A 40,866-nucleotide genomic window follows, 5' to 3' on the forward strand; every position below is an offset into this window, starting at 1 on the left:
ACTCCGAGGCATAGTCTTTGCGGTGCTCGACCACCATGCGCACCGCCCGTTCGCGTAACTCGGCAGGGTACCTGGTCACCTTTGCCATTGCTCCGTCCTCTCAAAGTCCGGAGCCTCCAGGATACCCGGGGCGGTTCAGCTTAGACTGCTGCATACTCACAGACAACCCTCCGTACGGGGCTGCCGTCTAGTGCAGCGTAACCATCACGCCACCAGCACGTGATGGCGGTGTGATGGAAAGCAGGGTAACGGGAATGGCAAATCGGCTGTGAGAAGCCGCCGATTCACGCCTAAAACAGAGTCACTGCTTAAGAAGCGGGCAGGACAGTTAGTTGGAAGGCAGGAGCTCTACCCCTGAGCTACTCCCGCAAAGCAGGGTAACGGCCGTAGGCGTGAATCCCGCCTGCCGGCCAGCGACACAATCCGGCAGTTAGGGACGCTACTTCGCACCCTTGCCCCTATTCTAGGGGCGCGCTTTGGCGTTCGGCAATGCCTGCCGAGCGGACCCGGCACCTGGCGTCACTGCGCAGTGCGCCCGGCTTCGCTTGCTAAGCCGCCGATAGCCGGCCCGTTCTTGCTTGCTCGGTTGCGCGGCATGGCACATCACCTACACTTGCCTTGTCTGCCCGTAGGCATTGCGAAGCAAGAGCGCCAATGGCCGCTGCACCGCCATCCCGCGTCCGGCTCGCCGAGCTCTTGGCCGCCCTCTCCCTGGCCACCGATCTCGGCATGGGCCAGCCGATGGAGCAGGCGCTCCGTACCTGCCTGCTGTCGGTCGCTGCCGGCCAGACACTCGGGCTCGACGTCCAGACCCTGTCCGAGGCGTACTACCTCGGACTCCTGCGCTTCATCGGCTGCACGGCCGACGCGCACGAGCAGGCGCTGCTGGTTGGTGGCGACGAGATCGCCCACCGCGCCGGCCTCGCGCCCGTCGTGATGGGCGGCGTCCCCGACGTCCTCGGCTACCTCGCCCGCCACCTGGCCGCCGACCGTCCACCGCTCACCCGACTGCGGCTGCTTGTCGGCATGTTCGCCGCCGGCTCGCGTGATGCCAAGCGCTCCATCGCGGTGCACTGCGAGGTGGCGCAGATGCTGGCCACCCGCTTCGGCCTGCGTGCGTCCATCGCGGTGGGCGTGGGCCAGCTCTTCGAGCACTGGGACGGCAAGGGGGTTCCTGGACAGCTCCGCGGCGCGGCCATCCCGCTGCCGGTACGGATCGTGGCGGTGGCCCGGGACGTAGACGTATTCCATCAACTGGGCGGCTGGGACCTGGCGAGCACGACGCTGCAGCGACGCCGGGGGAAGGCTTATGACCCGGCCGTGGTCGATGCGTTTCTAAGCGATGGCGAGCACTGGACCGCCGCTGCCGGAGCATCGTCGGCCTGGGAGGCCGTGCTCGCGGCCGAGCCCGGCGAGCCACTACTGGTCGGCGACGTTCGCCTGGACGGCGTGCTGCATGCACTGGCCGACTTCACCGACCTCAAGTCGCCGTACACGCTCGGGCATTCCTCGGCGGTTGCTGACCTGGCCGGCATTGCCGCGCCGCTCGCCAGGCTCGACGAACTCGACACCAGGACGGTGCAGCGGGCAGGGCTGGTCCACGACCTAGGCCGCACCGGCATCCCAAACGGCATCTGGGACAAGCCGGGGCCGCTGTCGGCCGCGGAGTGGGAGCGGGTGCGCCTGCACCCCTATCTCTCCGAGCGGATCCTCTCCTATGTGCCCGCGCTCCGGCCGCTGGCCGTGCTGGCCGGTGCACATCATGAGCGGCAGGACGGCAGCGGCTACCATCGGGGCAGCTCCGGGCAGGCCTTTCCCATGGGAGCCCGCATCCTGGCGGCGGCGGATGCCTACCAGGCGATGACCCAGCCTCGCCCTCATCGCCCGGCGCTCACCGCCGATGCCGCCGCAGCAGCGCTCCGCCAGGAGGCAGCGAGCGGCCGGCTGGACCCGGGTGCCGTCAGAGCGGTGCTGGAAGCGGCGGGGCACCGCGCAGCCACTACGCGGGCGGCGTACCCCGCAGGCTTGACGGACCGGGAAGTCGAGGTGCTGCAGCGCATCAGCCGCGGGCTGTCCAATCGGCTGGTCGCCGCGGAGCTCGGCATTGCGCCGAAGACGGTCGCGCGCCACATCGAGAATCTCTACGCCAAGCTTGGTGTCTCCAGCCGCCCGGCGGCGGCACTCTTCGCCATGCAGCACGACCTGCTCTAGGGTCGCGTCTCGGCTCCATCCAAATTGGGTCGATCACCCCATGTGCCGGGCTCTGGCAGCGGCGATGCTGCAGCCATCACCGCTTGTGTCGCGGGTCGGTCCATTGCCGGACACCCGAACGCAGCGCTTTGAGAGGAGGTGCCGTCATGCAGGTCTCAGTGCGGAGCACGGGAACGGTCAGCGCCAACGGCGCGGAGCTGTACTACGAGCGGCGCGGGAGCGGGCCAGCGGTTCTGTTCATCTCCGGCGCCACCGGGGACGCAGGCCACTTTGCGCAGGTGGCGGACTTGCTCGCCGACGAGTTCACCGTCATCACGTACGACCGGCGGGGCAACTCGCGCAGCCCGCGGCCGGCCGGCTGGACGACCACGTCGATGGACGAGCAGGCCGACGATGCCGCCGGCCTGCTGCGGGCACTGGGGCTCGCGCCGGCCGCAGCCCTCGGCACCAGCGGCGGAGCACTCGTCCTGCTCAGCCTGCTGCAGCGCCATCCCGAGGTGGTGCGCGGGGCACTCGTGCACGAGCCGCCGCTGGTCTCTATGCTCCCCAACGCCGCCGAAATCGGCGCCGAGCTCCAGACGCAGTTGCAGCAGGCCCTGGCGGAGGGTGGCCCGCGGGGAGCGATGGCGGCCTTCATTCGGGCCGAGGCCGGCGTCGCGAGCTTCGAGCAGCTCGATCCCGCGCTGCGTGAGCGCATGCTGACCAACGGCGAGTTGTTCTTCTCGCTGGAGCTACCCGCATTCGTGTCGTACGTCCCCGATGCCCCGGCACTGCTGCAAGCGACGGTGCCGTTCAAGGTGCTGGCCGGGAGGGAGAGCCGCGGGGTGTACACGCATGAATCCGCTCGGTGGCTGGCCGGCCGCCTGGGCACCGATCTGACGGAAGTGCCCGGCGCCCATGCGCCGTACTTCGACCAACCGTACGCGCTCGCCGAGGCGCTCCGACCGCTGCTGGCGCAACTCGGTTAGCTACACTGGGCAGCGGCCGTGCCGGCCGGGGGTCGTGACCGCGGCCGGCACGGTAGCGATATTCAGCTGGGTGCGCTCAAGGACAAGGCAGGGAAGGGCCACGACGACATCCGCAAGCGGGTATCTGCTGAGCGGTGGCAGCGCCGAGCTTGAGCGTCTGCGCCTGCAGGCCCGCGTGTGGGAGCCGGAGGCAGAGGCACTGCTCGACCGCATCGACGGGCAGCCCGGCTGGCGCTGTCTGGACCGGGGCTGCGGGGCGATGGGCGTCCTGGGGCCGGTGAGCCGGCGCACAGGACCCGGCGACCTGGGTGAGCGCCTTTCTCCTGGTACAGGTCTGGGGACAGCTGCCGGCCAGCGAAGCAGGGTAGCGCGGCCCGGCCTTGGAGAGCCGCGCCGACACGCGAAGGTTTGGAGAAAACGATGGCAACGCGTTTCACCGAGTTAGTCGGGTGCAGCGCACCCATTCAGCAGGCCCCCATGGGCGGGGTCTCGTCGGACGAGCTCTGTGCCGCCGTCTCTGAAGCTGGCGGGCTCGGCATGATCTCCGGCGCGGGGATGAGCGCCGAGCTGCTGCAGGCCAAGCTCGACCATGTACGGTCGTTGACGGCGAAGCCAATCGGCGTCAACTTCTTGATCCCGGTCCTCGATCGAGAATGCCTCCGTTTGGCCTCACGCTCAGTGCGCGTTGTTGACTTCTTCTGGGGTGAGCCCGATCCGCAGCTGGTGGCGTTCGCACACGAGGGCGGTGCGCTTGTCAGCTGGCAGGTGGGGACGGTGGCCGAAGCGATCGCGGCGGAACGTGCGGGCTGCGACGTCGTTATCGCCCAGGGAGTTGAGGCGGGTGGCCATATCTGGGGCACGCTGGGCCTGCTTCCGCTGCTCTCGCAGGTATTAGACGAGGTCTCCGTTCCCGTGCTGGCGGCGGGCGGCATCGGCAGCGCGCGCTCGCTTGCGGCGGTGCTGGCAGCCGGGGCGGCCGGTGCGCGCTGCGGCACACGTTTCGCCGCTGCCGCCGAGTCCGCGGCTCACCCGACCTATGTCGAAGCGCTGATCCGCGCGCGGGCCGAAGACGCGGTCCGTACGGACCTGTTCCACGTGGGCTGCCCGCTCTGTCCGTCGACGCACGGCGTGCTGAAGTCGGCCATTGAGGCGGCCGAGTCGCTCGCTTCCGACGTGGTCGGTGAGATGGAGATGCAGGGAAGAACGTTCCCGATCGCGAAGTTCCACGGCGTCCCGCCGTTTCGCCCGATCCGCGGGCACGTCGAGGCGATGGCCTTGTACGCGGGCCAGTCCGTGGGTGGCGTCCACGGGGTGCAGACGGCGGCCGAAATCGTCGCAGAGTTGTTGGGAGACGCCGGCCAAGCCGCGGCAGGCACCGCGGCCCACTCGGCCATCGCGTAACCATGAGGCGAGCACGAGCTGCGGCCCGTCGGACGACATCCGCTGGCGCCGCGAGCGGTTGAGCTCGAGCTTGGCAGTTCTCCACCATTGACAGGGAGCAACGAACCCACGTCTGGGGTACCTGGCAGGGCAGGTTTGGTGGACGTGCAGGCACGAATGGTCCCGGCCACGAGAAAGGCGTGGACCCGCGTCGCTACGCCGCCGCCCGGGACGTAGCGCTGCGCGACGCCATCGAGCGCGTGGTGCTGGCCTTTCCGGGCTACGGCTATCGGCGAGTGACGCACGCGCTCGTGCGCGACGGCTGGGCGGTCAACCACAAGCGCGTGCTGCGCGTGATGCGGCAGGAGGCGTTGCTCTGCGAGGTGCGTCGCCGCTTCGTGCCGACGACCGATTCCAGCCATGGCTACCGCCGCTACCCGAATCTGCTCGCCGGGCTGACGCTGGTGCGTCCTGACCAGGCCTGGGTGGCGGAAATAGTCAGAACGCAAAGGACAAAAGCGCACGGCCTCACTGCTGGAGCGGGTGGGAATGACGGAGCGGATTTCCACCTCACCGTCCGCGACGATCACGCGGTCACTCAGTAGCTCGACCAGCTGACGCCGCTGCTCGAAGGTTGCCGTGATCAGCTCCGCTCCGACCCGCCGGCAGAAGTCTTCCGCCGACCGGATCATCCCCGCGATCTCCTGCTCGCGGTCGACTTGGGCCGCCAACTGGTTCTCCTGGCCCGCGAGCGTGTGCTGCCGCTGCTCCAAGTCGCGTCGGCGCCGTTCGTACTCCTCCAGCGCGATCACGGCACCCCAATAGGCCTCCGTCAACCGCTCCACTTGCTGGATGCGCTGGTGGCGGGCACGCCGCAGTTGCTCCCGTCGCGCCTGCAGATCCTGCGGCAGCCACTGCCCGCGTGCGGCCCGGGTGAGTGCCTCGGCGACCTGGTCGGGATGCGTAAGCACGGCGCACAGGTCCTGCCACACGAGCGCATCTAACTGACCGGCCGGGCTGAAGCGCGACGGGCATTTCGTCTCCTTGCGGGTGTCAATGGCCTCCCCTTTGCCCGCGCCGACGTAATACAGGTGCCCACCCTGGACATGGCGTCCGACGCACGCGGAGCGGCAGACCCCACAGCTCACCAGCGCCCGCAACAAGTAGTGCTACGTCGTGTTGTGCCGGCGGGCGAAGCTCGGATTCTGCGCCCGCCGGCCTCGCGCTTGCTCGAATTGGTCCGCGCTGATGATGGCCGGGATCGCCGCGCCCGGAATCCACTCCTCCGGTGGGCGTTCGGTCAGGCTCTCGTGCGGCCGCCCGATTGGATGCGTCGCCGAGCGGCGGCGGCGCGGCGGTCGGGGGCGAAAGCGCTCGGCGTACACCTGCCCGGTGTAGGCCGGCTGGCGCAAGAGGGCCCGCAGCGTGCACAGGCTCCACAGGCGCCCCCCGCTCGGGATCGGTATGCCCTGCGCCTGCAGCTGCCGCGAGGGCCCGGCCAAACTGACACGTTCCGCGGTGTACTGGGCAAAGATGGCCTGGATGACCGCTGCCTGCGCTTCGTCAATGCGCACCCCCGCTGGGTCGCGTGGATGGTCGGGATCGAACCGATAGCCGTACAGAGGCTTGGTCCAGGGCAGCAGGATGCCGGTCCGATACTTTGCCTGCCGCCCACGCCGCAGCCGGTCGGCGATCAGCGTGCGCTCGTATTCGGCGACCGCACTGCGAATCTGGAGCAGCAGCCGGTCATGCCGGTCCGTCCCCATCGGCCGATCCAGAAACTCGACCGCGCAGCCAGCGTGCTCCAACTCATCGAGCACAATCATCTGGTGGACGTAGTTGCGGGCCAAGCGCTCGGGTTCGGTGATGAGCACGCGGTCGATGTCGCCGCGCCGCGCCGCATCGCGCAGGCCGTCGAGGCCGGGGCGGTTCAGGCTGGCGCCGCTGTGTCCATCATCGCGAAAGATGTGGACGTCGCTCACGGGCCAGCCCTGAGCGGTGGCGTGGGCACGCAGGCGGTCCAGGTGCTGATCGATCGTCTGCGCACGGGCTTGATCGAGGGTCGAGACACGGGCATAGAGGGCCACCCGCACGGTCATGCATCACCTCCTGCGGGGTCGTGACCGGAGCCGGCCGCACCAGGTGCGGCTCCCGCTCTGGAATGGTGGAGTTGGACCAGCGCAGGCGGAGTTGGTAGGCGCGATCCCAGCGCTGCTGAGCGTCGGGGGAGGGACTCACTTGCCGGTGCACGCGCCACGGCTGTTTCATGGCTGCCTCCACAATGAGCCGACTCATCGGGAGGATCGTCGTCGGTGTGCCGTGCTTGGCGCGGCCGAGACACCGCGTACCGGGACCACGTCAGCTGCAGCTGTACCGGCCGGCTCCAGCAGAACTTGTCCTTTGTGATCTGGCCATTGACCGCACCTACGTCAAGACGCATAGCGGCTGGGTGGTCCGTGGCGTTCGTCGTGGATGTGTTCTCCCGTTTCGTGGTCGGCTGGCAGTTGTCGCAGCGCATCGACACGACGCTCGCGCTGGCGGCGCTGGAGCAGGCGTTGTGCGCACGGCAGCCAGCGTCCGGGCTGCTTCACCACTCCGACCAGGGTGTCCAGTACGCGAGCGCCGCCTATGTGGCGCGGCTAGGGGCGGTCGGGGCACAGAGCAGCATCGCTGCGGCCGGCAATCCGTACGAGAACGCCACGGCGGAGCGGTTCTTCCGCACGCTCAAGCACGAGGAGGTGTACCTCAACGACTACCGCACGTTCGCCGGGGCCGCGGCCAACCTCGACCGCTTCCTCGGCGACGTGTACAACACCAAACGGCTGCACTCCGCGCTGGGCTATCAGCCGCCAGCGGAGTTCGCGCTGGCGTATGCCGCCGAGGCAGCGGCGGGACCGTGACTTGCGCTGTGGTCCGCATCTTGGGGTGCACCACATTAGTGTCGCGGTCCTGGCGCCACTCGGAATGTCAGGGTTAGATTGCTAACCCGAGCCGATGAGAGCAGGATGGTAAGTACAAAGCTCCTACGAGCCGGCGGGCGTCATCACCTCGCGGGCGAACCACTCCATGCGGTCCAGGCTGGCGCCGAGCGCCTCGCCGCGGAAGTCCAGGATCAGCTCGCTCACGCCCGCGGCGGCGTAGGCGGCGATATCGGCCGCGATCTGCTCGGCGCTGCCCGAGAGCGGCCGCCGCTCGTGGCCCTCGCTATCGAGCGCGTCGCCGGTCACCGCAACGTCGTAGAGCGGCGCCTTCAGCGAGATGGTGAGGTCGGCGGCATCCCGTCCCTCGGCGGCACAGAGGCCGCGCAGCTCGGCCACCTTCTCCGCCAACTCCGCCGGGCGCAGAGGCGCGGAGGGCACACCGCCCACCGGGTGCCAGCCGTCGCCCAGCCGTGCCGCCCGCCGTAGCGCCGCTCGGCTGTGCCCGCCGATCCAGATCGGCGGATGCGGCTGCTGCAGCGGCCGCGGCAGGCACCATACGCCGTCGAACTGGTAGAACTCGCCTTTGTACGACGCGGGACCGTCGCTCCACAGCGCCTTGAAGATATGGATGTACTCGTCGGTGACCGCCCCGCGGCGATCGAACGCGGGCGCGCCGAGTGCCGCAAACTCCTCGCGCAGCCAGCCGACGCCGACGCCTACCGTCAGCCGCCCGCGCGAGAGCACGTCGATCGTCGCCAGCATCTTCGCGGTCACCACCGGGTTGCGGTGCGGCACGATCAGCACGCTGGTGATCAGCCGCAGCGTGCGCGTGACGCCAGCGACGAAGGCGATCTCGGCAAGCTGCTCCAATGCGTCGCCTTCGCTGGGGTGCTTGCCGTCCAGCGTGTAGGGATAAGTGGAGTCCGAGCTGACGGGAATGATGATGTGATCGGCGACGACGGCCGAATGGTAGCCCAGCGCCTCGCCGTGACTCGCCAGCGCCTCGACCGCGGCCCCGGTCGCCTGCGGTCCGCGCGTGGGAAGATAGAAGCCGAAGCGCATGGCCGCGCTCCTCCGCCGGACGCGGCAGATACTGCGCCCGGCCTGGTCTGCTCATCCGTACTCTAGCGAATGGGCGCGGCGCTGTCGCCGGCCGCGTGGTGCTGAAGTCGGCCCGATGAAACGTCTGATCGATGCTCAGGACGCCCTCGCTGCCGCGATCGCGCACCGCGGCGCCGGAGCGACGCCGTGGACCGTCGCGTCGCGCGCCGGCGATTTGACGCTCTACTGTGACCCGGCCGCGCTGGCCGCGCTGCTCACCGCGTACCTGCACGGCGCCGCGGACGCAGCGCGATCGGGGGTGAACCACACCGTCACGGTGGGCACGCAAGGGCAGTGGATCGTGTTCCGTGCGCCCGGCGCGCGGCTCGGCGAGGAGCTGGCCGAGCTGGCGAAGTACGTCGACGGTGAGGCAACGTGCGCTGACGAGGTTCTGACACTGCGCCTGCCGGCGGCGGACTGGAGCCCGTCGCACCGGCACTGAGCGCGGCGCTCAGGGACTCTTCAGCTCGATGCGCGTCTGGCCGCTGTTGTCGTAGCGCAGCAGCCTGCGCAGCGGGCTGGTGTCGAACCAGGCGGTGGTGGTCGCGCCCGCGGCGGAGAGCTGCACCTCCCAGGCGGGCGGGTTCTGGCCGCCCACTTTGGCCGTGGTCATGCCGACGACGCGCGCCGTGGCCAGGGCCCGGCTGATCGTGCCGCTCTTGGCGTCGGTGACGACGAGCACGAACTGCGTGCTGTAGCCGGCGCTGAAGGGCAGCGTGCGCAGCAGGAAGAACGACTCCTGGTCGTCGTAAGTCGAGTCCGTCGTGATCTTCTCGGCGGCGTGGTGCGTCTTGCCGCCGCTGGTCACGTTGGCCGTCACCTGGCCGGCGGCGTACTGCAGCTTCAGCATCGCCTGCGCGCCGCCGGTGTCGAACGATCGCTCTGCCGTCCGCGGCAGCAGCGTGGCCGCGTCCGCGGTCGTGGTCAGCGAGTCGCTGTGGCCGGAGAGATCGGTGTAGAGCTGGCTCAGCGTCAGCGTGGCGCCCTGTCGCTGGATCGAGACCGTGGCCGCGCCGAGCGCGCCGCCGTTATGGTCGAGCAGGTTGTACTGCAGCGACTCCTGGTCGGGAAGCGGCTGGGCGATGCTGATCGGCTTCGCCTCGCCGGAGGAGGCGCAGGCCGCGATTAGGACCAGGCTCGCCGCGGTTGGGAGCAGCCAGCGCAGGCGGCTCAGTGCGGCTCGCCTCACGAGGGGACGGCGGCGGGCAAGGCGCTCGCGATCCGCTCCAGGGCCAGGTCGATCTCGGGCGCGCCAAGGCCGTAGTGCGTGACCATGCGCACGCTGCCCGGGCCGGGGCTGCCGGCGAGCACGCCCGCGCGGCGAATTGCGCCCAGGAACTCGTCGCTGCCCAGGCCGTCGAGTCCGAAGATCACGATGTTGGTCTCGATCGTCGCCGGGTCGAGGCGGACGGCCGGCAGCTTTGCCAGCCCCTCGGCCAGGCGGCGGGCGTTGGCGTGGTCCGCGGCCAGGCGCTCGGGCATCTCCTCCAGCGCCACCAGGCCGGCCGCCGCCAGCACGCCGGCCTGGCGCATGCCGCCGCCCACCATCTTGCGCATCTTGCGCGCCCGCTCGATGAAGGCGCCGCCGCCGCAGAGCAGCGAGCCCACCGGCGCCGAAAGTCCTTTAGAGAGACAGAAGCCGATCGAGTCGGCGCCGCGCACCAGCGTCGAGGCGGGCACACCCAGCGCCACGGCGGCGTTGAAGACGCGGGCGCCGTCGATGTGCACGCGGCAGCCGTGCTCGTGCGCCACGCTCGCCACGGCGTCGGTCTCGGCGGCGGAGAGCGCGGCGCCGCCGCAGCGGTTGTGCGTGTTCTCCAGGCAGACGAGCGCGGTGTTGGGATTGTGCACATTCTCGCCGCGGATCAGGGCGCGGACCTCGGCCGGGTCAAGACGGCCGCGCGCGTCGTTCTGCACCGCGCGCAGCTGGATGCCACCTAGCCCCGCCGCGCCGGCGACCTCATAGTGCAGGATGTGCGCCTGCGAGCCGACGATCGCCTCGTCGCCACGACCGCAGTGTGTGAGCAGCGCCACGAGGTTGCTCATCGTGCCGCTGGCGACGAATAGCGCGGCGTCCTTGCCCAGCAGCTCCGCGGCGCGGCGCTCGAGCCGGTTGATCGTCGGGTCTTCACCGTACACGTCATCGCCGAGATCGGCGTTCGCCATCGCGGCGCGCATCGCCGGCGAGGGCAGGCTGACGGTGTCGCTGCGCAAATCGATCGCGTCCACTTCGTCCCTCCATGCCGCCTGCGCGGCCCCGCGTCTCGCCACGCCGGGCAGAACGAACGGGGGCTTGCGGCCCCCGCCTGGCGCGTGTGCAACACGGGCACGGCCGCGCTACTTCGGCCGCTCCCACAGCGTCTGATAGCCGTCGCCGCCGCGAATCGCCGCTACTTCTTCGCGCCGCTCAGCCGCAAGCAACTCGGTGAGCACGCCGTGGGCACGCTCGCGCGCCGCGCCGCCGCCGACGCTGCCGAGCCGCTGCTCGACGTGCTCCCAGACGCCGGAATCACGCAGCGTGGCGATGTGCCGTGGCCATTCAAACGACATAATCTTGTCCGGCAGCGGAAAGCCGGGCCGCAGCTCCTTCAAGCTGTGAAAGCGCTCCTCGACGGACCCGGCTTTGGGCACGAGCTTGATCAGCGGCCCATCGCCGCCGTTGCTGCGCGCATCGATCAGCAGGCGCGGTTCAAGAATGCGGAAGCGCACGATCACGACGTCCGCCGTGTCGATCACGCGACGGACCTCGTCCAGATCGAGGCCGAACTCCGGCTCCATCGCCACGAAGCCACCTCAGCGCGGCGCCTGCGCCGACGACCGCCGTATCTGACCTCAGTCTACGAGCCGTTGCTATCCGGCGCAAACCAGCGCGGCGGCGATCAGAGTCCGCGGGAGAGGCGGCCGAAGTGGTCGAAGTAGCTGTTGAACATCGTCATGCGCCCGGCGATCAGCAGCACACCGACGAAGATCAGCAGGGCGCCGCTGCCCACTTCGATCGCCGGCAGGAAGCGGTTAATGCGCTTCAGATAGCCGGTCACCGAACCCACCGCCATGCCAGTGACGATGAAGGGCACGCCCAGCCCCAGCGAGTAGAAGACCAACAGCAGGATCGACCGGCCGACGGTGCCCTGCGCCTGGGCCAGAGTAAGAATGCTGCCCAGCACGGGACCGATGCAGGGCGTCCAGCCCAGGGCGAAGCCCGCGCCCACCAGCGATGAGCGGCCGTAGCCCAGCGCCGCCAGCCGTCCGCCCGCGCGTTTGCCGCCGGCGCCGCCGCCAACGCTCAGCGTGCCGCCGCCCGCGCCGGCGCCCACGGGCACCGCGTACGTGCGGTAGAGGACGGGAATGCGCAGCAGCCCGGTGAGATGCATGCCCATCACGATGATGAAGATTCCGGCGAGCACGGCCAGGTCGCGCTGGTGGTCTTTCAGCCCGTAGCCGATCAGGCCGACCGAGGCGCCGAGCGCGATGAAGACCAGCGAGAAGCCGGCGACGAAGCTGAGCGCGTGCGTGAGCGTGACGCGCCGGCTGGCGCCGCCGTCCGTGGCCGTGCCGGCCATCTGCGCGATGTAGACCGGCACCAGCGGCAGCACGCAGGGCGAGAGAAACGAGAGCAGCCCTGCCAGAAACGCCACGAAGGGACCGAACAGGCCGTCGATGCTCACGCGGGGCTACTCCTCGCTTTCGCCGAAGGGATCGTCGTCCGGCGAGGCGTCGGGCAGGCCCAGCACGTGCTGGCGGACCTCGTCGTACTTCGCCTTGGACTTGCTCTCGCGCCGCAACAGCGCCACGAAGTGCGGCGGGTCGAGCTGGTCGCCGTCGAGCAGCACGCGGTGCAGGGCGCCGAGATCCCGCTGCCAGCGTTCATAGGCCGCCGTGTACGCCGCGCGCTTGTCCTGATCGAGTTGCATGGCGCCCCGCCCCCACCCCTTCACTCTATCGTACGCCGGCCGCGGCAGGAGAGATTGGCCCCGGCACGCGGCGGAGGGCCGCGCGGCGATCGGCGTCTCCGCCCCGCCTGCTAGAATGCCCGCATCCCCTGCGAGAGGTGAGCGTTCATGGCGCGCATTCCGCTGCCCACCCGCGACTCGCTGGACGCCGAGCTGCAGGCACGCTGGGACCGCCAGGCCGAGCGCGGCCCCGTCCTCAATATCATGCGCGTGTTCATGACCAACCCCACGATCGAGCTGAACGCGCGCCGTGTCTGGCAGGCGAGCGGCCTCAGCCCCGCGCCCGCGAGATCGTGATCCTGCGCTGCGCGGCCACGCAACAGAGCACCTACGAATGGCACCAGCATGTGCGCATCGCCACCGGCGAAGGGCTGAGTGTGGCCGAGATCAACGCCGTGCGCGCCTGGCAGGACGCCGCCTGCTTCTCCCCGGCCGAGCGGGCGCTGCTTGCCTACGTGGATGCGCTCGCGATCGCCAGCCGGCCCGACGCCGCCGTGTACGCCGCCTTCGCGGCCGGCCGCACGCCCGGCGAGGTCGTGGGTGTGACGATGCTGATCACGCTCTACTTCCACCTTGCGCGCATCATGGCCGCGCTTGACCTGGAGACCGAGGCTCCGTTCGTCGGCTGGATCGTGCCGGAAAAGTAGGGGCGCCCCGCCGGTCGTGCGCTTCGATAACGCTCATTGGTAACGCTCATTGATAACGCTCATTGAGGAACGTATGCCGCGCGGCTGGCAGTGGGATCCAACGCTGTTTCGAGGCAGCGCCCGCTACTACGTGCAGGGGCGGCTGCCCTATCCTGCTGCCCTCGCCCCGGTACTGGCGGCGGCGCTGCAGCTCGACGGCCGTGGTCGGCTGCTCGATGTCGGCTGCGGCCCGGGGATCATCGCCCTGCGGCTGGCGCACCTGTTCGAGCAGGCCGTCGGCCTCGACCCCGACGCGGAGATGCTGGCCGAGGCGCGGCGCGGCGCCGCCGAGCAGCAGATCGGCAATGCGCGCTGGCTGCAGGCGCTGGCCGAGCATCTGCCGCTGCGTCCCGGCAGCGTACGCGTGGCGACGTTCGCCGCCTCGTTTCACTGGATGGAGCGCGACCGCGTGGCTGCCGCCGTGCTGAGGCTGCTGGAGCCGGGCGGGGCGTTCGTGCAAGTGAGTGCGCCGCAGGACGGCGCGGCAAGCACTGGCCTCTTGCCCCACCCCGCGCCGCCGCGTGCGCAGATCGATGCGCTGCTGCGACGCTACCTCGGCCCGGAGCGGAGGGCGGGGCAAGGCGTGCTGCGCTACGGCACGCCTGGCGACGAGCTGGCCGTGCTGCGCCGCGCCGGCTTCCCGGAGCCGCAGATCGTGACGATTCCCGGCGGCGAGTTGATCGTGCGCTCGATCGATGACCTCGTTGCCGCCCAACTCTCCCAGTCGAGCTCGGCGCCCCACCTCTTCGGCGCCCAGGCCGGCGCTTTCGAGGCAGAGCTGCGCCGGCTGCTGGATGCCAGCTCGCCCTCCGGCCTCTTCGCGCAGCAGATGGGAGACACCGAGCTGCGCATCTGGCGGACGCCGGCGCGCTGACGCGGCACCGCAAGGGTGATGTCTCCTGGCGCGGGAAGTAGGGCCGTTCTACGGAAATTCTAAGACGGTGGCTCTACTGTGCCCGCGGATGCTCTCTCCCCGTTGCCAGCGGAACCGCGGAGCAGGACGATGGTCACGCCCTTCGATCAGATTCCGGCTGCCCTGTCGGGTGGACCGGCGCCGCACGCGGGCGGCGTAGAGGCGCCGGTCGAGCAGCGCTACTGCGACGGCTGTGAACGGGCGGTGGCCGCCACGGGCTGCCGACGCTGGGAGCGCTACACGCTCTGCGCACGCTGTCAGCAGGAGTATCTCGCGGCCTGGGCCGCCGGCCGGCGCATGAGCCCCGGCCAGTACATCCGCGACAAGCGCTTCGGCGAAAGCGAGACCTACCGCCTGCCGGATTGATTCAGATCAGGGCGCCGCCGGCGGCTACCTCCGCGATCTCGTCGTCGCTCATGCCCAGCAGATCGCGCAGCACCTCGACCGTGTGCTCACCCAGGCAGGGCGCCGGCAGGCGCGGGCCGCCGTCGTAGCCGGCGATGCGGAACTGGTGCCCTTCGTAGGGCACCGTGCCCATCTCCGGGTGCTCAAGCGGCGTGAAGAAGCGGCGGTGCGCGAGCTGCGGGTCGCGCTGCAGGTCGCTGGAACGCTGCACCACACCCGCCGGCACTCCGGCCCGCTGCAACTGTTCCATCAGCGCATAACGCTCGCGCTGCGAGGTCCAGTCAGCCAGCCCGCGGTTGATCGTCTCCTCGGCGGCGAGGCGGTCGGCGACCTGATCGAGCGCCGGATCCGCCATCCACGCCGGCTCGCCCAGGGCGCGGCGCAGCGCCTGCCACTGCTCGTCCGTTTCGACCGCGATTGCACACCACTCGTCTTCCCCCAGGCAGGGATAGACGCCGTGCGGCGCAGAATCCGGCGACCGATTGCCCCGGCGCTGTGGCAACTCGCCGCTGGCCTGATACGCCAGCAGCTCCGGCGCCAGGAAGTGCAGCGCCGCCTCCATCTGCGACTGCTCGACGTACTGCCCCTCGCCCGTGCGCCGTCGATGATCGAGCGCGGCCATCAGGCTGGCGGCGAGGAAGCGCGGCGCCAGCAGGTCGGTATAGGCCGCGTATGGTCCGGCCGGCGCGCGGTCTGGCCAGCCCGTGATCTCGACGAAGCCGGAGATCGCGGCCGCGTGCGTGCCGTAGCCCGCAAGCGACGCCGCCGGCCCCGTCTGCCCCATCAAACAGGTGCTGGCCATGATGATCCCCGGATTCAGGGCGCGGGCCGTTTCGTACCCAAGACCCAATTCGGCGATCGTGCCCGCGGTGAACGACTCCAGGTAGAGGTCCGCCCAGGCGATCAGCCGGCGGGCCACGGCCTGACCCTGGGGATGCTTCAGGTTGAGCGCGATCGAGAGCTTGGAGGAGTTGCACATGCCGAAGAAGTGCGAGCGGTTGACGCCGAAGACGCCGTCCGTGAACGGCCCGTTGACGCGCAGAATGTCCGGCGGCTGCGAGGTCTCCACGCGTACGGTGGTGGCGCCGTGGTCGGCGAAGTACTTGGCCGTAAGCGGTCCAACGCCCACCCAGGAGAAGTCGGCCACGCGCAGCCCGGCGAAGGGCAGCGAAGGGTCTGTCGTCATGGATCGCGCTCCGGTTGAACGCTGCCCGCGGCGGCGCGGGCGCTCAGAAACTCGGCATTGCCTTCGCCGGGCGCCGGCACGCCGCGGGCGTAGCGGAGCGGCGTGGCGCTGGCACGGACGAACGGCCCCGGCGCCCGCACCTCGCGGCCATCGGGCAGGCGCATGGGCTGCCAGTAGCCCCGCGCCTCAAGCTGGTCAAACGCCATCACTTCCGCCAGCGTGTTCACTGGCGCAATGAACACGCCCACGTCCAGGCCGCGACGGAAGAGCGCCTGCGCTGGAAATTTCGCCACATAGGCCGAGGCGTACTCCACCAGCTCGTCGTACGAATGCTTCACCGGCTTGCCGGAGAGAAAGTCGGGGAAGAACGTCGCCCAGTTGACGTCGCTCAGCCACGACTCGGGCAGCTGGCCGTCTGCCACCATCCAGCCCACGAGCTTCGGCCAGAGGTTTTGCGAGAAGAGCACCGCGTAGCCGTCGGCGCAGGCGAAGATCGTCGGCGCGGTGTAGAGGCCGAGCTGCACCTTGCTGCCGTTGCGGTTGAAGTCCTTGCCCTGGATCGCCGATGCGATCGCGGCGTTCACGGCCGTCAGGATCAGCGCCGCCTGCAGTGAGACGTCCACGAACTGCGCCTCGCCCGTTTGCGTGCGGCGCTGCAAGGCGACCATCGCGCCCACCGCGCTTTCCGCGGCGCCGTGCCGCCAAGCCTGCGGCACCGACATGCGCACGGGCGGGCGGTCGGCATCGCCGTACATCGCCATCTGGCCGCTGAGAGCCGAAAGCGTGAGGTCGCTCGCGAGAAAGCCCCGGTACGGCCCGTCCTGGCCGAAGGGCGAGATCGCCACGTAGATCAGCCGCGGGTTGTGCTGCCGCAACGCCTCGAAGCCGAGGTCGCGGGCGGCCATCGCGCCGGGCTCGTCGTTCTCGAAGAGAAAGTCCGCCGTGGCCACCAGGTCGAGGAAGGTTGCGCGGCCGTCGGCGGCGTCGAGGTCGAGCGTGACGCTGCGCTTGTTGCGGTTGTAGGCCGCGAACTGCAGGCCGGCGTTCGCTCCCGGCGGGTCGCCGCGCTCGGGGCTGCCCCCGGGCGGCTCGATCGTGATCACCTCGGCGCCCAGGTCTGCGAGGATCTGGGCGCCGAGCGCGGCGCGATTGTCGGTGAGGTCCAGCACACGGTAGGGGCTGAGCATCGCAGTCTCCGGCTGAACACAGGCGCGGCCGCGGCGACGCACCGCGGGGCGGCTTTGAGTATAGGCCGAGCGCGCCGTGGATTGGCAGTGCCGCCTCGCATGCTCGCCTCGGCGCGCGGTCATGGACAGTGGGCCGCTGCCGTGCGCAGGATGCGAAGTAGGTCCGTGCGGTGGAACCGACGGCAAGCGAGGGAGAGTGATGGCCGAGCAGGGCGAGGCGGCGGCCAGGGCCGAGACCTGGCAGCAGGAACACGCGCGGCGCTATCTCGCGTCAAATGGCGCGGACGGGCATATCTGGAGCGGCGTGCCCACGCTGCTGCTGACGACGACGGGCCGCCACACGGGCGAGCCGCGCCTCACGCCCCTGATCTACGGCAAGGACGGCGACCGCTACCTGATCGTGGCCTCGCGCGGGGGTGCGCCCGATCACCCGCACTGGTACAAGAACCTCGCTGCCAACCCCGAGGTGCAGTTGCAGGTCGGCGCCGAACGCTTCGCCGCCCGCGCCCGCACCGCGAACGCCGAGGAGAAGCCGGCGCTCTGGAAGGCGATGACGCAAATCTGGTCCGGCTACGACGAGTACCAGGCGAAGACCAGCCGCGAAATCCCGCTCGTGATCCTCGAGCGGGTCTGAGCGCCGGGCCTATCGGGCGCCGGAGGCCGGCGCAGGTGTCTGCTCCAGCGGGGCCATCGCCTGCATGCCCTGCACGCGGTTGAGCGGGAAACCGCCGGCGCCCACCGTCCGCGGCCACTCCTCGAACAGCCGGTCGATGTCGAAGAACGGCGTATCGGTGAAGAGGCTGCGCTCCTGGTATGGCTCGCGGAAGAGACTGATGCGGTGTCCCGAGGCGCCGAAGATGCGCCCCGTCACCGCGCCGCCCGCCTCCGAGCAGAGCCAGACGATGATCGGCACCACGTTCTTCGGGTCGAGCGCCGTCCCCGCGGCCGCGAGGCTGGCGGGGGACGCGCCACCACGCTGCGCCTCGGCGGCGCCGCGCGTCAGGTCCGTCATGCGCGTGGAGGCAAGCGGGGCGATCGCGTTGCAGGTGACGCCGTAGCGCTGCAGGGCGCGCGCGTTGGAGCGCATCAGCCCCAGCTTGCCCGCCTGCGCCGCGGCGTAGTTGGGCTGGCCGGCGCTGCCGCTGATCCCGGCGTCGGAGGTGAAGTAGATGATCCGCCCGCCGTTGCGCGTAGCGCGCCAGTAGATCGAGGCGAACTTGGTCGGCGCGAAGCAGCCCTTGAGGTGGGCGCGCACGCTGCCGTCCCATTCGTCCTCGGTCATATTGAAGATCATGCGGTCGCGCAGGATGCCGTGCGCACAGACCAGGATGTCCAGCCCGCCGAAGCCCTCGATCGTCTCCCGCACCAACCGCTCGGCGTAGTCCAGGTCGGCCACGTCGCCGACCGATGCCCGCGCCGTGCCGCCGGCCTTCGCAATCTCGTCCACCACGGCGTTGACGCGGGCGGGGTCCATGCCCATGCGTCCTTCGACGTCGGCGCCCGTGTCCGCCACCATGACCTTCGCCCCCTGCTCGGCGAAGACCTTGCAGATCCAGCTGCCCATGCCGCCCGCGCCGCCGGTCACGATCGCGGCCTTGCCCTCCAGGTGCTTCTGCGCCATCGTTGCTTCTCTCCCGTATTCGTCGGGCTTCAGATCTGAAAGGGCGGCAGCGCCCAGCCGGACGCGCCCAGCGTCACGGGCATCAACTCGAACAGCCGGTCGATGTCCCAGTACGGCGTCTCGGAATAGATCACGTTCTCCCACTCCGGCTCGTGCCAGACGCTGATGCGGTGGCCGGTGACACCGAAGACGCGGCCGCTGACGTTCGCGCCGGCGTCGGAGGCGAGGTAGACGATCGTCGGCACCACGTTCTTCGGGTCGGTGGCCGTGCCGGCGGCGGAAAGGCTGGCCGGCGCGGCGCCCTCGCGCTGCGCCTGCGCCGCGTCGCGGCCGCGATCGGTCATGCGGGTGGAAGCCTGGGGTGAAATGCAGTTGGCCGTCACGCCGTAGCGGCCGAGCGCCTGCGCGTTGGAGAGCATGAGGCCGATTTTCGCCTGCTGCGCCGCGGAGTAGTTGGGCTGGCCCGCGCCGCCGCGGATGCCGGCCGCGGAGGTGAAGTAGATGACGCGGCCGCCGGCCCGTGTCGCCCGCCAGTAGATCGAGGCGAACTTGGTCGGCGCGAAGCAGCCCTTGAGGTGGGAGCGCACGCTGCCGTCCCACTCGTCCTCGGCCATGTTGAAGATCATGCGCTCTCTGAGAATGCCGTGGGCGCAAACGAGGATGTCGAGTCCGCCGTAGCCCTCGATCGTCTCGCGTACGAGCTTCTCGGCGTACTCCATGTCCGCCACGTCGCCGATCGACGCTCGCGCCGTGCCGCCGGCCTTCGCAATCTCGTCCACCACGGCGTTGACGCGGGCGGGGTCCATGCCCATCCGCCCTTCGACGTCGGCGCCTGTGTCCGCGACAACCACCTTCGCCCCTTGCTCGGCGAAGATCTTGCTGACCCAGCTGCCCATGCCGCCCGCGCCGCCTGTGACGATCGCAACCTTGCCTTCCAGATGCCGCCCGGCCATACTCTCTCCTTGTCCGCGCCCTGGTCCCGCGCCGTTTATCCCCTGCACTCTAACCCCTGGGCAAGCCGAGGCCGCGCGTGGCGATGATGTTGCGCTGGATCTCGCTGGTGCCCGCCGCGATCGTGTACGAGACGGTGGAGAGATACATGTCCTCCAACTCGCCCTGCAGCGGCGCGAAGGGCGAACCCGGACGCAGGCCGCCGTACAGCCCCAGCAGGTTGATGCCCGCCGCGGCCACGCGCTGATTCAGCTCCGTGCCGTAGACCTTGGACATCGACGACTCGTAGTTAGGGATCAGCCCCCGTCCCTGCATCCAGGCCACGCGGTACGCCAGCCAGCGCCCGACCGCGGCCTCGATCTGCAGCTCAGCCAGGCGGGCACGCACTCCGGGCAGATCCGCCGGCTTCCCGCCGCTGGGACTGGCCATGCCGGCGAAGGCCGTGAGCTTCGCCAGCGTGCGCTCGGCGCCGACGACGAAGCCGATGCCGGAGCGCTCGAAGTCGAGCGTCGTCGTCGCCGCGTACCAGCCGCGGTTGATTTCGCCGATGATCTGGTTGGCGGGTACGCGCACGTTCTCGAAGAACGTCTCGTTGAAGCCGGAGCGGCCGTTCATCTGTACGATCGGCCGCACGCTGATCCCCGGCGAGGACATCTCCGCCATGAAGTAGGTGATGCCGCGGTGCTTGGGCGCGTCCGGATCGGTGCGGCCCAGCACATGGATCCAGCCGGCGTACTGGGCGCCGCTGGTCCAGATCTTCTGGCCGTTGAGCACGAAGTCGTCGCCGTCGCGCACGGCGCGCAGTTGCAGCGACGCCAGATCGGAGCCCGATCCCGGCTCGGAGAAGCCCTGGCACCAGTACGCCTCGCCGCGGGCGATCGGCGGCAGGAAGCGCTGCTTCTGCGCCTCGGTGCCGTGCACCATCAGGCAAGGCCCGACCAGGTTGATGCCGCCGTTGGTCGCGGGGGCGCCGACGCGGCCGACCTCTTCTTGAAAGACGAGCTGGCGCAGGTGGCTGGCGCCCATGCCGCCGTATGCTTTGGGCCAGGCGAGCGTCAGCCAACCGTGTTCGGCAAGCTTCTGCTGGAAGCGTTGCTGCGCCTGGAACGCCGCCGGACTCGAGGGATCGTAGCCGCTCGCTTCGCCGCTCCAGTTTTCGCCGAGGAAGCGCCGCACCTCGCCGCGGAAGCCCTCGTCCTCTGCGCTCAGCCGGAAGTCCATTGCACGCATCCTTATACGGCCGTTGCGGAGTCGGCGCCGTCCCTCCCGATCGGATCCGGTCGCCGCGCCGGGGCCGTTCTTCACTCTAGCCATCGCGGCCAGTATTGCCAACGGCGGCCAGGTCGCGAGCCGAGCGGGGCGGCGGAAGCGGTCGCCGCGACGGGTCGGAGCGAACCAGCCGGCGATCACGCGCCGCTGCTCGCAGCACGGCCGCGGGCAGTTCCACCGAGTTGCGGGGGCTGGCTTTCGTGCAGCCCTTAGCCGAAGCGCCCGGTGATGTAGTCCTCGGTGCGCTTGTCGGAGGGCGCGGTGAACATCGTCGCCGTGTCGCTGCACTCGACGAGGAAGCCGGCGCGCTGCTCGTTCGCCATGAAAAACGCCGTGCGATGCGCGACGCGCGCCGCCTGCTGCATGTTATGCGTGACGATCACGATCGTGTAGCGGCGCGAGAGGTCCTGCATCAGTTCCTCGATCTTGAGCGTGGCGATCGGGTCCAGCGCCGAGGCGGGCTCGTCCATCAGCAGCACGTCCGGCTCCATCGCCAGGGCGCGGGCGATGCACAGCCGCTGCTGCTGGCCGCCGGAGAGGTCGTAGGCGGACTGGTCAAGCTTGTCCTTCACCTCGTCCCACAGGGCGGCGCTGCGCAGGCTGCGTTCCACCAGCTCGGCCAGGGCTTTGCCCCTGGCACGGCGGTGCAGCTTCGGCCCGAAGGCGACGTTCTCGAAGATCGAGCGGGGAAAGGGATTGGGCCGCTGGAAGACCATGCCCACCCGCGCCCGAACCAACGCCGGATCCACGTTCGCGGCGTAGATGTCTTCGTCGTTGAGCAGGATCTGGCCCTCGATGCGGGCGCCGGGAGTGAGATCGTGCATGCGGTTGAAGGCGCGCAGAAACGTGGATTTGCCGCAGCCGGAGGGACCGATGATCGCCAGGATCTGGCGCTCCGGGATTTCGAGCGTGATATCCGCAAGCGCCTTGAAGGCGCCGTAGTAGAAGTTCAGGTGTTCCGCGCGCATCTTGGCCGGCGCCTGCCGCTCGCGCTCGGCCCCGACCGCCACGGCGGGCGCGGTCACACGGGCGAGAAGGCCCGGAGGCGCCGGTAGGACGGTGGATTCGATCATGGCTTCGTTCTCTCCCGGAATGGCTGGACGATGGCTCACGCGTGGGCTCACTCGCGTTGCAACCGGTTGCGGCTTGCGTAATAGCGGGCGCCGATGCTGAGCACCAGCACGGATAGGATGAGCACCAGTGCCGCCGCCTGCGCCAGCTTGTGCCAGGCGTCGTACGGTCCGATCGCGTACTTGAACAGGCGCAGCGGCACCGCGTCGATCGGCTTCGCGAGCGATCGCTGCCAGAACTCGTTGCCGAAAGCAGTGAACAGCAGCGGCGCCGTCTCGCCGGCGATGCGGGCCACCGCGAGCAGCGTGCCGGTGATAATGCCGCTGGCGGCGGCGGGCAGCACCACGCTCAGCACGACGCGCCAGCGCGGCACGCCGAGCGCCATGCCCGCCTCGCGCAGCGTACCGGGCACCTGCCTCAGCATCTCCTCGGTCGTGCGCACCACCAGCGGCAGCATCACGATCGCCAGCGCCACGGCGCCCGCCAGCGCCGAAAAGCTGTGCATCGGCACGACTAGAAGCACATACACAAACAGGCCAATCGCGATCGAGGGAATGCCGCTGAGCACGTCGGCGAAGAAGCGGACGAGCAGCGCGAGCTTGCCATGGCCGTACTCGGCCAGATAGATGCCGCCGGCGATGCCCAGCGCCGTGCCGAGCAGAGCCGCGAGGCCGACGATCACCAGCGAGCCGACCAGCGAGTTCGCCATGCCGCCCGCGCCCACGTCCACCGGCCGCGGCAGCTTCGTAAGCAAGCTGACGGAAAGCCCGGGCAGGCCGTTGACCGCGACGTAGGCGAGCACCGCGATCAGCGGCGCCAGGCTGACGACGAGCGCCAGCACGATCAGGCCGAGCATCACCAGGTTGGTCAGCCTGCGGCGCTCGATCCTGCGGGAGACGAGGGAAGGGCGCGCGCGCGGGGCGCTGGCGATGCTCATGCCGTCATCGCCCCCGGCGCGCCGCGAGTGATCCGCCAGACCAGCAGGCGAGCGCAGATGTTCAAGATCATGGTGATCGCCAGCAGGATCAGGCCCAGCTCGAACAGCGACGCCAGATACAGCGGATAGGTCGCCTCGGTGAACTCGTTGGCGATCACGGCGGCGATCGTGTAGCCGAGCGAGAAGAGCGAATGGGTGATCTGCGCCCGGCCGCCGATCACCATGGTTACGGCGATCGTCTCGCCCAGCGCCCGGCCGAGGCCGAGGATCGCGGCGCCGAAGATGCCGCTGCGCGCGTAGGGCAGCACAACGCCCCGGATCACCTCCCAGCGCGTGGCGCCGAGCGCGTAGGCGGCTTCGCGTTGCTCGAGCGGCACGGCCCGCAGCACATCGCGTGAGATCGCGGCGACGGTGGGCAGGATCATGATGCCGAGAATCACGCCGCCTGCGAGCAGGCCGATCCCGATCTGCGGGCCGCTGAACAGGGGAATGAAGCCGAGCGTGTCATGCAGGAACGGTTCGACCGTCGTGCGCAGGAGGGGCGCCAGGACGAAGATGCCCCACAGGCCGTAGACCACGCTGGGAATCGCCGCCAGCAACTCGACCAGCGTGGCCAGCGGCACGCGCAGCCGCCGAGGCGCAAGCTCCGTGAGGAACAGCGCGGTGCCAACGCCGATGAACAGAGCCAGCGCGATCGCGATCAGCGAGGTGATGATCGTGCCGAAGATGTAGGGCAGCGCGCCGAAGCGCTGATGCACCGGATCCCAGTGTTGCGAGGTGAGGAAGCCGAGGCCGAACCTGCCGATCGCCTGGCGCGACTCCCAGGCCAGGTCGACGCCGAGCCCCACCACGATCAGCAGCACCAGCAGGGCTGATGCCGTGACCGCCGCGCGGAAGATCCGCTCGCCGCGGCCTCCGCGGGCGCGAGTCAGCTTCCCCGAAGTTCCGATTGACCGAGCCACACGCGCCCTCCCGAGCGCACCGGGCTACTCCCGGCTACTGCGCCAGCACGGGCTTGCCGTCGGCCGTGATCTTCTTTAGCTGCGCCTCGTCCAGCTTCTGCAACTGTTCGGGCAGCGGCGCGTACGAAAGATCCTGCGCGTACTTCTGCCCGTCGTGCGTGACCCACCAGAGCAGCGAGACGAGGGACTGTGCGACCTTCGCATCGCTCTGGCCGGTGTTGATCGCTACCCAGCTGAAGCCGGAGATGGGGTAGCTGGCGTCACCGGGCGCGTTGACGAAGGTGGCACGCAGGTCGGGCGGCAGGTTGGCGATCGCACCGGCCGCGGCGGCGCTGGCGCCGTCCGACGTCGGGTCCACGAACTTGCCGGCCTGGTTCTGCAAGGTGGCGACGGTAATGGTGTTCTGCACCGCGTAGGCTAGCTCGAAGTAGCCGATGCCGCCGGGGGTCTGCTTGACGAGGCCGGCGACGCCCTCGCTGCCCTTGCCGCCGGAGCCCGTCGGCCATTCCACCGAAGTCGCGGCGCCGACCTTCGACTTCCAGTCTGGGCTGACCGCCGAGAGGTAGCTGGTGAAGATGAAGGAGGTGCCGCTGCCGTCCGAGCGATGCACCACGGCGATATCAAGGTCGGGCAGGTTGGCGCCGGGGTTGATCACCTTGATCGCCGGGTCGTTCCACTTCTTGATCTGGCCCATGAAGATCTTCGCCAGCGTATCGCCGGTCAGCTTCATCCCCGACTTCACGCCGGGCAGGTTGTAGCCGACGGGCACGGCGCCGATGGTGACGGGGATGTGCACGACGTCGCCGCCGGCCGCCTTGATCTGCTCGTCGGTGAGCGGGGCGTCGGTGGCGCCGAACTGCACCGTCTTCTGCGTGAGTTGCTGGATGCCGCCGCCGCTGCCGATCGACTGGTAGTTGACCTGGACCTTGCACTGCTGGTTGTAGACATCGAACAGCTTGCTGAACAGCGGGTTGTCGAACGTCGAGCCGGCGCCGATCAGCGCGTTCGCCGCGCCGCTTGGCGGGCACATCGGCACGCTGCTCGCCGCGGGCGATGCCGGCGCCTTCGTGGCGGCCGACGTGGCGCTGACGGCTGCGACCTGGGTCGCGGCCCGAGCGGCGGTACCGACGGTCTTGTTCTGATTCGAATTGTTTTTGTTGCTGCTGCATGCCAGCGCCAGCGTTGCCGCGAGCGCCAGCGAGACGAGGATGCCGATCTGACGGCCGGGTCTCATCGCGCCTCCTGCGGGCGTGTTCGGCGGGCCAGGAGAGCCCCGCCATTCACCCCGGAGGCTAGCGACTGCACGTTATCCGGACGTTATCGGGACGTTTGCCGCTGGTGCGCCGGCGCTGTGCCGACCGACACCGGAGGTTCACTTTCGCTCCGTCAGTCGGTCATCGCTCGCGCAGGAAGCGGTCGACGGCGTCGGCCGTGGCCTGGGCGATCTCGCGCTGCTCGATCAGGCCTTCGAGGCGGGTGCGCAGGCCGGAGAGCTCGTTCTGCCGGCGCGTGCGGGCGCGGCCACGCAGGCGATAGATGTCGGCCACGGTGGCGCCGTGCGCGGCCAGCACGCGGCCGATCGCGGCGGCCTGCGCCTCCGCACCCTGGCCCTCCGTCTCAAGCAGCGCCGCCTGCAGGTCGCGCAGCAGCGCGCGGTCATCCACGCTCGATCGTGCTCCGTGTCCACCACGTTGGCGTGGTTACCCCTGAAGCCAGTCTACCGGCCGGCTCAGCGTCGCCGGCCGGCGGCAGAGCGGGGCGCCACCGGCGGCGGGTGCTCCGGCTCGCGCTTGTCCGAGGGCAATTCGGCGCCATGACCGTCCACCGCGGCGGGCGCCACGGAAGGCGGCTCGAAGACGTAGAACTCGTCGAGCAGCGCCTGGACGACGATGGCAATCGGCACGGCCAGCAGGGCGCCGAGAATGCCCAGCGCCTCGCCTCCCAGGAAGAGCGCCACCACGACCACCAGCGGATGGATGCCCAGCACACGGTCCATCAGCTTCGGCGCGATCACGTGGCCTTCGATCTCCACCACCACGGCGTACCAGGCGACCACCCAGATCACCAGCAGCGGATTCTGCGTCAACGCGACGAGCACCGCCAGCGCCACCGTAAGGAAACCGCCGACGTAAGGAATGACCTCAAGCACACCGCCGATCACGCCAAGCGTCACCGCGTAGTGCACGTTGAAGATGCGCAGCCCCGCGCCGAACGCCACGCCGAAAAACAGCGCCAGCAGGAGTTGTGCCCGTGCCCACTGCCCCATGCGCGTGCCGATGCGGCCCATCACCCGCGCCACGCGCGGCCGCTGGTCCGGCGGCACGAAGCGGCGGATCGCCAGCGCGACAAAGTCTTCTTCCACCGCGAGGAAGAAGGCGATCACCAGCACCAGGATCACGGTGATGCTGAAGGAGACGAGGTCGAAGATCAGGCTCGTCAGCGTACTGGCAACGGTGCCCAGCTCGCCCGAGAGGCGGTCGGTAATCGTCTTGGTGGAGAAGTTCTGCGCCTGATCCGGGGCGATGCGGGCGACGAAGCGCTGCGCGTCGTCGGCGTAGCCCGGTAACGATTGGCGCAGCGCATCGATCTCGTCCACGACCAGCGGCACGATCAAGGCGATGACACCGGCGAGCACCGCCAGCACCAGCAGGTAGATCACAAGGATCGTGACGCCGCGCGGCACACCGCGGCGGGCCATAAAGCGCGCCGCCGGGGCGACGGCCGCGGCCAGCAGAACCGCGGTGAAGAGCACGGTGAAGACGTGCTTGAGGGAAAGCGGCAGGAAGTGCAGCACGACCAGCAGCAGCACGAGCGCGCCCAGCGGCCATACCGCCCGCTGCGAAAACCCGACCAAACCGCGCTCGTGCCGTGGAATCTGCATCTCATTCAGGATACGGCAGGGTGCTCCCGCCCGTCGTCTGCTGCGGCGCCGCCATGCCGGGAGTTCAGCGCGCCAGCGACGCCCGCAGCGGCCGGAAGAAGGCGCGGATGTCATCGACGAGCAGCTGCGGCTCCTCCATCGCGGCGAAGTGGCCCCCGCGCGGCATCGGCGTCCAGCGCTGCAGGTTCAGCGCCCGCGCGGCCCAGGAGCGCGGTGGGCGCGTCAGCTCGTGCGGGAAGGCGGCGTAGCCCGTGGGCGCCTCGATGCGCTCGCCGGCGTTCAGGCGCCAGGGGTTGTGCCGGCTCTCGTAGTAGAGGCGGGTGGAGCTGTTGATGCAGCCGCTGACCCAGTAGATCATGATGTTCGTCAGCAGCTGGTCCTTGCTGAAGCTGCGCTCCACGTCGCCGTCGCAGTCGCTCCAGGCGCGGAACTTCTCCACGATCCAGCCGGCGAGGCCGGCGGGCGAATCGGTCAGGCCGTACGCGAGCGTCTGCGGGCGCGTGCCCTGAATCCACTGGTAGCCCGTCTCCTCCAGCCGCCAGCGTTCCGCCTCGGCCATGAACGCCTGCTCTTCGTCGCTGAGCGGCGGCGTGCCGGCGCCGGTGTAGGGGCGCACGCCGAGCATGTTCAGATGCAGGCCGGCGACCTGCCGCGGCTGCTGATACGCCATCGCCGCCGTGATCACCGCGCCCCAGTCGCCCCCCTGCACGAAATAGCGGTCGTAGCCGAGCGTCTCGTGCATCAGCCGCGCAAACAGTTCGCCGATCGCCTGCGGCGTCATGCCCGGCGCCTGCGGATGCTCCGAGAAGCCGTAGCCCGGCAGGCTGGGGATTACCAGGTCGAACGCGTCGGCAGTGTCGCCGCCGTGCGCCGCCGGATCGCTCAGCGGACCGGCGATCTCGATCATCTCGAAGAACGAGCCCGGCCAGCCGTGGCTGATCAGCAGCGGCGCCGGGTTCGGCCCCTTGCCGCGGATGTAGGCGAAATGCAGCTCGAGCCCGCCGACGGTGGCCGTAAACTGCGGCAGGGCGTTGAGCCGCGCCTCGGCCGCGCGCCAGTCGTAGCGGTTCAACCAGTACTCCACCAGATCGCGCAAATACGCGAGGTTGGCGCCGTAGGTCCAGCCGCTGTCGGGAACCTCGTCGGGAAAGCGCGTGCGGCGCAGGCGCTCGTGCAGGTCGTCGAGCACTTCCTGGGGCACGGCGATCGTGAACGGGCGCAGGCCCGCGGGCGTTGCGGTGGTCATCTCGGTCCTCCCTCTGGCGCGGCGCCGCGACAGCGGCGGCTCGACTGACTGTACCGCAGCAGCACGGCGCTGGCGATGCCGGCAACGGCAGCATTCTGTCAGCGCCCGTAATTTCGTAACGATATCGCGGTACGACACGGGTGCGATTTATCGCACATAGGGAGTAGGGTGAAAGGGCGATGGACGCACGTAGGATCTGCTGGAGGAGGTGTCCTCATGGGGCTCATGAGCAAGCTCTTCGGCAAGGGCCAGGAGATCCCCGAAGCGGCGCAGCCGGGTGTTTCGCTGTGCCCGCATACGACGATGACGCCGCGTTGGGATCGCGCGGACGATATCGGTCACGAGGAACGTGCCACCGGCTGGCACTGTGAAGGCTGCGGCGAAACCTTCACCGCGGAGGAGGGCCGGCGCATCCGCGAGGAGGCGGGCGACCGCCTGCGCGATACGCTGCCGACCGGATAGCGCCGGCGGCTAGACCAAGCTGCGTCCATACAGCGGCGGCCGGGAAGGGCTTGAAACGCTCTTCCCGGCCGTGCTGTTATATCGCGCACGGCGTCTCACGCGGCGCCGCACCGTATACTGCGGCCGGAGTGGCCGGCAGGGCCGCCCGGTGGAGGCGCCGCATGTCTGAGCCGTCGATCCGGGACCGCGCGGCGATCGCGGGCATCGGTGAGACCCACTACTACAAGCGCGGCGGCGCCCCCGTCAGCGAGTTCGCGCTGGCCTGCGAGGCGGTGCTGCGCGCGGCGGACGATGCCGGGCTTGCGGTCGAGCAGATCGACGGCTTCGCCAGCTACAGCAACGACCGCAACGAGCCCGTGCGCCTGGCCGCCGCGCTCGGCCTGCCCGAGCTGCGTTGGACGGGCATGGTCTGGGGTGGCGGGGGCGGCGGCGTCGGCGCCGCGGTGGCGAACGCGGCCGCGGCGGTAGCAGCCGGTTATGCTCAGCACATCGTCGTCTTCCGCTCGCTGGCGCAGGGGCAGTTCCGCCGCTTCGGCCAGGGCACGCGCGCCAGCGTCACGGCGGGCATGATGGCGTACAGCGCGCCGTATGGGCTGCTCTCGGCGGCGCAGGTGATCGCGCTGCGCACGCGCCGTTTCATGGAGGAACACGGCGCGACCGTGAACGCCCTGGCCGGTATCGCCCTCGCCTCGTATCACCACGCGCAGTTCAACCCGCGGGCGGTGATGTACGGCCGGCCGCTCTCGCGCGAGGACTACGACAACTCCCGCTGGATCGTGGAGCCCTTCCACCTGTTCGACTGCTGCCAGGAGAACGACGGCGCCGCGGCGCTGATCGTCACCACGCCGGAACGGGCGCGCGACCTCAAGCACAAACCGGCCTACGTGATGGCCGCGGCGCAGGGCTCCATGTTCCGTCACGACCTCTTCACCCACGCCGGCCCCGACTACGCCACGGCGAACTTCAAGACGCTTGCGCCGCGCCTCTTCGCCGAAGCCGGCATCGAGCCGAAGGACGTGGACGTGGCGCAGGTGTACGAGAACTTCACCGGCGGCGAGCTGCTGGCGATGGCCGAGCACGGCTTCTTCGCGCCGGAGGAGGCGGACGCCTTCTGTACAGTCGAGAACCTGACCTGGCCCCATGGCAAGCTGCCGATCAACACCAGCGGCGGGAATTTAGCCGAGTGTTACATGCACGGCCTGGAGCTGGTGAACGAGGCGGTGCGCCAGGTGCGGGGCGAATCGACCTGCCAGGTAGAGAACTGCCGCGTCTCGCTGGTGATCGGCGGCCCGGTCGCCGCCCCGGTCAGCAGCCTGCTGCTGCATCCCTGAGCCGAGCATCGCCCGGAGCCGGCCGCCGTGCGACGATCGGCCGAACATTCCACGCTGAGGGCCGCGGGTGGCCGGCTATTACGCCGACGAGGACGTGCCGGTGCTGGCTGCACGCATCGCCCGCGGGCTGGGGCTCGACATCCTGCACACCGAAGAGCTGGGCCGCAAGGGTGTCCGCGACCAGGACCAACTGCTCTTCGCCGCGCGGCAAGGCCGCATCCTGATCACGCGCAACTGCAAGGACTTTTGGCCAATGAGCGAAGAGTTTGCCGCGAACCAGTCACCGCACGCTGGTGTGCTCTGCATTACCAAATCGCTCGAAGACCGCCCCGCGGCCGAGATTGCGCGGGCGCTTGTTGCGTTCGATCGTGCGCACACGGGCGGAGTACCGCCTTACTACGTCGACTACCTTCACGCCGTGCCGTAACCGTCCCGGTAGGGCGGGATCAGCGGCGCATGCTGCTCCAGCCATGCGTCGATGCGGTCGGCGTCGTCCAGCCAGGCGTCGATCTCCTCGGGGAAGGCTTCATAGTAGGCGCGGGCGGCGGCGAACTCGGCGTCCGAGAGCATGTCGTGGAATTCGCGCGTGTCCGCCCAGTCCCGCGTGGCGCGGTAGCGCTTGACGACCTCGAACACCTCGATGCCGGTGCCGGCAATGCGGGCGCGGCGGCCCGTGGCGCCGTCTACGAAGATGATCCCCGGCACCCGCCGCATCCGCTCGGCCTCGCTCAGAACCTTGGTGGCCATCGCCTCGCTCCAGACAGTCGCCTTCGCGTCTGGAATGAGTATATCCGCCCCGTTAGCCGTCCTTGTCGCCCAGCAGGCACGCCTCCACCCAGGTGCTTTGATACGTCGCGCCCGCGCCCATGTCGGACAGGTGGTCCGAGGTCAGCACGTTGAGCGGGCCGCCGCTGAGGAAGCGCGAGCGGCCGCGGCTGCCCTCCACCACCACCACGCCCCGCTGCCCGTCGGCCGTTACTTTCGCGACCAGGCCGACCTGACCGTGCTCGTTGAACAACCTCACAGCATCACCGTCACTGATGCCGCGCCCTCGCGCATCGTCCGGATGCAGCAGGCAGGCCGGCGTGCCCTGCCTGCGCTGCAGCGCGGCGACGCCGGCGAAGGCGGTGTGGTGCTGATGATGGCCCGGCGCCGTCAGCAGGCGCAGCGGCCAGCGCGCGGCGTCTTCGCCGGCAGGCTGGGCGGGGTCGGGTTGCCACTCGGGCAGACCGGGCAGACCATCGGCCGCCATCGCGTCGGAGTAGAGATGCGTAATCGTCGGGCCGCTGTCTGCCAGCGGCAGCTTCGTGGGCTCGCCGGAGAGCACTGTTTCGAGATCGACCCGCGCCGCCGCGCCGGCGGCGCCCGCGAACAGCGCCTGCATGTGGTCGCGCGGCGTGCGCGTGAAAACCTCGTCCTTCAGACCGAGCTGTGCGGCGAGCTGCTGCACGAGCCAGAGGTTCGGCCGCGACTCGCCCTGCGGCTCGAGGATGCGCGGGGCGTGCTGCACATAACGGTGGCCGTAGCTGCGGTGCAGATCTTCGGACTCCAGGCTCGTGCTCGCCGGCAGCACAATGTCGGCGTAGCGCGCCGTGTCGGAGAGGAAGGTGTCGTGCACGACGGTGAACAGGTCCTCGCGCCGCAGACCCCGGATCACGCGGGCGTTGTCGGGACAGGTGACGGCGGGGTTGTTCGAGGCGACGAACAGCGCCCGGATCGGCGGGTCGTCCAGCTCCAGCAACGCCCCGCCCAGCAGGCTGTGGTTGATGCGGCGCGTGGGCCGCGGCGCCAGGTCGGGCCGGCGCAAGGCGTCGTAGTCGAGCTGCCAGCCGGCGGCGCTGGCCAGCAGCGCGCCGCCACCCCGCTTCGCCCAGGCGCCGACCAGCGCCGGCAGGCAGGCGACCGTGCGCACGGCCATGCCGCCGCCGCTGTTGCGCGACATGCCCATACCCAGGCGGATGAAGGGGGCGCGGGCCTCGCCGTACATCCGCGCCAGTCGCTCGATGTCGGCGGCGGGCACGCCGCTGATGCGCTCCACGGCCCGCGGCGTATAGCGCGGCAAGGTCTCAAAGCAGAGCCTTTCGAAGCCCTCCGTGCGCTGCGCCACGAACCTGGCGTCGTGCAGCCCCTCTCGCACGAGCACGTGCATGACGCCAAGTGCGAGCGCCGTATCGCTGCCGACGCGCGGCGCGATGTGCCAGTCCGCCTGGCGAGCTGTGCGCGTGCGGTACGGGTCGATCACCACCAGTTTCGCGCCCTTCGCCCGCGCCTCGTTGATCAGCGGCACGATGTGGACGTTGGTCGTGACGACGTTGGCGCCCCAGCAGATCACGAGATCAGAATCGACCACGCTCTCCATGTCGCTGCCGGGATCGTCGCCGACGGCGTACTCCCAGCCCTGGTCGCAGGCGCTGTCGCAGATCGTGCCGGCGATAAAGCGGCTGGCGCCCAGCGCGTGGAACAGGGCCTGGAACAGATTGCGGCCTACAAGACCCTGGTTGCCGCTGTAGCACCAGCCAAGCAGCGCCTCCGCGCCCGACTCCTCGATCACGGCACGCCAGCGCGCCACGATTTCGTCCAGGGCGGCGTCCCAGGAGATCGGCTCGAACCGCCCCTCGCCTTTTGCCCCGCTCCGCCGCAACGGGGTCAAAAGCCGCTCCGGCGAGTGCACGCGTTCCGCGTAGCGCATGACCTTGCCACAGAGGAAGCCGCGCGTCACGGGGTGTTCCGGGTCGCCTTGCACGCGCAGCACGTGGCCGTCTCGCACCGTGACGAGCATCGAGCACATGTCGGGGCAGTCGTGCGGACAGACGGTGCGAACCGTGGTTTCGGTGGCGATTTGGCTCATTGCCCGCTCCTTCATTGCCCCGCGCGAACAGGCATTTTACGCCGGCAGACTCAGGCTAGCCTGGGGAATGGTCCACTGCCAGAGCCAATTGCAGACGATACGACTGGGCCATTGGTGGCCGGAGACGCGTGGCTCGATGAACCGATCCGCTCAGCCTTCAGGCAGCCGGGCGAGCACCTGAGCGGCTTCAAGCTGTTCGCCAAAGAGCGGACCTTGAGCAGCATCGCAGCCGATCGCCCGCAGCTTCGCCAGCGTCTCCTCGTCCGCGATGCCCTCGGCCGTGATCTGCAGGCCCAGGTTGTGGGCGAGGTCGACGGCGGTGCGCGCCGCCGGCTCGTTTGCGTCGCGCAGCCGGTCGGCGACGAACGCGGGTGAGATCTTGAGCTCATCCACCGGCAGCCGCTTGAGATACGCGAGTGAGGCATAGCCCGCGCCGAAGCCAGCGATGGCGATGCGCACGCCGAGCGTGTGCAGGCGCATCAGCGTTTCCAGCGCGCGCTGCGGCGAGGAAACCAGCGCGCCTTCACCGATCTCCAGCGTCAAGGCGGAGGCTGGCAGGTCCTGAGCCGCGAGCAACTCGGCGATCATCTCGGCCGTGCCGCGGTCGTGCAGCGCGCGTGCCGGGAGATGCACCGCGACGCCGATCGCCCGGTCTGCCTCGTGCCAGTCGGCGCAGGTCTGCAACGCCCTACCGAGCAGCCAGCGGGTGAGTGGGCCGACCAGACCCGTCTGTTCAGCCAGTGGGATGAACTCCTGCGGCGGCAACGGGCCGCGCCGTGGATGCTGCCAGTGCGGGCGTGCCGCGGCGCGCACGAGTTGCCGCGAGCGCAGGTCGTAGATCGGCTGGAACGAGAGCGCGAACTGGCCGCCCTCGATCGCGTTGCGCATCTCGCCGAGGAGAACCAGCCGATGGGGGCTGTGCTCGTCGTGCTCCGAGGTGTAGACCACCGCGCCGCGCCGGCCGCGCTTGGCGACATACATCGCCACATCGGCGCGGCGCAACAACGTCTGCGCGTCGAGCCCGTGCTCGGGAAACACGGCGACGCCGATGCTTGCGCCGACGCCGATGCCGTAGCCATCGATCGAGAACGGCCGATCGAGCGCCGCGAGCAGCTTCTGCGCGGCGATCTGGGCGCCGGCCTGCGCGTCGCCGGGCAAGAGGACGGCAAACTCGTCGCCGCCCAGCCGCGCCACGGTGTCCGAGCTGCGCAGCGCGTCCTGCAGCCGGTGCGCGACGTGCTGCAGCAACACGTCGCCCATCTGGTGGCCCAGTGTGTCGTTGACTTCCTTGAACCCGTCGAGGTCCATCACCAGCAAGGCGAGTGGCAGAGCCTCGCGGCCGGCCGTGCGGATTCCTTGCTCCAGCCGGTCGCGCAGCAGCACCCGGTTGGGCAGCCCCGTGAGCGCGTCGTGTTGCGCCTGATGCTCGAGCGCCGCGGTCTGCGCCTTGCGCTCCGTGATGTCGTGGAAGGCGATCACCGTGCCGGTGACGCGGCCCGCGCTGCGGATCGGCGAGGCGGAGAAGCTGGCGGGAAGCGGGGCGCCGTCGCGCCGGACAAAGACCGCGTCATCGACACGTACCGGCAGACTCCTGCCCAGGGCATCTGCCAGATCGTCCTGCTCAGGCGCAGCGCCGGCGGCAGGCGGCGCGGGGAGCACCTCCCCAATCGGCCGTCCGATCAGCTTGTCGCCCTCCCAGCCGAGCAGGCGCACCGCCGCCGGATTCGCCAGCGTCACTCGTCCCTCGCCATCGAGCGCCAGCACCCCCTCGCCCAGGTTGCTGGTGATCGCGCCGGTGAAGTCGAGCTGGCGGCGCAGCTCCTCCTCGGCCGCGCGCGCCTCCTGGTAGAGCCGTGCGTTGTCCAGCGCCACCACCGCCAGGCGGGCGAACTGGCCGAGCGTGTCGATCTCCTCCTGGCCGAACGGCGTCTCGCTCTGGGTGCGCATGATGCCCAGCACGCCGATCACCTGCTCGCCCGATTTGAGCGGTACACCGACGGCGGACCGCACCACGTCCCGCACGCCGCCGGGCAGCCGCCCCTGCCAGCGGTGATAGCCGCCGATCGCCAGCGGTTCGCCGCTGGCCCACACGCGGCCGACGACGCCTTCGCCCGGGCGGAAGCGCCGGCCGATCTCGTCTTTGAACAGCCCGGTTGCGGCGGTCAGCTCAAGCCACCTGCCATCCGGCGTCACCAGGTCGACAAAGCCGTGGTCGCCGTCGAGCAGCGCGGTGGAGCGGGCGATGATCGCGGTCAGCACGTCGGCGACGCTGATGTGATTGATCAGACCGAGCGCGGTTTCGTGCAGGGCCGCGCGGTAGGCGTTCTCGCGTCGCAGCCGGTCCTCGGCGCGCCGGCGTTCGTCGATCTCCAGGCGCGAGGACTGGTAGAGCCGCGCGTTGTCGTACGCGATCGAGGCGAGCTGGGCGAACTGCACCAGCACGGCCAGTTCTTCCTCCCCGAACTCATGCTCCTGGCTGGTGAAGGCGAGACCGATGACGCCCACCACTTCGGCGCCGGCGCGCAGCGGCGCCGCTCCGCAGGCGTGTACCAGATCGCGCTCGCTGCCCGGCAGCCGGCTGCACCAGACCGTGTAGTCGGGCACGAGCAGCGGCTCGCCCGTGGCGAGCACACTGCCGGCGAGCCCCTGGCCGCGCTCCATGCGCGTGCCGATCTGGCCGCGAAACATACCGGTGCCCGCCGTGGTTTCGAGACCGACGCCGTCGGCGGTGACGAGGTTGACAAAGCCGTGCGCGGTGCCGAGCAACGCCGCGGCGCGGGTAACGATCGTGTCCAGCAGATCGGCCATCTCGTGCCGCTGCATCAGGCCCAGCGTGATCTCGTGCAACGCTGCGCGATACGCGTTCTCCCGTCGCAGCCTCGTCTCCGCGCGGCGGCGCTCCTCCAGCTCGCCGCGCGCCGCTTCATGCAGCCGCGCATTCTCCAGGGCCAGCGTCGCCAGCCGCGCGAACTGCGCCAGCAGCTCGACCTCGTCCTCGTCGAAGCGCTGCCCGGGGGCCGAGCGGGAGAGGCCGAGTACGCCGACGACTGCTCCAGCCGAGCGCAGTGGAATGCCGACCGTGGCGCGCACCGCGGTGTTGAGGCCGTTGGTCGAGACGCTGCCCTCCCAGGCCGTGTAGTCGTCGATCACCAGCGGCTCGCCGGTCTGCCACACCGTTCCTGCCATGCCCTCGCCCTTGCGCAACCGGCTGGCATGGCGGCCGATCAGGTGGCCGGTGGTAGCCGCGAGCTCGAGCGCATCGCCGTCCGCCGAAACGAGGCAGACGAAGCCGTCGTTCGCGTTGAGCAGCGCTGCCGCGCGCGTCACGATCGCTTCGATCAGCCCCGCCACCTCGACGCGGTCCATCAGGCCGAGAGTGACTTCGTGCAAGGCGGCAAGGTAGCCGTTCTGGCGCTGCAGCGTCTCCTCCGTCTGCTTGCGTTCGGTGATGTCGCGCGCGATGCCGCTGAAGCCGCTGAGGGCGCCGCCGACGTCGCGGATCGGCGAGATCGTCACCGCGACCACGCGGCGCTGCCCATCGCGGGTAAAATGCACCGTCTCGTAATTCTGGACCGTCTCGCCGGCGGCCGCGCGTGTGAACAGCCGCGAGATCTCGCCTGAAGACGGCGGGAAGTCGTCCGGATGCCGGCCGAGCACCTCGGCGGCGGTGAAGCCATAGAGCCGCTCGGCGCCGGGGTTCCAGCTCGTGATCGTGCCGTCGGGCGCGTAGCTGACGATCGCGTCGGTCGACTGCTCGACGATCGCGGCAAGCTGCCGCAGCCGCTCGGCCGTGGCGCGATCCGCGGTGGTCTCGGGCGTCCTGGCCGAAGGCGCATCGGTGCCTTCACGCGCTGCGTCTGCCAGGTGCGCGCCGCGCGCCGCGTTCAGCAGGCGCAGATGCTGCCGGGCGTTCCCGAAGTTGTTGTGCTGCGATCGTTCTGGCGTTGCCACGCGTTCTCGCCGCTGTTCTGCTGCAAGGATCGGCGCGTCCGACCGCCGCATACAGATTCTATCAAACTAATTGCAGTCGTGAACCGCAAATCAGGGCTGCTCGGTGGCAACCGCCACTGGATTGTGCCGCGTCTTGGCGACGCCGCGCCTGCTCCCGGCGGCTCAGCGCTGGCGTAAGCTACTCCCAACGCTCAAGGGCGCGCGGCGGTCGGATCGGCGCCCTCACGGGCCTTGCGCGCCGCGTCCAGCCCCGCCTGCAGTTGCGCGGGCAGCTCCTTGCCGGCGTCTTCGTACGCCTTGGCGAAGGCGGCGGTCGAGCCGCGGAAGGCGAGCGCCTGGTTGGCCTCGATCCAGTCGCGCTGCGCCTCGATGCTCTGCAACTGGTTCTGAAAACGCGGCGCCACGTAGCGCGCCCACAACTCGTAGCTGCGCAGCGTCTTCTCCGTGCTCGCCCACTCGTGCGCCAGGCCGAGCAGGCCCCCGAGGCCGCCGGAGCGCTCCAGGATTGCCTCGACCGCGGTCACCGCATCGTCCGGCGTGCCGACGATCACGCTGCCGCGTTCCGCCGCCTCCGCGATGTCGGTGCCGCTGGTGAGCACGGAGGCCAGCGGCTGCGGCGGCGGCGGCATGTTGCGGTCGCCCACGTACGCGCGGCGGGCGAAGCCCGCGCACAGATCGTCCAGCGCCTCCTGGCGGCTGTCGGCAAGGTGCACGGGCACGACGACGCGCCAGTCGGCACGGTTCACGGTTTGCCCGGACTCAGCTGCTGCCTCCTCGACCCAGCCCCAGGTGCGCTGAAAGCCCTCGTGGTCGGCGCCGGCGACGGAGAGCAGGCCGACGCCGTGCCGGCCGGCGGCCTGCGGTCCCGCGGGGGTGAAGGTCGCCGCCACGGCCACGGGCAGGTGCGGCTCGCTGAAGTTGGCGAGCTGCAGGCGGGCGTCGCGCAGCGTGAACCAGTCCGTTTGCATCGTCACCGGCTCGCGGCTGCGCAGCAGCGCCATGATCGCGTCGAGCGCTTCGGCCATGCGCGTGCGCTGCGTCACCGGCTTGATGCCGAGCATGTAGGCGTCCGAGGTGAGCGCGCCCGGCCCCACGCCCAGCATCGCGCGGCCCTCCGTCATGTGGTCGAGCTGCACCATCGTGTCGGCCACGATCAGCGGGTGGTGATAGGGCAGGCTGGTGACGCCGGTGCCGAGCTTGATCCGCCGGGTGCGCGCCGCCGCGGCGGCGATGAAGACGGCCGGATCGGCGATCAGCTCGCGCCCGTAGCTGTGATGCTCGCCGATCCACGCCTCGTCGAAGCCCAGCTCGTCCAGGTGCTGGATCAGCTGCAAGTCGCGCTTCAGAGCCAGCGTCGGGTTTTCGCCCACGCGATGGAACGGCGCCATGAAGATGCCGAACTTCATGCGTCTGGGCCGGTACGTCATGGTGTTCTCCTCGGGCGTCGCTGCCGCTTGCAGCTTCAGTCTACCGTCTTCACGGTAGACTAATGCGCGGCGGACCCGCCCCGTCTCAGCGTCCGGCCGCCTCGGCCTCGCGCAGGAAGGCGAGCACGGCGGCGTTGAAGGCGTCGGGTTGCTCAAAGTAAACCGAGTGGCCGCTGGCGGGAATGACCTGGAAGCGAGCGCCGCGGACCAGGCCCGCGGCGCGCTCGACGATGTGTGCCGGCGTGACGGCGTCGTGCTCGCCCGCGAGGTACAGCGCCGGCACATCGCTCTCCGCGATGTAGGCGGTGAAGTTGCCGCTCCAGCCGGGGGGCGGGGCGAGGAAGTCGGCGGGCCGGGGCGGATTCTGCCGCTGAATCTCGCGGTAGAGGAACGCACGCTCGGGCTGTTCCCGTACAAACTCCGGCCGCAGGGCGCGTTGCAGCAGCGTGCTGCCGGGCGGCAGTGTCGTTGCATACGCGCGCTGCAAGCGGCGCACGCTGCCGTCGGTGGCGCCGGCCGGCGTGCCGGAGAAGACGGCGGCGCGCACGCGCTCCGGCGCCCGCCGGATCAGGCCCGCACCGGTACGCCCGCCCATCGAGTGCGCGACCACGAAGAAGCGATCCACGCCGAGCAGGTCGGCCAGCGCCAGCGCGTCGGGCACGAACTGCATGCGGCCGCCCGGTGGCTCGCCGGCATCGCGCGAGCGGCCGAAGGCGCGGTGGTCGAAGGTGATGCAGCGATACCACTGCCGAAAGAACGGGACCTGCTGCCACCAGCTCAGGTGGTTGCCGCCCTGGCCGTGGGCGAAGAGGATGACCGGCCCGCTGCCGTGCTCCTCGTAGTACAGCTCAATGCCGTTGACCGGCGCGAAGGGCATCGTGTCTCCTCGCCCTACGTCCGACGCGCGGCCAGCGGGGGCGGGCCGGCCGAGCCCGCACCGCGCAGCGCCTGCCCAAGCCGCAACACGCCGGCGACCAGCTCGGCCAGCTCGGCGCGGCGGACCTCCGCCAGGGCGCCGTCGACGAAATCGGCCGAGGTCAGGTAGACGCCCACCGGCGCCGGCACGGCGCCGAACCAGGCGAGCACGTCGCGCAGGTGCCAGTCGACGCCGAGATAGTGGTGCTGGCTCGCGCCCATCGCCAGGATGCCGCAGGCTTTGCCCGCGAGCGCTTCGACCGGCAGCAAGTCGAGCAGGTTCTTCAGCGCGCCCGTGTACGTGCCGCGGTAGACCGGGCTGGCGAACAGCAGGCAGTCGGCCCGCTCGATCGCTGCGACCACACGGGCTGTGTCGCCGCCGATCTGCGCCGGCGGCCGGCCATCTGCGAAGGCGAGCTGCACCTCCGCCAGGTCGAGCAGCGCCGTCGTGGTTCCCGGCTGCGCGGCCGGCGCGCTCGCCAGCGCCGCCTCCAGCGCGCGGCGCAGGCGTCCAGGAGGGGTGACGCTGCCGAGCACACCGACCAGGTGGGACACCCTCGGCCTCCCGGCGCGGTGCTCGCTGCGCCGCGCCCGCGCGTTGACGCGCCGCCAGTGGCAGCGTACCATCCCCGCGTAACTTGAGCTTTTCAATTCACTAACTCAAGTTCTGCCAGCCGCTCGCCTGTTCCCGCGTCAGCACGTGGTCGGAGCTGTTCGGCGGAGGTCTGGTGTGACGACCACGTACGAGTCCACCGTCGCATCGCTGGAGGAAGCGGTGGGGCGCGCCACGGCGCTGGCCGCGGATTTCGCGGGCCGCGCCGCCGAGCACGACCGCCAGGCCAGCTTCCCCTTCGAAAACTTCGAGGCGTTGCGCGCCGCCGGTCTGCTCAATCTCAGCGTCCCGCGCGAGTACGGCGGCTCCGAGCTGGGCCTGGCGGCCGCCTGCCGCGTAGTCCAGCAGATCGCCGCGGGCGACGCGGCCACGGCGCTCGTGCTCAGCATGCAGTACATCTTCCATGCGGGACTGGCGCGGCGCCGCGCCTGGCCCGAAGCGGTCTACGCCGCCGTTTGCCGCGAGTCGGCGAACGGCATCGCGCTGATCAACGCGCTGCGCGTCGAGCCGGAGCTGGGCACACCCTCGCGCGGCGGCATGCCCGCCACCACCGCGAGCAGGACGCGGGACGGCTGGAAGCTCTCGGGACACAAGATCTACGCCACGGGCAGCCCGATCCTGCGCTACTTTCTGGTTTGGGCGCGCACAGATGAAGAGCCGGCGCGGGTGGGAACGTTCCTGCTGCCGCGCGAGGCGCCCGGCTGGCGCCTCGTGGAGACCTGGGATCATCTCGGCATGCGGGCGACGGGCAGCCACGACATCATCCTCGAAGACGCGCTGATCCCGCTCGATCATGCGGTGGACGTGCGCCTGCCGTTTGACTGGGGCGCCCCCGACCCGCTGGTCGGCGCCTGGAACGGCCTGGTGCTCGCGGCGCTGTACCACGGCGTTGCAACCGCCGCGCGCGACTGGCTGACGCGGTATCTGCACGAGCGCGTACCCGCCAACCTCGGCGCGCCGCTCGCCTCGCTGCCGCGCTTTCAGAGCACGGTGGGCGAGATCGAGGCGTTGCTGTTCACAAGCGAACACCTGCTGCACGGCCTCGCCGCCGAGATCGACGCGGGCGATTCGGCCGCCGCAGCGCGGGCATCGCTGGCGAAGTACGTCGTGACCAACAATGCCGTGCGCGCCGTCGACATGGCGCTGGGCCTGGTCGGCAATCCCGGTCTCTCCCGCACCAACCCGCTGGAGCGCCATCACCGCGATGTGCTCTGCAGCCGCATCCATTCGCCGCAGGACGATACCGTTCTGCTGATGACGGGCAAGGCGGCGCTGGGCATGCGCTGAGAAGCGCAATGCCGCGTCCGCGGCCGGCGGCGACCTTCATGGAGGAAGGCCATGCCAGTCGAATTCGTGGGGATGATCGGGACGCGGCCGGCGTCCGAAACGCACGGCGCCGCCGTCTCGATTATCGGCGGTTCGGTCGATCGTGACTTCGTACGCGACTTCTCCCGCGCCCACGAAGACGCCGGC

Annotated in this window: 40 protein-coding genes; 15 read left to right on the forward strand and 25 right to left on the reverse strand. The window is 69.9% G+C overall.

Translation table 11 applies throughout. The features are described from left to right. Positions 1-654 precede the first annotated feature (654 nt). The 4 genes from VKV26_22840 (at position 655) to VKV26_22855 (ending at position 5,164) form a co-directional block, all read left to right on the forward strand. On the forward strand, positions 655-2,211 hold the full coding sequence (locus VKV26_22840; protein ID HLZ72751.1) for an HD domain-containing phosphohydrolase: 1,557 nt from the start codon (positions 655-657) through the stop codon (positions 2,209-2,211). 146 nt (positions 2,212-2,357) lie between these two features. Beyond that, positions 2,358-3,179: an alpha/beta hydrolase gene (locus VKV26_22845; GenBank protein ID HLZ72752.1), complete on the forward strand. Its 822-nt coding sequence runs from the start codon at positions 2,358-2,360 to the stop codon at positions 3,177-3,179. Positions 3,180-3,599: 420 nt separating this feature from the next. Next, positions 3,600-4,580, forward strand: coding sequence for a nitronate monooxygenase (locus VKV26_22850; protein HLZ72753.1), 981 nt, complete (start codon positions 3,600-3,602; stop codon positions 4,578-4,580). Between the two features lie 218 nt (positions 4,581-4,798). After that, positions 4,799-5,164 (forward strand): IS3 family transposase, encoded by a 366-nt coding sequence (locus VKV26_22855; protein ID HLZ72754.1) that lies wholly within the window; start codon positions 4,799-4,801, stop codon positions 5,162-5,164. Between the two features lie 564 nt (positions 5,165-5,728). Here VKV26_22855 and VKV26_22860 read toward each other — a convergent pair. Then, complete coding sequence (locus VKV26_22860) at positions 5,729-6,658, reverse strand: recombinase family protein (protein HLZ72755.1); 930 nt, start codon at positions 6,656-6,658, stop codon at positions 5,729-5,731. A 357-nt stretch (positions 6,659-7,015) separates the two neighbouring features. On the opposite strand from VKV26_22860, the gene VKV26_22865 reads away from it, so the two are divergent. Further along, positions 7,016-7,459, forward strand: coding sequence for a DDE-type integrase/transposase/recombinase (locus VKV26_22865; protein ID HLZ72756.1), 444 nt, complete (start codon positions 7,016-7,018; stop codon positions 7,457-7,459). A gap of 123 nt (positions 7,460-7,582) precedes the next feature. Here the strand turns inward: VKV26_22865 and VKV26_22870 are convergent, their stop codons facing one another. Further along, positions 7,583-8,542 (reverse strand): LLM class F420-dependent oxidoreductase, encoded by a 960-nt coding sequence (locus VKV26_22870; GenBank protein ID HLZ72757.1) that lies wholly within the window; start codon positions 8,540-8,542, stop codon positions 7,583-7,585. Positions 8,543-8,657: 115 nt separating this feature from the next. On the opposite strand from VKV26_22870, the gene VKV26_22875 reads away from it, so the two are divergent. After that, complete coding sequence (locus VKV26_22875; protein ID HLZ72758.1) at positions 8,658-9,023, forward strand: hypothetical protein; 366 nt, start codon at positions 8,658-8,660, stop codon at positions 9,021-9,023. Positions 9,024-9,032: 9 nt separating this feature from the next. Here VKV26_22875 and VKV26_22880 read toward each other — a convergent pair whose 3' ends face one another. The 5 genes from VKV26_22880 to VKV26_22900 form a co-directional block, all read right to left on the reverse strand. Beyond that, complete coding sequence (locus VKV26_22880; GenBank protein ID HLZ72759.1) at positions 9,033-9,770, reverse strand: hypothetical protein; 738 nt, start codon at positions 9,768-9,770, stop codon at positions 9,033-9,035. Beyond that, the gene (gene ltaE, locus VKV26_22885) at positions 9,767-10,810 is read right to left on the reverse strand and encodes a low-specificity L-threonine aldolase (protein HLZ72760.1); all 1,044 of its coding nucleotides are present in this window, start codon (positions 10,808-10,810) and stop codon (positions 9,767-9,769) included. The genes VKV26_22880 and ltaE overlap by 4 nt, the downstream gene beginning before the upstream one ends. A gap of 108 nt (positions 10,811-10,918) precedes the next feature. After that, entirely contained in the window at positions 10,919-11,365 is a 447-nt protein-coding gene (locus VKV26_22890) for a hypothetical protein (GenBank protein ID HLZ72761.1), read from the reverse strand. A 95-nt stretch (positions 11,366-11,460) separates the two neighbouring features. Further along, positions 11,461-12,246, reverse strand: a complete 786-nt coding sequence (locus VKV26_22895) for a cytochrome c biogenesis protein CcdA (protein ID HLZ72762.1) — start codon at positions 12,244-12,246, stop codon at positions 11,461-11,463. Positions 12,247-12,252: 6 nt separating this feature from the next. Continuing rightward, a complete protein-coding gene (locus VKV26_22900; protein ID HLZ72763.1) occupies positions 12,253-12,492 on the reverse strand; it encodes a hypothetical protein in 240 nt (79 codons plus the stop codon). Positions 12,493-12,639: 147 nt separating this feature from the next. Between VKV26_22900 and VKV26_22905 the strand changes: the two genes are divergently transcribed. The 4 genes from VKV26_22905 to VKV26_22920 all read left to right on the forward strand — a co-directional run bounded on the left by VKV26_22905 (position 12,640) and on the right by VKV26_22920 (position 14,496). After that, complete coding sequence (locus VKV26_22905; protein HLZ72764.1) at positions 12,640-12,828, forward strand: hypothetical protein; 189 nt, start codon at positions 12,640-12,642, stop codon at positions 12,826-12,828. Further along, positions 12,825-13,178: a carboxymuconolactone decarboxylase family protein gene (locus VKV26_22910; protein ID HLZ72765.1), complete on the forward strand. Its 354-nt coding sequence runs from the start codon at positions 12,825-12,827 to the stop codon at positions 13,176-13,178. Before VKV26_22905 ends, VKV26_22910 begins: the two co-directional genes overlap by 4 nt. A 73-nt stretch (positions 13,179-13,251) precedes the next feature. Next, positions 13,252-14,091, forward strand: coding sequence for a class I SAM-dependent methyltransferase (locus VKV26_22915; protein ID HLZ72766.1), 840 nt, complete (start codon positions 13,252-13,254; stop codon positions 14,089-14,091). 129 nt (positions 14,092-14,220) lie between these two features. Continuing rightward, positions 14,221-14,496, forward strand: coding sequence for a hypothetical protein (locus VKV26_22920; protein HLZ72767.1), 276 nt, complete (start codon positions 14,221-14,223; stop codon positions 14,494-14,496). 1 nt (position 14,497) lies between these two features. Here the strand turns inward: VKV26_22920 and VKV26_22925 are convergent, their stop codons facing one another. Together VKV26_22925 and VKV26_22930 are read right to left on the reverse strand one after the other, a co-directional pair. Beyond that, on the reverse strand, positions 14,498-15,721 hold the full coding sequence (locus VKV26_22925) for a CoA transferase (protein ID HLZ72768.1): 1,224 nt from the start codon (positions 15,719-15,721) through the stop codon (positions 14,498-14,500). Beyond that, positions 15,718-16,908, reverse strand: coding sequence for a CoA transferase (locus VKV26_22930; protein HLZ72769.1), 1,191 nt, complete (start codon positions 16,906-16,908; stop codon positions 15,718-15,720). Before VKV26_22930 ends, VKV26_22925 begins: the two co-directional genes overlap by 4 nt. A gap of 199 nt (positions 16,909-17,107) precedes the next feature. On the opposite strand from VKV26_22930, the gene VKV26_22935 reads away from it, so the two are divergent. Further along, positions 17,108-17,542 carry a nitroreductase family deazaflavin-dependent oxidoreductase gene (locus VKV26_22935; GenBank protein ID HLZ72770.1) on the forward strand — a complete coding sequence of 145 codons (435 nt, stop codon included), beginning with the start codon at positions 17,108-17,110 and terminating at the stop codon, positions 17,540-17,542. A 9-nt stretch (positions 17,543-17,551) separates the two neighbouring features. On the opposite strand, the gene VKV26_22940 is transcribed toward VKV26_22935, so the two are convergent. From VKV26_22940 to VKV26_22985, 10 genes are all read right to left on the reverse strand, one after another. After that, the gene (locus tag VKV26_22940) at positions 17,552-18,529 is read right to left on the reverse strand and encodes an SDR family NAD(P)-dependent oxidoreductase (protein HLZ72771.1); all 978 of its coding nucleotides are present in this window, start codon (positions 18,527-18,529) and stop codon (positions 17,552-17,554) included. A 29-nt stretch (positions 18,530-18,558) separates the two neighbouring features. Next, positions 18,559-19,482 carry an SDR family NAD(P)-dependent oxidoreductase gene (locus tag VKV26_22945; protein HLZ72772.1) on the reverse strand — a complete coding sequence of 308 codons (924 nt, stop codon included), beginning with the start codon at positions 19,480-19,482 and terminating at the stop codon, positions 18,559-18,561. A 49-nt stretch (positions 19,483-19,531) separates the two neighbouring features. Beyond that, positions 19,532-20,701 carry an acyl-CoA dehydrogenase family protein gene (locus tag VKV26_22950; GenBank protein HLZ72773.1) on the reverse strand — a complete coding sequence of 390 codons (1,170 nt, stop codon included), beginning with the start codon at positions 20,699-20,701 and terminating at the stop codon, positions 19,532-19,534. Between the two features lie 257 nt (positions 20,702-20,958). Further along, positions 20,959-21,822 carry a phosphate ABC transporter ATP-binding protein PstB gene (gene pstB / locus VKV26_22955; protein ID HLZ72774.1) on the reverse strand — a complete coding sequence of 288 codons (864 nt, stop codon included), beginning with the start codon at positions 21,820-21,822 and terminating at the stop codon, positions 20,959-20,961. A gap of 47 nt (positions 21,823-21,869) precedes the next feature. Further along, on the reverse strand, positions 21,870-22,757 hold the full coding sequence (gene pstA, locus VKV26_22960; protein HLZ72775.1) for a phosphate ABC transporter permease PstA: 888 nt from the start codon (positions 22,755-22,757) through the stop codon (positions 21,870-21,872). Then, positions 22,754-23,719, reverse strand: a complete 966-nt coding sequence (pstC, locus tag VKV26_22965) for a phosphate ABC transporter permease subunit PstC (GenBank protein HLZ72776.1) — start codon at positions 23,717-23,719, stop codon at positions 22,754-22,756. The genes pstA and pstC overlap by 4 nt, the downstream gene beginning before the upstream one ends. A gap of 34 nt (positions 23,720-23,753) precedes the next feature. After that, positions 23,754-24,953: a phosphate ABC transporter substrate-binding protein PstS gene (gene pstS, locus VKV26_22970; GenBank protein ID HLZ72777.1), complete on the reverse strand. Its 1,200-nt coding sequence runs from the start codon at positions 24,951-24,953 to the stop codon at positions 23,754-23,756. 160 nt (positions 24,954-25,113) lie between these two features. Continuing rightward, positions 25,114-25,383: a hypothetical protein gene (locus VKV26_22975; GenBank protein ID HLZ72778.1), complete on the reverse strand. Its 270-nt coding sequence runs from the start codon at positions 25,381-25,383 to the stop codon at positions 25,114-25,116. A 65-nt stretch (positions 25,384-25,448) separates the two neighbouring features. After that, positions 25,449-26,573, reverse strand: coding sequence for an AI-2E family transporter (locus VKV26_22980; protein ID HLZ72779.1), 1,125 nt, complete (start codon positions 26,571-26,573; stop codon positions 25,449-25,451). Positions 26,574-26,664: 91 nt separating this feature from the next. Continuing rightward, complete coding sequence (locus VKV26_22985) at positions 26,665-27,846, reverse strand: epoxide hydrolase (GenBank protein HLZ72780.1); 1,182 nt, start codon at positions 27,844-27,846, stop codon at positions 26,665-26,667. Between the two features lie 216 nt (positions 27,847-28,062). On the opposite strand from VKV26_22985, the gene VKV26_22990 reads away from it, so the two are divergent. The 3 genes from VKV26_22990 to VKV26_23000 all read left to right on the forward strand — a co-directional run bounded on the left by VKV26_22990 (position 28,063) and on the right by VKV26_23000 (position 30,066). Next, positions 28,063-28,308, forward strand: coding sequence for a hypothetical protein (locus VKV26_22990; protein HLZ72781.1), 246 nt, complete (start codon positions 28,063-28,065; stop codon positions 28,306-28,308). 161 nt (positions 28,309-28,469) lie between these two features. Continuing rightward, the gene (locus tag VKV26_22995; GenBank protein ID HLZ72782.1) at positions 28,470-29,639 is read left to right on the forward strand and encodes an acetyl-CoA acetyltransferase; all 1,170 of its coding nucleotides are present in this window, start codon (positions 28,470-28,472) and stop codon (positions 29,637-29,639) included. A 67-nt stretch (positions 29,640-29,706) separates the two neighbouring features. After that, on the forward strand, positions 29,707-30,066 hold the full coding sequence (locus VKV26_23000; GenBank protein ID HLZ72783.1) for a DUF5615 family PIN-like protein: 360 nt from the start codon (positions 29,707-29,709) through the stop codon (positions 30,064-30,066). On the opposite strand, the gene VKV26_23005 is transcribed toward VKV26_23000, so the two are convergent. The 6 genes from VKV26_23005 to VKV26_23030 form a co-directional block, all read right to left on the reverse strand. Then, positions 30,051-30,386: a hypothetical protein gene (locus VKV26_23005; GenBank protein ID HLZ72784.1), complete on the reverse strand. Its 336-nt coding sequence runs from the start codon at positions 30,384-30,386 to the stop codon at positions 30,051-30,053. The two genes, VKV26_23000 and VKV26_23005, sit on opposite strands and share 16 nt — an antisense overlap. A gap of 52 nt (positions 30,387-30,438) precedes the next feature. Beyond that, a complete protein-coding gene (locus VKV26_23010) occupies positions 30,439-32,487 on the reverse strand; it encodes a molybdopterin-dependent oxidoreductase (GenBank protein ID HLZ72785.1) in 2,049 nt (682 codons plus the stop codon). Positions 32,488-32,637: 150 nt separating this feature from the next. Then, positions 32,638-36,438, reverse strand: a complete 3,801-nt coding sequence (locus tag VKV26_23015; GenBank protein ID HLZ72786.1) for an EAL domain-containing protein — start codon at positions 36,436-36,438, stop codon at positions 32,638-32,640. Positions 36,439-36,629: 191 nt separating this feature from the next. Next, positions 36,630-37,865: an LLM class flavin-dependent oxidoreductase gene (locus tag VKV26_23020; protein ID HLZ72787.1), complete on the reverse strand. Its 1,236-nt coding sequence runs from the start codon at positions 37,863-37,865 to the stop codon at positions 36,630-36,632. An 85-nt stretch (positions 37,866-37,950) separates the two neighbouring features. Continuing rightward, the gene (locus tag VKV26_23025) at positions 37,951-38,742 is read right to left on the reverse strand and encodes an alpha/beta hydrolase (GenBank protein HLZ72788.1); all 792 of its coding nucleotides are present in this window, start codon (positions 38,740-38,742) and stop codon (positions 37,951-37,953) included. A 14-nt stretch (positions 38,743-38,756) separates the two neighbouring features. Then, entirely contained in the window at positions 38,757-39,335 is a 579-nt protein-coding gene (locus VKV26_23030; protein HLZ72789.1) for an NADPH-dependent FMN reductase, read from the reverse strand. 175 nt (positions 39,336-39,510) lie between these two features. On the opposite strand from VKV26_23030, the gene VKV26_23035 reads away from it, so the two are divergent. Continuing rightward, positions 39,511-40,680: an acyl-CoA dehydrogenase family protein gene (locus VKV26_23035; GenBank protein ID HLZ72790.1), complete on the forward strand. Its 1,170-nt coding sequence runs from the start codon at positions 39,511-39,513 to the stop codon at positions 40,678-40,680. Positions 40,681-40,866 lie beyond the last annotated feature (186 nt).

Source organism: Dehalococcoidia bacterium (assembly GCA_035310145.1).
Taxonomy (GTDB): Bacteria; Chloroflexota; Dehalococcoidia; order CAUJGQ01; family CAUJGQ01; genus CALFMN01.

What these genes read in the sequence shown, in the direction of transcription:
- VKV26_23025 (HLZ72788.1), bottom strand. Translation starts at nt 38,742, where the DNA reads ATGCCCTTCGCGCCGGTCAACGGCATTGAGCTGTACTACGAGGAGCAC.
- VKV26_22845 (HLZ72752.1), top strand. Translation starts at nt 2,358, where the DNA reads ATGCAGGTCTCAGTGCGGAGCACGGGAACGGTCAGCGCCAACGGCGCG.
- VKV26_22915 (HLZ72766.1), top strand. Translation starts at nt 13,252, where the DNA reads ATGCCGCGCGGCTGGCAGTGGGATCCAACGCTGTTTCGAGGCAGCGCC.
- pstB (HLZ72774.1), bottom strand. Translation starts at nt 21,822, where the DNA reads ATGATCGAATCCACCGTCCTACCGGCGCCTCCGGGCCTTCTCGCCCGT.
- VKV26_23010 (HLZ72785.1), bottom strand. Translation starts at nt 32,487, where the DNA reads ATGAGCCAAATCGCCACCGAAACCACGGTTCGCACCGTCTGTCCGCAC.
- VKV26_22950 (HLZ72773.1), bottom strand. Translation starts at nt 20,701, where the DNA reads ATGGACTTCCGGCTGAGCGCAGAGGACGAGGGCTTCCGCGGCGAGGTG.
- VKV26_22945 (HLZ72772.1), bottom strand. Translation starts at nt 19,482, where the DNA reads ATGGCCGGGCGGCATCTGGAAGGCAAGGTTGCGATCGTCACAGGCGGC.
- VKV26_22840 (HLZ72751.1), top strand. Translation starts at nt 655, where the DNA reads ATGGCCGCTGCACCGCCATCCCGCGTCCGGCTCGCCGAGCTCTTGGCC.
- VKV26_22875 (HLZ72758.1), top strand. Translation starts at nt 8,658, where the DNA reads ATGAAACGTCTGATCGATGCTCAGGACGCCCTCGCTGCCGCGATCGCG.
- VKV26_22990 (HLZ72781.1), top strand. Translation starts at nt 28,063, where the DNA reads ATGGGGCTCATGAGCAAGCTCTTCGGCAAGGGCCAGGAGATCCCCGAA.
- VKV26_22925 (HLZ72768.1), bottom strand. Translation starts at nt 15,721, where the DNA reads ATGACGACAGACCCTTCGCTGCCCTTCGCCGGGCTGCGCGTGGCCGAC.
- pstS (HLZ72777.1), bottom strand. Translation starts at nt 24,953, where the DNA reads ATGAGACCCGGCCGTCAGATCGGCATCCTCGTCTCGCTGGCGCTCGCG.
- VKV26_22920 (HLZ72767.1), top strand. Translation starts at nt 14,221, where the DNA reads ATGGTCACGCCCTTCGATCAGATTCCGGCTGCCCTGTCGGGTGGACCG.
- VKV26_22985 (HLZ72780.1), bottom strand. Translation starts at nt 27,846, where the DNA reads ATGACCACCGCAACGCCCGCGGGCCTGCGCCCGTTCACGATCGCCGTG.
- VKV26_22860 (HLZ72755.1), bottom strand. Translation starts at nt 6,658, where the DNA reads ATGACCGTGCGGGTGGCCCTCTATGCCCGTGTCTCGACCCTCGATCAA.
- VKV26_22995 (HLZ72782.1), top strand. Translation starts at nt 28,470, where the DNA reads ATGTCTGAGCCGTCGATCCGGGACCGCGCGGCGATCGCGGGCATCGGT.
- VKV26_22930 (HLZ72769.1), bottom strand. Translation starts at nt 16,908, where the DNA reads ATGCTCAGCCCCTACCGTGTGCTGGACCTCACCGACAATCGCGCCGCG.
- VKV26_22870 (HLZ72757.1), bottom strand. Translation starts at nt 8,542, where the DNA reads ATGCGCTTCGGCTTCTATCTTCCCACGCGCGGACCGCAGGCGACCGGG.
- pstA (HLZ72775.1), bottom strand. Translation starts at nt 22,757, where the DNA reads ATGAGCATCGCCAGCGCCCCGCGCGCGCGCCCTTCCCTCGTCTCCCGC.
- VKV26_23005 (HLZ72784.1), bottom strand. Translation starts at nt 30,386, where the DNA reads ATGGCCACCAAGGTTCTGAGCGAGGCCGAGCGGATGCGGCGGGTGCCG.
- VKV26_22935 (HLZ72770.1), top strand. Translation starts at nt 17,108, where the DNA reads ATGGCCGAGCAGGGCGAGGCGGCGGCCAGGGCCGAGACCTGGCAGCAG.
- VKV26_22905 (HLZ72764.1), top strand. Translation starts at nt 12,640, where the DNA reads ATGGCGCGCATTCCGCTGCCCACCCGCGACTCGCTGGACGCCGAGCTG.
- VKV26_22900 (HLZ72763.1), bottom strand. Translation starts at nt 12,492, where the DNA reads ATGCAACTCGATCAGGACAAGCGCGCGGCGTACACGGCGGCCTATGAA.
- VKV26_22850 (HLZ72753.1), top strand. Translation starts at nt 3,600, where the DNA reads ATGGCAACGCGTTTCACCGAGTTAGTCGGGTGCAGCGCACCCATTCAG.
- VKV26_23020 (HLZ72787.1), bottom strand. Translation starts at nt 37,865, where the DNA reads ATGACGTACCGGCCCAGACGCATGAAGTTCGGCATCTTCATGGCGCCG.
- VKV26_22940 (HLZ72771.1), bottom strand. Translation starts at nt 18,529, where the DNA reads ATGGCGCAGAAGCACCTGGAGGGCAAGGCCGCGATCGTGACCGGCGGC.